This window comes from Nocardia sp. NPDC051756 (assembly GCF_040681495.1).
Lineage (GTDB): Bacteria > Actinomycetota > Actinomycetes > Mycobacteriales > Mycobacteriaceae > Nocardia.
The window spans coordinates 1-53,398 of record NZ_JBFAYV010000018.1 but is presented as its reverse complement, the minus strand read 5'-3'; the positions used below and the strand labels follow the sequence as shown (position 1 = coordinate 53,398).

Annotated in this window: 49 protein-coding genes and 1 riboswitch; of the genes, 28 read left to right on the top strand and 21 right to left on the bottom strand. The window is 69.0% G+C overall.

From position 1 onward, the window contains the following. Window positions 1-935: 935 nt before the first annotated feature. From AB0M22_RS43510 to AB0M22_RS43450, 13 genes are read right to left on the bottom strand one after another with little or no spacing between them, the layout of a single operon-like run. Window positions 936-2,087, bottom strand: a complete 1,152-nt coding sequence (locus tag AB0M22_RS43510) for an LLM class flavin-dependent oxidoreductase (RefSeq protein ID WP_364739339.1) — start codon at window positions 2,085-2,087, stop codon at window positions 936-938. Next, a complete protein-coding gene (locus AB0M22_RS43505) occupies window positions 2,084-2,890 on the bottom strand; it encodes a DUF1684 domain-containing protein (protein ID WP_364739337.1) in 807 nt (268 codons plus the stop codon). The genes AB0M22_RS43510 and AB0M22_RS43505 overlap by 4 nt, the downstream gene beginning before the upstream one ends. Beyond that, window positions 2,887-4,257, bottom strand: a complete 1,371-nt coding sequence (locus AB0M22_RS43500; protein WP_364739335.1) for an NtaA/DmoA family FMN-dependent monooxygenase — start codon at window positions 4,255-4,257, stop codon at window positions 2,887-2,889. The genes AB0M22_RS43505 and AB0M22_RS43500 overlap by 4 nt, the downstream gene beginning before the upstream one ends. Then, complete coding sequence (locus AB0M22_RS43495) at window positions 4,254-5,381, bottom strand: LLM class flavin-dependent oxidoreductase (RefSeq protein ID WP_364739334.1); 1,128 nt, start codon at window positions 5,379-5,381, stop codon at window positions 4,254-4,256. Before AB0M22_RS43495 ends, AB0M22_RS43500 begins: the two co-directional genes overlap by 4 nt. After that, window positions 5,381-5,620, bottom strand: a complete 240-nt coding sequence (locus AB0M22_RS43490) for a hypothetical protein (protein WP_364739332.1) — start codon at window positions 5,618-5,620, stop codon at window positions 5,381-5,383. The genes AB0M22_RS43495 and AB0M22_RS43490 overlap by 1 nt, the downstream gene beginning before the upstream one ends. Then, window positions 5,620-7,296, bottom strand: coding sequence for an ABC transporter ATP-binding protein (locus AB0M22_RS43485; protein ID WP_364739330.1), 1,677 nt, complete (start codon window positions 7,294-7,296; stop codon window positions 5,620-5,622). The genes AB0M22_RS43490 and AB0M22_RS43485 overlap by 1 nt, the downstream gene beginning before the upstream one ends. Further along, on the bottom strand, window positions 7,293-8,162 hold the full coding sequence (locus AB0M22_RS43480; protein WP_364739328.1) for an ABC transporter permease: 870 nt from the start codon (window positions 8,160-8,162) through the stop codon (window positions 7,293-7,295). Before AB0M22_RS43480 ends, AB0M22_RS43485 begins: the two co-directional genes overlap by 4 nt. Continuing rightward, entirely contained in the window at window positions 8,155-9,165 is a 1,011-nt protein-coding gene (locus AB0M22_RS43475; RefSeq protein ID WP_364739326.1) for an ABC transporter permease, read from the bottom strand. The genes AB0M22_RS43480 and AB0M22_RS43475 overlap by 8 nt, the downstream gene beginning before the upstream one ends. A gap of 2 nt (window positions 9,166-9,167) precedes the next feature. Continuing rightward, window positions 9,168-10,787 (bottom strand): ABC transporter substrate-binding protein, encoded by a 1,620-nt coding sequence (locus tag AB0M22_RS43470; protein WP_364739324.1) that lies wholly within the window; start codon window positions 10,785-10,787, stop codon window positions 9,168-9,170. Continuing rightward, window positions 10,784-11,896: an LLM class flavin-dependent oxidoreductase gene (locus tag AB0M22_RS43465; protein ID WP_364739323.1), complete on the bottom strand. Its 1,113-nt coding sequence runs from the start codon at window positions 11,894-11,896 to the stop codon at window positions 10,784-10,786. Before AB0M22_RS43465 ends, AB0M22_RS43470 begins: the two co-directional genes overlap by 4 nt. Window positions 11,897-11,899: 3 nt before the next feature. After that, window positions 11,900-12,859 carry an ABC transporter substrate-binding protein gene (locus AB0M22_RS43460; RefSeq protein WP_364739321.1) on the bottom strand — a complete coding sequence of 320 codons (960 nt, stop codon included), beginning with the start codon at window positions 12,857-12,859 and terminating at the stop codon, window positions 11,900-11,902. A gap of 14 nt (window positions 12,860-12,873) precedes the next feature. Next, complete coding sequence (locus AB0M22_RS43455) at window positions 12,874-13,641, bottom strand: amino acid ABC transporter ATP-binding protein (RefSeq protein WP_364739319.1); 768 nt, start codon at window positions 13,639-13,641, stop codon at window positions 12,874-12,876. Continuing rightward, window positions 13,638-14,654 carry an amino acid ABC transporter permease gene (locus AB0M22_RS43450; protein ID WP_364739317.1) on the bottom strand — a complete coding sequence of 339 codons (1,017 nt, stop codon included), beginning with the start codon at window positions 14,652-14,654 and terminating at the stop codon, window positions 13,638-13,640. Before AB0M22_RS43450 ends, AB0M22_RS43455 begins: the two co-directional genes overlap by 4 nt. 190 nt (window positions 14,655-14,844) lie before the next feature. Further along, window positions 14,845-14,939, bottom strand: a riboswitch (SAM riboswitch). Between the two features lie 390 nt (window positions 14,940-15,329). Between AB0M22_RS43450 and AB0M22_RS43445 the strand changes: the two genes are divergently transcribed. Continuing rightward, entirely contained in the window at window positions 15,330-16,052 is a 723-nt protein-coding gene (locus AB0M22_RS43445; protein WP_364739316.1) for a hypothetical protein, read from the top strand. A 7-nt stretch (window positions 16,053-16,059) separates the two neighbouring features. On the opposite strand, the gene AB0M22_RS43440 is transcribed toward AB0M22_RS43445, so the two are convergent. The 5 genes from AB0M22_RS43440 to AB0M22_RS43420 form a co-directional block, all read right to left on the bottom strand. After that, entirely contained in the window at window positions 16,060-17,229 is a 1,170-nt protein-coding gene (locus AB0M22_RS43440) for a glycosyltransferase (RefSeq protein ID WP_364739314.1), read from the bottom strand. Then, window positions 17,199-17,945 carry a DUF3153 domain-containing protein gene (locus tag AB0M22_RS43435; protein ID WP_364739389.1) on the bottom strand — a complete coding sequence of 249 codons (747 nt, stop codon included), beginning with the start codon at window positions 17,943-17,945 and terminating at the stop codon, window positions 17,199-17,201. Before AB0M22_RS43435 ends, AB0M22_RS43440 begins: the two co-directional genes overlap by 31 nt. 96 nt (window positions 17,946-18,041) lie before the next feature. Then, entirely contained in the window at window positions 18,042-18,860 is an 819-nt protein-coding gene (locus AB0M22_RS43430) for a carotenoid biosynthesis protein (protein WP_364739387.1), read from the bottom strand. Window positions 18,861-18,963: 103 nt separating this feature from the next. Then, complete coding sequence (locus AB0M22_RS43425; RefSeq protein WP_364739312.1) at window positions 18,964-20,529, bottom strand: NAD(P)/FAD-dependent oxidoreductase; 1,566 nt, start codon at window positions 20,527-20,529, stop codon at window positions 18,964-18,966. Window positions 20,530-20,563: 34 nt separating this feature from the next. Continuing rightward, on the bottom strand, window positions 20,564-21,175 hold the full coding sequence (locus AB0M22_RS43420; protein WP_364739310.1) for a GNAT family N-acetyltransferase: 612 nt from the start codon (window positions 21,173-21,175) through the stop codon (window positions 20,564-20,566). 142 nt (window positions 21,176-21,317) lie between these two features. On the opposite strand from AB0M22_RS43420, the gene AB0M22_RS43415 reads away from it, so the two are divergent. The 22 genes from AB0M22_RS43415 to ileS all read left to right on the top strand — a co-directional run bounded on the left by AB0M22_RS43415 (window position 21,318) and on the right by ileS (window position 47,449). Then, entirely contained in the window at window positions 21,318-21,758 is a 441-nt protein-coding gene (locus AB0M22_RS43415; protein ID WP_364739308.1) for an SAV_6107 family HEPN domain-containing protein, read from the top strand. A 148-nt stretch (window positions 21,759-21,906) separates the two neighbouring features. After that, window positions 21,907-22,335 carry a DUF3040 domain-containing protein gene (locus AB0M22_RS43410; protein ID WP_150406553.1) on the top strand — a complete coding sequence of 143 codons (429 nt, stop codon included), beginning with the start codon at window positions 21,907-21,909 and terminating at the stop codon, window positions 22,333-22,335. Window positions 22,336-22,751: 416 nt separating this feature from the next. Further along, window positions 22,752-23,183, top strand: a complete 432-nt coding sequence (gene mraZ, locus AB0M22_RS43405) for a division/cell wall cluster transcriptional repressor MraZ (RefSeq protein ID WP_040733463.1) — start codon at window positions 22,752-22,754, stop codon at window positions 23,181-23,183. 196 nt (window positions 23,184-23,379) lie between these two features. Further along, window positions 23,380-24,354 (top strand): 16S rRNA (cytosine(1402)-N(4))-methyltransferase RsmH, encoded by a 975-nt coding sequence (gene rsmH / locus AB0M22_RS43400; protein ID WP_364739305.1) that lies wholly within the window; start codon window positions 23,380-23,382, stop codon window positions 24,352-24,354. 85 nt (window positions 24,355-24,439) lie between these two features. After that, window positions 24,440-25,234, top strand: coding sequence for a hypothetical protein (locus AB0M22_RS43395; RefSeq protein ID WP_364739303.1), 795 nt, complete (start codon window positions 24,440-24,442; stop codon window positions 25,232-25,234). 125 nt (window positions 25,235-25,359) lie between these two features. After that, window positions 25,360-27,123 carry a penicillin-binding protein 2 gene (locus AB0M22_RS43390; RefSeq protein WP_364739385.1) on the top strand — a complete coding sequence of 588 codons (1,764 nt, stop codon included), beginning with the start codon at window positions 25,360-25,362 and terminating at the stop codon, window positions 27,121-27,123. A 127-nt stretch (window positions 27,124-27,250) separates the two neighbouring features. Then, entirely contained in the window at window positions 27,251-28,837 is a 1,587-nt protein-coding gene (locus AB0M22_RS43385) for a UDP-N-acetylmuramoyl-L-alanyl-D-glutamate--2,6-diaminopimelate ligase (RefSeq protein WP_364739301.1), read from the top strand. Continuing rightward, on the top strand, window positions 28,834-30,348 hold the full coding sequence (gene murF / locus AB0M22_RS43380) for a UDP-N-acetylmuramoyl-tripeptide--D-alanyl-D-alanine ligase (RefSeq protein WP_364739299.1): 1,515 nt from the start codon (window positions 28,834-28,836) through the stop codon (window positions 30,346-30,348). The genes AB0M22_RS43385 and murF overlap by 4 nt, the downstream gene beginning before the upstream one ends. Then, entirely contained in the window at window positions 30,345-31,421 is a 1,077-nt protein-coding gene (gene mraY, locus AB0M22_RS43375; RefSeq protein WP_150406558.1) for a phospho-N-acetylmuramoyl-pentapeptide-transferase, read from the top strand. Before murF ends, mraY begins: the two co-directional genes overlap by 4 nt. A gap of 49 nt (window positions 31,422-31,470) precedes the next feature. Continuing rightward, window positions 31,471-32,907 (top strand): UDP-N-acetylmuramoyl-L-alanine--D-glutamate ligase, encoded by a 1,437-nt coding sequence (murD, locus tag AB0M22_RS43370; RefSeq protein WP_364739297.1) that lies wholly within the window; start codon window positions 31,471-31,473, stop codon window positions 32,905-32,907. Further along, a complete protein-coding gene (ftsW, locus tag AB0M22_RS43365; protein ID WP_364739296.1) occupies window positions 32,904-34,349 on the top strand; it encodes a putative lipid II flippase FtsW in 1,446 nt (481 codons plus the stop codon). Before murD ends, ftsW begins: the two co-directional genes overlap by 4 nt. Further along, window positions 34,346-35,476 carry an undecaprenyldiphospho-muramoylpentapeptide beta-N-acetylglucosaminyltransferase gene (gene murG / locus AB0M22_RS43360; RefSeq protein WP_364739295.1) on the top strand — a complete coding sequence of 377 codons (1,131 nt, stop codon included), beginning with the start codon at window positions 34,346-34,348 and terminating at the stop codon, window positions 35,474-35,476. The genes ftsW and murG overlap by 4 nt, the downstream gene beginning before the upstream one ends. Before the next feature lie 126 nt (window positions 35,477-35,602). Beyond that, complete coding sequence (murC, locus tag AB0M22_RS43355) at window positions 35,603-37,042, top strand: UDP-N-acetylmuramate--L-alanine ligase (protein ID WP_223885615.1); 1,440 nt, start codon at window positions 35,603-35,605, stop codon at window positions 37,040-37,042. 4 nt (window positions 37,043-37,046) lie between these two features. After that, entirely contained in the window at window positions 37,047-37,796 is a 750-nt protein-coding gene (locus tag AB0M22_RS43350; RefSeq protein ID WP_364739293.1) for an FtsQ-type POTRA domain-containing protein, read from the top strand. Window positions 37,797-38,203: 407 nt separating this feature from the next. Beyond that, entirely contained in the window at window positions 38,204-39,436 is a 1,233-nt protein-coding gene (ftsZ, locus tag AB0M22_RS43345) for a cell division protein FtsZ (RefSeq protein WP_364739291.1), read from the top strand. Between the two features lie 429 nt (window positions 39,437-39,865). After that, window positions 39,866-40,591, top strand: a complete 726-nt coding sequence (gene pgeF / locus AB0M22_RS43340; protein WP_364739289.1) for a peptidoglycan editing factor PgeF — start codon at window positions 39,866-39,868, stop codon at window positions 40,589-40,591. Continuing rightward, window positions 40,591-41,373: a YggS family pyridoxal phosphate-dependent enzyme gene (locus AB0M22_RS43335; protein ID WP_364739287.1), complete on the top strand. Its 783-nt coding sequence runs from the start codon at window positions 40,591-40,593 to the stop codon at window positions 41,371-41,373. Before pgeF ends, AB0M22_RS43335 begins: the two co-directional genes overlap by 1 nt. 264 nt (window positions 41,374-41,637) lie before the next feature. Next, window positions 41,638-42,441 (top strand): cell division protein SepF, encoded by an 804-nt coding sequence (locus AB0M22_RS43330; RefSeq protein ID WP_364739285.1) that lies wholly within the window; start codon window positions 41,638-41,640, stop codon window positions 42,439-42,441. An 89-nt stretch (window positions 42,442-42,530) separates the two neighbouring features. After that, a complete protein-coding gene (locus tag AB0M22_RS43325) occupies window positions 42,531-42,833 on the top strand; it encodes a YggT family protein (RefSeq protein WP_150406567.1) in 303 nt (100 codons plus the stop codon). Between the two features lie 68 nt (window positions 42,834-42,901). Beyond that, entirely contained in the window at window positions 42,902-43,759 is an 858-nt protein-coding gene (locus tag AB0M22_RS43320; RefSeq protein ID WP_364739283.1) for a DivIVA domain-containing protein, read from the top strand. Between the two features lie 83 nt (window positions 43,760-43,842). After that, window positions 43,843-44,046 (top strand): hypothetical protein, encoded by a 204-nt coding sequence (locus AB0M22_RS43315; RefSeq protein ID WP_150406569.1) that lies wholly within the window; start codon window positions 43,843-43,845, stop codon window positions 44,044-44,046. Window positions 44,047-44,317: 271 nt separating this feature from the next. After that, window positions 44,318-47,449, top strand: coding sequence for an isoleucine--tRNA ligase (ileS, locus tag AB0M22_RS43310; protein WP_364739281.1), 3,132 nt, complete (start codon window positions 44,318-44,320; stop codon window positions 47,447-47,449). A gap of 45 nt (window positions 47,450-47,494) precedes the next feature. On the opposite strand, the gene AB0M22_RS43305 is transcribed toward ileS, so the two are convergent. Continuing rightward, window positions 47,495-47,653, bottom strand: a complete 159-nt coding sequence (locus AB0M22_RS43305; RefSeq protein ID WP_364739279.1) for a hypothetical protein — start codon at window positions 47,651-47,653, stop codon at window positions 47,495-47,497. Next, window positions 47,653-48,069, bottom strand: a complete 417-nt coding sequence (locus tag AB0M22_RS43300) for an ester cyclase (protein WP_364739277.1) — start codon at window positions 48,067-48,069, stop codon at window positions 47,653-47,655. The genes AB0M22_RS43305 and AB0M22_RS43300 overlap by 1 nt, the downstream gene beginning before the upstream one ends. Window positions 48,070-48,111: 42 nt before the next feature. On the opposite strand from AB0M22_RS43300, the gene AB0M22_RS43295 reads away from it, so the two are divergent. Together AB0M22_RS43295 and AB0M22_RS43290 are read left to right on the top strand one after the other, a co-directional pair. Beyond that, complete coding sequence (locus tag AB0M22_RS43295; protein ID WP_364739276.1) at window positions 48,112-48,759, top strand: TetR/AcrR family transcriptional regulator; 648 nt, start codon at window positions 48,112-48,114, stop codon at window positions 48,757-48,759. A gap of 308 nt (window positions 48,760-49,067) precedes the next feature. Further along, window positions 49,068-49,571, top strand: a complete 504-nt coding sequence (locus tag AB0M22_RS43290) for an NlpC/P60 family protein (RefSeq protein WP_364739274.1) — start codon at window positions 49,068-49,070, stop codon at window positions 49,569-49,571. Here AB0M22_RS43290 and AB0M22_RS43285 read toward each other — a convergent pair. After that, window positions 49,568-50,452 carry a UTP--glucose-1-phosphate uridylyltransferase gene (locus tag AB0M22_RS43285; protein ID WP_364739272.1) on the bottom strand — a complete coding sequence of 295 codons (885 nt, stop codon included), beginning with the start codon at window positions 50,450-50,452 and terminating at the stop codon, window positions 49,568-49,570. The genes AB0M22_RS43290 and AB0M22_RS43285 overlap by 4 nt on opposite strands. 256 nt (window positions 50,453-50,708) lie before the next feature. On the opposite strand from AB0M22_RS43285, the gene AB0M22_RS43280 reads away from it, so the two are divergent. The 3 genes from AB0M22_RS43280 (at window position 50,709) to AB0M22_RS43270 (ending at window position 53,362) form a co-directional block, all read left to right on the top strand. Further along, window positions 50,709-51,050 (top strand): TfoX/Sxy family protein, encoded by a 342-nt coding sequence (locus tag AB0M22_RS43280; protein WP_364739271.1) that lies wholly within the window; start codon window positions 50,709-50,711, stop codon window positions 51,048-51,050. Between the two features lie 188 nt (window positions 51,051-51,238). After that, window positions 51,239-52,666 (top strand): DNA polymerase IV, encoded by a 1,428-nt coding sequence (locus AB0M22_RS43275; protein WP_364739383.1) that lies wholly within the window; start codon window positions 51,239-51,241, stop codon window positions 52,664-52,666. 159 nt (window positions 52,667-52,825) lie between these two features. Continuing rightward, complete coding sequence (locus AB0M22_RS43270) at window positions 52,826-53,362, top strand: hypothetical protein (protein ID WP_364739381.1); 537 nt, start codon at window positions 52,826-52,828, stop codon at window positions 53,360-53,362. Window positions 53,363-53,398 lie beyond the last annotated feature (36 nt).

Genomic DNA, 53,398 nt, shown 5'->3' with positions numbered 1-53,398 from the left:
CGGCTGCCAGCTGCCACGAATCCGCTGCTGTGGGCGAAGTGGCGGTCATCGCCCCGGCGACAGCGGAATCCGCACCCTCTCTCGGGATTTGCACTGCCTTTAGGGCTCTAGTTTCGGTGCGGATCCCGAGAGGGAGTGCGGATGTTGGGGATGTCTGCTCGGGGGAGGTTTCGCGGGGAGGCTCACCGGTGAGGCGGCTGCCAGCTGCCACGAATCCGCTGCTGTGGGCGAAGTGGCGGTCATCGCCCCGGCGACAGCGGAATCCGCACCCTCTCTCGGGATTTGCACTGACTCTAGGGCCGTAATTTCGGTGCGGATCCCGAGAGAGGGTGCGGATCGTCGGGGAGACCGGCGGGTGAGGCGCTCGCAGGCAGGTTCGCCGAAGGCGGCGCTAGGAAACCACCACGAAAACCGCCGCTGACCGACCTGCTCTTGTCCGAAGCGCTTGTGACGGGACCACAGCCAGATGACCACGCTGGAACGACAGACTGCGCGCCTGACGGATAACTAAAGCCGGGTACGGCACACGACGTGCTCAGCACTACTTCAGTGAAAACTGGTGGAGGTCTTCAGTTTTACTGGCCAGGTCACTCTGGGATGTCCTTGGTTGTACCTACCGGGTAGGTGTACCTGCTCTAAGGGGAAAGATTCGCGGTGCGGGCCTGGTCCGTAGTTCTGAAGACTTGTCCCAGGTTTTCACTGGAGTAGTGCTGGGCGCGTCAGGTGGGGTCCCCGGCTTACCTCCCGCAGTCAGATGCGTATTCGTCGAGTTCCGGCGTGGTTACTTGGCTGTGGTCCGGTTCAGAGACGGCAAGGAAGATCGAGTCGAATGGTCGTTCCCGTCATCGAGGGGAGTCATATGGTTGCTGTTGAAGATCATTTAGCGACCATTTGACTCACCTCGATGTCTGTGGGGTGTGCCGCCCCTCCAGTAGTTATGCGGCGCGGGCGGCGCGCAAGCCCCAGGCGTCGGCGAGGAGGCGGTGGGACTCCAGGCGGTCGGCGTGGTGGTGGGTGATGCTGGTGACGAGGAGTTCGTCGGCGCCGGTGACGCGTTGGAGGGCCGCCAGGCGCTCGGTGACGGTGCTGGGGGAGCCGACGAACTGGGTGGACAGGCGGTCGGCCACTAGGCGGTGCTGCTCCGGGGTGAGCGGGGTAGCGGTGGCGGGGTCGAGGTAGTCGGCCGCGCCTGCGCCGCTGCGGATGCTGTGCACCCAGTGGCCGTAGGTGGAGGCGTGATGCTGGGCGGTGGCGTCATCGCCCGCGACGACCACATCCGCTGACACCACGACGTACGGTTCGGCCAGCAGCGCGGAGGGCCGGAAGGCGGCGCGGTAGGCCTCGACGGCGTCCAGGGCGGTGCCGGGCGACACGTGGTAGGCGGCGGCGAACGGCAAGCCGAGTTGGCCTGCCAGCACGGCGCTTTCGCCCCCGGAACTGCCGAACAACCACAGTTCGACCTGTGCGCCCTCGCCCGGAACCGCGTGCAGCGCAACGCCGTCCTTGCTCACGAAGTGGCCGCCGAGCAGCGCGCGGATCTCGTCGACCTGTTCGGCGAAGTCCTGCGGCTGCGCGCCCTCCTGCTGCAGCGCCGCGGCCGAGGCGAGGAACTTCGACCGGTCGGCGACGCGGCCGGGGTCGAACGGCGGCGGCACCACCACGCCGTCCCGGACAACGGTCCGCCCGGTCGCCGTATCGACCTTGGGGTGACTGCCTTTCGGGTGCGACGGCTCCGAGCCGTACTGACTGCGCCGGTGACCGGACCGGCCCAGACCGAGATCGAGGCGGTCGGGATACAGCGCGTCGATCGTGCCGAACGCCTCCACGATCGACGCCGACGTGTGATGCCCGACCTGAACGGCCGCCGACCCCACCCGAATTCGCGAGGTGGCCGCCGCGACGAGGCCGATCAGGGTGATCGACGACGAGCTGGCGACCGACACGAAGTGGTGCTCGGCGAGCCAATAACGGTGGTAGCCCCACTGTTCCGCGTGCTGCGCGAGATCGATGGTGTTGCGCAGCGCCTGCTGTGCGGTCAATCCGGCGCTGACCGGGGACAGGTCGAGGATGGAGAGTGGGACGGTCATGCATTCCTCCCTAGCCGTGGATGCTGCTCGCCCGCCTCGATCGCCACGCGCAGCCGGTTCTCCGCGGGCGCGAGCGGGCAGGTCGCGAAATCGGTGAAGGCGCACGGCAAATTGGCCGCGCGATTGAAGTCGAGGCGCACCGTGCCGTCCGCATCCGGCGCGCCGACCGCGAGCGCGCGGGCCGCCGGATAGGTGGTGATGCCGCTGGTCGCGTCGGTGAACAGCAGACGCAGGTCGCTCGGATCACCGAACGCGACGACCCGCTCGGTCGCCTCGCCGAGGGTGAATTCGATAGTGCCGGAAGCGGTGTGGTGATGTTCGAGGCCGTCGACCACGGCGCCGGTGGTCACCGTGCGCTGCTCGTCGAACGGCGTGAACCGCCCCTGCACCACCCAGCGCGGGTCGGGCGCGTAACTGGGAATGCCGTCGAAGCTGGACAGCGTCGGCGCGGCCGGATCGTGCACGCGCACCGCGTACAGCCCGGTGCGCCGGATCACCTCGAGCACCCGATGTTCGTGCAGCACACTGAGTCCCGGCGCGCCCTCGGCCGGCTTGACGATCTGCACGCCCGCGATTCGCGTACCGTCGAACTCCAGCCGATCGGCGGGCTGGGCGGTGATGAACACCTTGTCGTCGGTGACCCACCAGGTGCCGGGCACGTCCGGCAACCGCTCGGGTTGGTCGGTGAGCCAATGCAATCCGGTCAGGCTGAGGAAGCCCAGCGGATCACGCAGCTGGTCTTCTCTGCTGTCGTGCCAGTGCGCCCACTCGGTTTCGAAAACGGTGCTGATGCTGGTCGTCATGACGCTCGGGCTCCTTCGTGGGCGGTGGTGTGCTGGTGCGGATGGCGCAGACCGAGATGGTCGCGCAGGGTGCTGCCGGTGTATTCGGTGCGGAAACTGCCGCGCTCCTGTAGTTCCGGGACGACCCGGCCGACGAACTCGTCCAGTCCGCCCGGGGTGAGGTGCGGCACGAGGATGAATCCGTCGCTGGCGTCGGCCTGGACGTAGGTGTCGATCTGCTCGGCCACCGCGGCGGGCGTGCCGACGAACTGCTGGCGCGCGGTGACCTCGATGATCAGCTCACGGATGCTGAGCTTTTCGGCCTCGGCCTTGGCCCGCCAGGCCTCGGCGACCGCGCGCGGGTCCTTGGCGTGGCGGACCCGGCCGCGGGTGATGGTGACGTTGTCGGTCGGTTCGACGTCGGGCAGCGGGCCGTCCGGGTCGTAGCCGGAAAGGTCACGGCCCCAGACCTGTTCGAGGAAGGCGATGGCGGTCTGCGGGCCGACCTGCTGACGCCGGATGTGACGGGCACGGTCCTCTGCGTCCTGCGCGGTGTCGCCGAGCACGAAGGTGGCCGCGGGCAGGATCTTCAGCTCGTCCGGTGTCCGGCCGTATTTCGCCAACCGGCCCTTCACGTCCGCGTAGAACTGTTGTCCCGCTTCGAGCGTGCCGTGCCCGGTGAAGATCGCGTCGGCGGCGGCCGCACCGAACTCGCGCCCGTCGTCGGAATCGCCCGCCTGCAACAACACCGGGTGCCCCTGCGGGCTCGGCGGCAGCACGAACCGGCCGGCGATATCGAATTGCCCACCGCGATGCCGGGTTTCGGGGATCTCGCGAGCGAACACTCCGGCGGCCCGATCGACCACCAGGGTGTCGGCGGCCCAGCTGTCCCACAGCTTGCGCGTCACCTCGACCACCTCGGCGGCCCGCTGGTAGCGCTGCGCGTGTTCGAGATATCCACCGCGCCGGAAGTTCTCGCCGGTGAACGCGTCGGACGAGGTGACCACATTCCAGGCCGCCCGCCCGCCGGAGAGATGGTCCAGCGAGGCGAACTGCTTGGCCAGCTCGAACGGCTCGTTGTAGGTGCTGTTGATGGTGCCCGCGAGCCCGAGCTTGTCGGTCACCCCGGTCAGCGCGTTGAGCACGGTGAAGGTGTCCGGCCGGCCGACCACGTCGAGATCGTGGATGCGCCCGAGGTGTTCGCGCAGGCGCAGTCCCTCGGCCAGGAAGAAGAAGTCGAACAGGCCGCGTTCGGCGGTCTTCGCCAGGTGCACGAACGACTCGAAGTCGACCTGGCTCTTGGACGCCGGATCGGCCCAGACCGTGGTGTTGTTGACGCCGGGGAAGTGCGCGGCGAGATGGATCTGCTTGCGTGGTGTGCCGGTCACGACGGCGTACCCTCCTGGATCTTGGTACCTGCATAGCGGCTGACCGGACGCGGCAGCCCGAGACGGTCGCGCAAGGTGCTGGCGGACAATGGCTTCCGTTCCAGCGCGGCGAGGTGCCGGACGGTCGCCGGCACGGCGAGGGGACGCAGCACGACGCCGTCGGCCGCGCCGGAAGCATCGATGGAGCCCAGCAATTCGCGCAGGGTCGCCGGAGTTCCGATGTGGCGCAGGCCGGCCGGGGAGCCGGCGGTCCACTGATCCAGCTGCGCTACCGCACTGTCCGCGTCCGCCGCCGAATCGGCAAGGTGCACTTCGACATCCAGCAGAACGCGCACCACATCCGGATCGCGGTCAGCCGCCCGCACGGCCGTACGTAGTGCCGTCCGCAGCACCCGCGCCGAGTCGAGATCGCTTGCGGCGACCCGGATCAGATCGGCTCGGCGCACCGCGACGCCCGTGCTCTCGTCATCGTGCGCACGGACCGCGACGATCGACTGTCCCTGCGGCGAGCGCGGCGTGATCGACGGCCCCTTCACCGAGAAGTTGTCCCCGGCGAAGTCGATGTAGTGCAACCTGTCTCGATCGATGAACCGTCCGGTGGGCACGTCGCGGATCTCCGCGTCGTCCTCCCAGCTGTCCCACAGCCGGGTGACCACCTCGATCGCCTCGTCCGCCTCGTGCCACAGCGACGCCGCGTCCTGCTCGCCCTTGCGCCCGAAAGCCCGTGCCTGCTCCACACCTTCGGACACGGTGGCCTCCCAGCCGGCGCGCCCGAACGAGGCGAAGTCGAGACTCTGGATCGCCTTGGCCAGATGGAACGGCTCGGTGTGCGTCACCGCGCCCTGCGGCAACAGGCCGATGTGCCGGGTGGCCGCCGCGACCCGGGCGGCGATCGCCACGGCGTCGAGCCTGCCTCGCGCGACACCCGGTCCACCGGGTTGCAACCCGAACGAGTCCGGCAGGAAAACCGCGTCCACACCGGCCGTTTCGGCCGCGGTGACGGCGTCGGACCAATACCCGCCGGTGAACAGATCCTCGGCCCGCGAATCGTCGCGCCGCCACGACGCCGGGTGAATCCCCGTCCCGGCGAGCTCCACCGCCAGGAAGAAGTCGGATTCGGCCATCAGTAGGTTTCCTTCCAATCGAGGCACTGCCGCGCCGCCGGGTGCACCCCGGCGGCGTCCGGCGCGAAGAAGAACGCGTGCTGCCACAGGTCGGTGGCGGCGCTGCGTTCCGGCCGGTGCAGATGGGTGCGCCACCAGCGCTTCGCCCGCGCGGGCAGCGACCCAGGGCGCTCCGGCCTGCTGCGGCAGTGCGCGGTTCGGTCAGAACGGACGAGTATCCGGTAGGTCGAATCCGACATCAGGATGGTCCTTTCGCGACGGCGGGGGTGGGGATGGCCGAGAGCAGCTCGCGGGTGTACTCGTGCTGCGGGTTGTCGAAAATCGCCGCGGTCGGCCCGGATTCGACGATGCGACCGTGCCGCATGACGGCGACGTGATCGCTGATCCGGCGGACCACCGCGAGGTCGTGGGAGATGAACAGGTAGCTCAGCGCCAGCTCGGTTTGCAGCCGGTCCAGCAGTTCGAGGATCTGCGCCTGCACCGAGGCGTCCAGGGCGGAGACCGGCTCGTCGAGCACCAGCAGGTCCGGGTGCAGGGCGAGGGCCCTGGCGATGGCGACGCGCTGGCGTTGTCCGCCGGACAGTTCCGCGGGGCGACGCTGCGCGAAGTGCTCCGGCAACGCCACCTGCTTCAGCAGCTCGGCGACGCGCGCCTGCCTGGCCGTCCGGTCGCCGACGCCGTACGCGCGCAACGGTTCCTCGATGATCGTGCCGACCCGCCAGCGGGGATCCAGTGAGGAGTAGGGGTTTTGGTAGACCACCTGGAACCGCTTGCGCAGCAACCGCAGCCGGGTGCCGCGGACGCGGGTCAGCTCGTGTCCGTCGAAGGTGACCCGGCCGCTGTCGGGTTCGGTGAGCCGCAACGCGATCCGCGCGGTCGTCGACTTGCCCGAACCGGATTCGCCGACCAGCGACAGCGTTTCGCCGCGCCCGAGTTCGAACCCGACGCCGGCGACCGCCGTCACCGACCCGCCGGCCTGCGCGCGGAACCGCTTGCGCACCTCGCGCAGCGCCAGCAGCGGCGCACCCTCGCGCGGCTTGGGCGTCCGGTAGGCGCCCGCGGGCGCCAGGCTCGGCGACGCGGCCAGCAGCCGCTTGGTGTACGGATGCCGGGGCTGGGCGAGCACGGTCGCGGTCGGCCCGCTCTCCACGATCTCGCCGTTGTTCAGCACCACGATCCGGTCGGCGCGCTCGGCGGCCACCGCGAGATCATGGGTGATCAGCAGCACCGCGGTGCCCTTGGCCGCGATCTGGGCCGCCAGCTGATCCAGCACCCGCCGCGCCACCGTGGCGTCCAGCGCGCTGGTCGGCTCGTCCGCGATCACCAGCTCCGGCCGGCAGGCCAGCGCGGACGCGATCAGCACCCGCTGCCGCTGCCCGCCCGAAAGTTCATGGGGGTACTGCACTTCGCGCAGTTCCGGGCGATCGATCCCGGCGTCGGCGAGCAGCTCGATCGCGCGTTCGCGCGCCGAGCGCTTGTCCGCGAGCCGGTGCACCAGCAGCGCCTCGGCCACCTGATCGCCGATGCGCCGCACCGGATTCAGCGACAGCCCGGGGTCCTGCGGCACGAACCCGATCCGCGCGCCGCGCAGCCGCTGCAAGGCCCGCTCGGACCGAGTGTCGACGACGTGCCCGTCGAATGCCACGGTCCCGCCGGTGATCTCGGCATTGGCCCCGAGCAGACCGATCACCGCCTGCGCGAGGGTGGACTTGCCCGAACCGGATTCACCGACCAGCGCCACCACTTCACCACGCGACACACTGAGTGAGACGCCGGCCAACGCGGTGACGTCACCGGAGTCCGACCGGTAGCGCACGCGCAGATTGTCGATCCGCAGCAGCGGACCCGCCTCCGGCCCTGCGGTTTCGGCAGGGGCGTCGATCGGTGCCGCGCGCGGCGAGGAGGTAGTGGTCATGGCTGTTCGTTCCTTCCTACGGCGCGCCCGAGGTGCTGGGCGGCCAAGACGACCGCGATGATGACCAGCCCGGGGAGCGTGGTCATCCACCAGGCGGTGGCGAGGTAGTTGCGGCCCTCGGAGATCAGCGAACCCCATTCGGGGGTAGGGGGTTTCGCGCCGTAGCCGAGGAAGCTCAGCGCGGAGACGGAGAGCACCGCCATGCCGAACTCGACCGCGGCCAGCGCGAGCACCGGCTGGTAGGAGTTGGGCAGCACGTGCCGTAACAGCACCGTGTACCAGCGGACACCGGAAGCCTGTGCGGCCTCGACGTATACGGCGTGTCGCACCCGCAGCACCTCCGACCGCATCACCCTGGCGAAGTTGGCGACCAGCGAAACACCTACTGCGATCGCCACATTCCGGGTACCGAAGCCGAGCGCGGTGACCAGCGCCAGCGACAGCAGCAGCGCCGGAATCGAGAGCAGCACATCGACGAACCGCATGACGACGGTGTCGACGAACCCGCCGACCGCACCCGACAGCAGACCGAGAATCGAACCCGCGATCAACGCGATGCCGACCGCGGCGAGCGTGGCGGTGAGCGAGAGCCCCGCGCCGTGCACCATCCGCGTATACAGATCGCGTCCGAGGTTGTCGGTGCCGAACCAGTGCTGGGCACTGGGGCTTTGGAACTTCTGCGCGGGCACGCCGATCAGCGGATCACCACCGGCGAACACCGAGGGAAACAGCGCCCACCCGACGGCGACCGCCGCGACCACACCCGACAGCACCAGTACCGCGTTGTCGCGCACCCACTTCCAGCGCAGCGCAGGCAGCCGCGGCAGGGCGCCGCTGCGCCGTCCCTCTTCGATGACGTCAACCATGAATTGCCACCCCTTCGGCAGTGCTGCCGATCCGATCGTCGGTCTCCTCGTCCTTCGCCACCCGCCGCGACCGCGTCGCGATGCGCGGGTCGAGCAGCGGATACAGCAGGTCCACCGCGAGATTCACGGTGACGAAGACGACCGAGGTGAGCAGGACGATGCCCTGCACCACCGGAATGTCCTGGGCCAGCACGGCGGTCTGGGTGAGGCGGCCGACGCCCTGACGGGCGAACACCGTCTCCACCACGACCGACCCGGCCAGCATGTTGCCGACCAGCACCCCCGCGATGGTGAAGGTAGGCACGCTGGCCGAGCGCAGCACATGCTTGCGCTGCACCCACCAGCGCGAACCGCCCTTCGCCAGCGCCACATCGACATACGGCTGCCGCCAGGTCGAGGCCAGCCCGGACGCCAGCACCTGGGCGATTACCGCGCCGATGGGCAAGGCCAGGGTCAGCGCGGGCAAAACGGTGCCCGCGAACCCGTGACCACCGAAGGCAGGCGCCAATCGCAACTTGAACGAGAACAGTTGCAGCAGTAGCAATCCGGTCCAGAAGGTCGGCACCGACACCCCGAGTGAGGGGAGCGCGGTCAGGGCCGTCCGCAGCCACGGCCGCCGGGTATAGGTCGACGCGAAGGCCAGTGCCACCCCGCCGACGGTCGCGAAAATCAAAGCCAGCCCGGCCAATCCGAGCGTCCCGGGCAGTGCGCTGCCGATGGCGTCGGTCACCGGCTGCCCGGTGACGATCGAATGCCCGAGATCGCCGCGCACCGCATGCCCGAGCGCGGTCCAATACTGTTCCCACAGCGGGCGATCCAGCCCGTAGCGGGCCTGCAACTCGGCGATGGCGGCCTTGTCCACCGGGGTGCCCGCCCCGCCGCCGTCGGCCGCGATCGAGATCGGGTCGGCGGGCAGCAGGTAGAGCACCACGAACGAGATGGTGAACGCGGCCCACAGCACCCAGATCGCCTGCAGGACCCGCAGAGCCAGATAGCGCGCCATGACTACCGCCCGCTCAGCCAGGTGTCGAAGAACTGGAGTCGCGCCGACGCCTCGAACTTCAGATCCTGCGTGTTGCTGCCCGCGCCGATCGCCTGGGACAGCTCCACCGTCGGAATCAGCAGCCCGGCATCGAGCACCTGCTGCTGCGCGGTGTGGACGAGGCCGTTGCGGACGCCGGTGTCGACGGTGCTCAGCTGCCCGGTCAACGCGTCGTCGAGCGCCGGAATGGGGCCGCGCGCATTGAGATTGCGGCCCTCCAGACCGAACGAGGTGCGCAGGATGTCCCCGTCGGCGCGGGTGGTGTTGCCGTAGGAGCTGTCGAAGTCCTTCGTGTTCTGCCGGGCGGTCTGCTCGGCGATCGACACCAGATCCAGCTTCAGCTCGACCCCGATCTGGCGCAGCTGCTGCTGCACCAGCTCGATGATCGCCTGATTGCCGCCGAACACCTGACTGAACACCACCGAGAAGGACAGCCGCTCACCGTTCTTCGCCCGGATGCCGTCCCCGCCGGGCACCCAGCCGGCCTGGTCGAGAATGCCGCGGGCCTTGGCCGGGTCGTAGGCCAGTCGCGCGGAAAGATCCTCGTAGCCGGGTGTGCTGCTGGCCAGGGGACTGGTCGCGGGCTTGAACTGCGGCCCGAGCACGGTGTCCACCAACTGCTTCCGGTCGATCGCGGGCAGCAGCGCCTGGCGCACCGCCGGATCGCGCAGCGGCCCGCGGGTCACGTTGGTCTGGAAGCCGAACGGCACACCGGGATTCGCGGTGCTCAGCACCCGGCCGCCGGCCGCCTCGATCTGCGGTGCGTCCTGCGGCAGCGCATCGCTGATCGCGTCGAGCTGACTCGACGCGAGACTGCCGGTGCGCACGCCGGATTCGGGCACCACGGTGAACTCGATCTTGTCCAGGTAGGCCTCGCCGCGATGCGCGAACACGGCCGAGCCCCACTGGTACCCGGCACGTTTGGCCAGCGTCGCCGACGCGTCCTGGCGGTAGCTCGCGTAGGTGAACGGACCGCTGGCGATGTTGTCCCCGAGGCAGCGCTGCTCGGCCGGCTTGGCGGTGGTGGCCTCGGCCTGGATCCCGAGCTGGGTGGTTGAAGTCGCCTGCAGGAACTGTGCATTGGGCTTGCTGAACTCGACCCGCGCGGTCAATCGGTCCACGGCCGTGGTGCCGACATAGTTGGTGAGGTAGCTCGAGGCCAGTGCCGCTTTGGCCCCGCCGAGCTTGATCACCGAATCGAAGGTCTGGCGCACCGAGTCCGCGGTGAACGCGGTGCCGTCGCTGAAGGTGACGCCGTCGGTGAGGTGGAAGGTGAACACCTTCGCGTCCGGGGTGACCTCCCAGCTCTGCGCGAGCCACGGCTTCAGCTCACCGGTCTTCGGGTCCTGGTCGGTAAGCGAATCGACGATCTGTCTTGTCACATACAGGGTTTGGTTGGTGCCCGACTGCGCGGGATCCGAGCAGGTCGGCGCCTGCGACAGGCCGTAGCGCAGGGTGCCGCCCGGCTTGGGCGGTCCGGCGTCGCCGCCGGGTGCGGCCGAATCGGCGCCGCAGGCGGTCACGGCGGTGGCGGCCGCGAGGGCGCCGGCCAGCGCGACGATTCGGTGGCGGGTGCGAATCACGAGGTAACTCCAGAAGTTTCGGCGCGGACGGGTTCGTCGCGCGGGTCGAGCTCGGCGGTATCGGCGCCGGTGGCCAACGGGCGGCTGGGAATTCGGCGGCGCAGCTCCGGCGCCACCTCGGTCTGGAACAGCGCGAGGCTGTCCAGGTAGTCGAGCTCGGGGCGGCCGTCGCGCTCGGCGGACAGGTGGATCACCTCGTGGCCGAACTGCTCGTGCTGCCGGCCGACCTTGTCGATCACCTGCTCCGGGCTGCCGACCAGAGCCGAACTGCGCGTGACGAAGTCGTCCAGGGTCTCGAACACCACCGGCAGGCCGAGCTTGCGCGCCAACGCGAGTCGCGCCTCGAAGATCGGCCGGTACGTCTCCTGAGCCTGCTGCGAACTGCGGGCCACATGGAAGCCCGCCGTGCCCGCGCCGACCAGCGCGTCGGCGGGGTTGTGCCCGTAGAACTCCCAGCGCTCCCGGTAGTGGCGAACCAGTTCGGCATACGGCTCGATCGGGTTGGTCACATTCGCCGAGAACAGCGGATCACCGTGGCGCGCGGCGAGTTCCACCGAATCCCGGCTGGTCGCACTGCCGTGCCAGATCCGGATCTTCGGCTGCCACGGCCGCGGCAGTGCCTTGGCGTCCTTCAACTCCGGCCGGAACCGGCCCGACCAGGTGACGCTGTCGCTGTCCCAGAGCGCCCGGAACAGGTCGTAGCCTTCGCGATTGCGGTCCCACTGGTCGTCGGTGGTGACGTGGAACAGCTCGGCCTGTGCGGCCCCGTTGCCCTTGCCGATGATCAGCTCCAGCCGCCCGCCGGACAGGTTGTCCAGCGTCGAGTAGTCCTCGAAGGCGCGCACCGGATCGAGCAGGCTCAGCGTGGTGACCGCGGTGAACAGCGTGATGCGAGACGTGACGGCGGCAATGTGGCTGAGGATCACCGGCGGTGCGGCGGACAGGAACGGATCCTCGTGCCGCTCACCGACGGCGAAGCCGTCGTAGCCGAGATCCTCGGCGAGCCTTGCCTGTTCGACGACATTGAGCAGTCGTTCTCGGGTGCCGGGCAGCCGGCCGGTGCTCGGGTCCGGCACCCGGGTGACGAGGGTGAAGAGTAGGAATTTCATGTCTCACCGCTGCTTCGGTAGTCCGGGCGGGTTGACCCGCGACTCGGTGACCTGCTCGGTCTTCAGGCCCCACCGATCGATCACCTGCTGGTAGGTGCCGTGCTCGATGGCGTAGTTCAGCGCGTGCTGGACGGCGGTGATCAGCCCGTTGTTCTTCTTGGTGAGCACCGCGATCTCGCCTTGCAGCGCATCGCCCGCGCCGGAGAAGGTGGCCAGGATCTTGGTCTGGTTCGCGGTGGCCGAGTGATAGATCGCGGTCGGGTTCGGGCCGATGTAGGCGTCGAGCCGTTGTGAGGCCAGCGCCAGGTAGTAGTCGCTGGTCTGCTGGAAGTAGGCGATGTCGATGGGCGCCAAGCCGTCCGCGCGATTCTGCTCGTTCCACTTCACCAGCAACTGCTCCTGGTTGGTGCCGGTGCCGACGCCGATTCGCTTGCCCGCCAGGCTCTTGCGGTCCTTGTAGTCGAGGGTGCTCTGCTTGGGCACCTCGAGCGCGACGGTGTCGTTGCGGTAGGTGGCGAAGTCGTACTTCTCCTTGCGCTCCTCGGTCACCGTCACGTTGGAGATGAACGCGTCCACCTCACCGGAATCGATGCGCACGAAGTTCTGCGACCAATCCGCCACCTGCACAGCGAGTTTCAGGCCGAGCACGTCGGCGACCAGCGAGGCGAAATCGACCTCGGAGCCGACCACGGTCTTGTCGTCGTTGGCATAGAAGCGCAGCGGCGGCGCGGTGCCGGAAGCGCCGGTCACCACCAGGGTGCCGCGATCGCGAATGGCCTGCGGCACCTCGGCGGCGATGCTGTCCACCTTGGCGGCGCGCACCCGGCCGGTCTGGGCGGCGGAGAGGTCGAAGGTGATCGCACCGGCGGGCTGGGCCGCGGACTCCGCTTCGGGATCGGTGCAGCCGGTGGCCAGCAGTACGACCGCGGTCGCGGCGGCGGTGGCCAGGGCGGAGAGCTTCATCGGATACCTGTTCATCAACGGACTCGGGAAAGGAAGGCGCGGGTGCGCGGGTGTTCGGGATGGTCGAGGACGACCTCGGGCGGCCCCTGTTCGACGATCGCGCCGGCATCGAGAAACACCACGGTGTCGGCGATTTCGCGGGCGAAGCCGATCTCGTGGGTGACGATCACCAGTGCGGTGCCGCCGTGCGCGAGGTCGCGGATCACGTCCAGGACCTCGCCGACCAGTTCGGGGTCCAGCGCGGAGGTGGGCTCGTCGAACAGGATCACGCGGGGGCGCAGGGCAAGTGCCCGCGCGATCGCGACGCGCTGCTGCTGCCCGCCGGAGAGCCGGCGCGGGTAGGCGTCGGCCAGCTCACCGATGCCGACCCGGTCCAGCAGCACCCGCGCCTCGGCCTCGACCTCTTTGCGGTCGCGCCGTTGCGCGGAAAGCGGTGCGATGGTGACGTTGTCGAGCACGGTCAGATGCGGGAACAGGTTGAACTGCTGGAAGACGAACCCGATGCGGGAGCGCTGCTTGCGCACCTCGCGGTCGGGCAGCGCGTGCAAGGTGTTGCGGCGCAGCCGATATCCGATCAGCTCACCGTCGATGTGCACGGTTCCCGCGTCCAGCGACTCCAGGTGATTGACCACCCGCAGCAGCGTGGACTTGCCCGAACCGGACGGGCCGATCACCGTGACCACCTCGCCGGAGCGCACGCTCAGGTCGACGCCGCGCAAGACCTCCTGCGCGCCATAGGATTTGCGGACGCCGCGGACCTCGACGGCGAGTTCGGTGCTCATCGGGTCGCTCCTCGCGGTGCGGTGGAACCGGAATCGGCGATCTCGCGCAGCTTCTGCCAGGCCCGCTGGGTGGGCGACGGCGGTGGCGTGCGCTGCGTGCCCTTGGCGTAGTGGCGCTCGATGTAGTACTGCGCCACCGAGAGAATGGTGGTGAGCACGATGTACCAGGCGGTGGCGACCAGCAGCAGCGGCACCACCCGGCCGTTACGCCCGTAGATCACCTGGACCTGGTAGAACAGCTCGGCGATCGCCATCACCGACACGATCGAGGTGCCCTTGAACAGGCTGATCACCTCGTTGGTCGCGTTGGGCAGGATCGAGCGCATGGCCTGCGGGACCACGATGGAGCGGAACTGGCGCACCTTCGGAATGCCCAGCGCGGCAGCCGCTTCCAGCTGACCGGCGTCGACGGAGATGATGCCCGCGCGGATGATCTCGGCCGAGTACGCCGCCTGATGCAGCGCGAGCCCGATCACCGCCGCGGTGAACCCGCTGATCACGCCGTTCACCTCGAAGGTGAAAAACGCGGGGCCGAACGGGATTCCGACCGAGAGCGTGTTGTACAGGTAGGCGATGTTGAACCAGAACAGCAGCTGCACGATGAGCGGAATCGACCGGAACGCCCAGATGTAGCACCACGAGATCACCCGCAGCACCGGATTGTTCGACAGCCGCGCGATAGCCAGCGCGGTGCCGAGCAGGAAGCCGAGCGCGGTGCCCCAAGCGGTGAGCTCCAGCGTCACCTTCAGCGAGGCCAGCACCGACTTCGCGGTGATGTACTTCGCGAACGTCGGCCAGTCCCACCCGGGATTGGTGACCAGGCCGTGGACGAACTGGGCCAGCAGGATGAGCGCGACGGCGCTGATCACCCAGCGCCACGGGTGCCATTGCTTGGCCACCTTCGGCGCGGGATCCGCCGTTGTCGCGGCGGATTCGTCCGGTACCGGGTCGAGCACGGGTTCGGATCGGACGGCGGCCTTGTCGACGGCATCGGGTGCAACGGATGCACTCATGTCGTGGTCCTTCGGAAGAACGAACGAGACCGCGCCACATCGGGCCGCGGTCACACCACCCGGCCAGCGACGGGTGCAACAGCCTGGCTGCGGGTCAGCCCCGACAGCTCGCGGATGTCACCTTGCATTGATCGATATGTCGACGGCCCCAACGGGTGCCACGGGCAGCAGCGGTTCGCACTTCGGTTCTCCTCCATCGGTCCCGGCGGAAGCACCCGCACCCGGTGAACCGGGGGGTTGCTGCGACGTCGACGAGCCAGGTCTCTCGGTCGCTCTGGATGGTTGTCGCCGATCCGGACATCGGACGATGCCAGGGTCGAGCCGAATTATCATGCCCAGCAGGGGAACCCTTAGACAAGGGAAGCAATCACCGTGAGCGTAGATCTTGCCGCGGCCCGGTTTGCCGGGTAGGTCGGATAGCCGGATATGCGCTGGCGCAGTCTGATCGGTGCCGGTCGACTTTCGCAGTGCGGGCGCTCACGTACTCGGGCGGCTCCGCCGGGAAGCAGCATACGGGCAACCGGAGGCCGCGGAGTGCGGACCCCACAAAACCAGGCGTTGCGGTCGCGGCCCTGGGGACACGCCGATAGCTTGCCGCAGGCAATAAAGCCAGTTCAGCGCGTTTGCCGGAGTACCGTCAGCCTTCGATTGCGTCGACGATGAGAAGAGGTCTCCGTGGCCGTAGTGCGCCGTCTGACCGTATTGTCCGCTGTCGCGACCTGCTCGGTCGCGCTGGCGCTCGCGGCCCCGACCGCGGGCGCGGCCCCGACGCCCCCTGCCGCTCCGGTCCCGCCGGTGGTCACCGACCGTTCCGGGCAGAATGGCGCCGTCGCGCCCGGCGACCTGTTCGGCGTCTACAACGCCGCGATCGACGGCCTCCGCGCCTTCGGCATGCAGCCGTTCCTCTATCCGACCGCGGCCGCGTACTGCCTCAACGGCAACTCCCTTGGTCTCGCCCCGGCCGTGGCCGGCGCGGTGCCGGGGCCGTGGCCGAAGACCTCGGTCACCATCCCCGGACTCGACCTGTCCGCCGTGAAGGCGGGGCAGACCATGTTCACCTTCGTCCCGTACGGCTTGAACCAGGACGGACCGGACACTACCGGCATGCAGGTGGCCTGGTTGAACGTGACCAGCGGGCGCGGCGGACTCGCGTCGATGGGCCCGCTGTCCACCATCCTGCGCGCGATGATCCCGGCCGAGGTGCCGATCGCGCTGCGCCCCATCGCCGAACGCGCGATCCAGGACTTCTTCTTCGCCGCCCTCCCGATGGGTGGGGTGCGGGCCGTGCCGGTCGATACCGGGCAGGGCACCGTGCTCGCGGCGGTCTTCGGCACCGTCGAGAACGGTGGTAAGTCCTGCTTCTTCCTGCCGACGGTGGGGATCACCGAGGTTCCGTAGGCGGTCGTTATGCGTTGAGCGCGCGGTCTTTCCAGCGCAGGGTGCCCCGTCGTCGGGCGCGCTGGGAGCGTGCCCAGAGCGTCGAATAGGCGGCCACCGAGAACGGATGCGCCAGCGCCGCAAGGACATCGGCAGCGCCGAGCGTGCGGGTTTCGAGTGAGCGCGCCAGCAGTCTGCCGGAGACGGCCGCCGCATAGCCGAGCACCCCTGTGCGGCGCACAGCGCCTCGGCCCAGGAGAGCCGCCAGCGGTGGAACCCAATAGGCCAGGGCGGCAACCGTTCCCACGGCCGCGCCGCCCGCCATGGTGCCGCCGTACGCGGACCACAGCCAGCGGGTGTAACCGGCGTCTAGTTCGGCAGTGCTCTCGTACATTCGAGTGCTCGCCATGCGCCCCGCGGCGACCAACACGGTGGGTTGGCCTGCGCGGCGCAGTATTCGGGCGATGTCGAGGTCTTCGGTCACGCTGGCGGCCACCGCGGCGTGCCCGCCGATGGCGCGATAAGCGGCGGTGTCGAAAACCAGAAACTGGCCGCAGGCAACGGAAGTCGACGGCCGCAGGCTCCGGTTGGCCAGCGCGATCGGTAGCGTCGCCGCCCACGACCAAGCCAGCAACGGCTGCACCAAGGCCTCGGTCACCGACTCGGCCCGTTGCCTCGGCCACGGAGACACCAACGCGACCCGGCGCTTCCGCAGTTCGGTGACCGCCGCTGCAATCGCGCCAGGCGCCAGCCGGACATCCGCGTCCACGAAGACCAGAACGGGCGCGACCACCGAATCGGCCAATCGCGCACACGCGGCGGCTTTACCGGTCCAGCCCGACGGGGGTTCGGTGTCGTTGCGCAACACCGTGATTCGCGGATCATCGCCGGCGGCATCGATCGCGGCAGCGAAGGTGTCATCGCTCGACGCGTCATCGAGAATCACGACACTCATCCGCGCGACCCCACGCTGCGCCCGCAGATCCGCGATCAGCCCGGGTAGCCGCGCGGCCTCGTCCCGGGCCGGTACACATACCGCGACCGGCTCGATCACGCTGGTCGCGGTATTCGCCAACTGGCGCACCGTGATTCGGTTGCCGAGCGCGATCCCCGCGCCCAGCACCGCGATCCCGGTGCCGGCCCGAACCGCGCTCAGCCGAACGGAATTCAGCGGTTCTGCTTGACCGATTTCCACCACCGGCTCCAGGAGAGGCCGGTGGGCGCGCCCGGCGCGGGCGGGTTGCGGTCCATGTAGGCCATGGCCGCGATGATGGCGGCGACGGCGAGGGTGATGCCGCCGACGATGCCGGCCCAGCCGGCGAACGAGCGGGTGTTCGGGTCGGCGTAGCTGACCTCCGCGCGCAGCGTGGAGACGTCGCCGGCGGGCAGCTTCCAGGACACGATGTTGTCGCCCTCGCGGTTGCCGTTGGTCTTGGCCACGCGGGCGGGGAAGGCGATGGTGAACTGCACGTCGGAGCCGTGCGGCGGCACGGATTTCAGGTCGACCCGCCCGGTCAGGCTGACCAGGTCGCCGGCCCGCTGGAATTGCAGTTGGAACATGCCCTGGGTTTGCTCGGACAGCTGGCCGAGCTGGCCGACCTCGCCGAACGACATGTCCTCGAAGAACACCTGACTGCCGACGTACCCGTCCTGGGAATAGGACTCCACCCGGACCTTCGCGGCGAGCGAGTCCGGCGCCTTCAGCTGCGGGCCCTTGTCATTGGGTTCGGCGGGCACCACCGCGGCGACGATCCGCCCGGAGACGCGGTCGTTGGACGAAACACCCATCGACACCTGCACCCGCAGGCAACCCGCGAGGACGGGCGCCAGCAATGCCGCAAGCAGAACGGCCGCGGCGACGCGCACGCCAAGGCGGCGGGTCCGCGGCGACGGTAGTACCGGGGCATCGGGCATCGTGGTGACGGGACTCGGCTGCACGGGGACATCGTGCCAGGCCATCCGTCCAGATGCCCACGCGACGGGCGGAACGAGCCTCGCGATGTGTCGCGGCTAGCCCGCCTGCTCCGGTCGCGAGCGGGAAAAGCACAGGTGACGCAGCAGCGGGAGGCCCAGAACGGCCAGCCCGACGCCGCCGTAGCCCGCCGAAACCGGCAGACCGAGAAACACGGCGTGCGCGAGCGCGGAACCGAGCCAGGTCCACAGGAAAACCGCCACCGGTACGGATATCGCGGAAACGTTGTCCAGCCCTGCTGACGGATTCGGCGGGATATCCAGCCCCACTGACACGGGCGCCACCCGATCCAGGACGGTCAGCAACACACCCATCAGCAACGCCACCGTGAACCAGCCGAGATAATTCGTGACCGGAATCTCCGCCAGGCCGGGCAGTCCCGAGCCGGTGTCGCACCAGGTCCACTGCCCGTCGGCGACCATCTGCGGGTCGAGGAAAAGATCCCAGCCCACCGCGCCCACCGCCGTCAGCCCGATCCGCGACAGCGCGCGGCGCGACAGCAGCCCCGCGACCACCCAGACCGGATACAAACCACCGGTCCACGCCAGCGGAACCACCAGCGGCACCCCACTGAGCGCGGGCCCCAGCCGATCGACCGCGTACGCGTAACACCCGAACGGCACCCCCGTCGCGGTACCGACGACCTCCGCGACCAGCCCGAGCCCCGACACGATCACCAAAAACCCGGCCGCATAACGAATCCCGCGCGTCGCCGCCGCATGCGCCAACGCCGTACCCGCCGACAGCAACACGACCACCACAGTGACCCGGTCCCGCGCATCGCCGGACGTCAGCGGATAGGCGATCTGCACCAGCACCAGCACCACCGCAAAGCCAACCGGCGCAAACTGACGCACTGTCCCATGTGCGCCACTCACAGCCGCACGCCTTCTGATTTCCCGCACCCAGAATCGCATGCGAATTTCGGTGCGGGAAATCGAAAGTGGTGCGGCTGCACGGTCATCGCTTGCGCAGCAGCGGGAATCGACTGCGGCGGAGGTCGCGCAGGGCCAGGTTGGCGGCGCTGCGGCCGCTGGCGCCGGAGACGCCGCCGCCTGGATGTGTGGACGCGCCGGTCAGGTACAGCCCGGGCGCGCCGGGGACGCGTTGCCCGGACAGCTCGGGCAGCGGCCGCCACAGCATCATCTGGTCCAGCGACATCTCCACGTGCATCACATTGCCGCCGAGCAGGCCCATCTCCCGCTCCAGATCGACCGGTGTCTGCACGAACCTGCGCAGCACCGAATCGGCGAAACCCGGTGCGTAGGAGTCGACTTCGGCGATGATGCGATCCGCCTCCCGCTCGGCGTGCGCGGCCCACTCGCTGCCGTCGGCCAGCCGATACGGATGCCACTGCGCCCACAGCGAGAGCTGATGCTCGCCGGGCGGCGCGATACTCGGGTCCAGTGCGCTGAAACTCATCGCCAGCACGACCGGCCGCGGCGGCAGATCACCGGCCGACGCGGCCCCGTGCGCGAGCCGCAGCTGCCGCCGGTCGGACACGAGAAACTGGAGGCCACGGGCGGATTCGCCGACCGAGCTGCCGGGATAACTCGGCAGCGACCGGGTCGCCACCCGCACCACCATGCCGATTCCCGGCCCGACCCGGATGCGCCGCCGCCAGTCGTCGAGCACGGCGGCGTCGAATCCGCCCGCGCGCAACAGATCCAGCGTGGTCAGCACATGCGAACCCGCGATGACGGTGTCGGCGTGCAGGTTTCGCCCCGACGCGGTGCGCACCCGCCAGCCGTCCCCCGCGCGCCGCAGCGCGGTCACCGCGTCACCTGCCGTGACCACCCCGCCATCGGCGCGCAGCCGCTGCACCAGCGCCGCGGACAGCGCCCCGCTGCCGCCGACCGCGCGGCCCGGCGGCAGCGTGTGCATCAGCGCGGCGAACCCCACCATCGGCGCGGTGCCCGGTTCGGACATCGGGGGACCGGACTGCGCACCGAACCAGGCCAGCGACGCCTTGAGTCGTTCGTCACGAAAATGCTTGTCCAGCAACGCATCCCCGGACTGCAGGAACTCCCGCGACAGCGCGCTCCCGCCGTCCTTCGCGTCCAGCCCCCAGAACGAGCGCAGCAGCCGCCCCGGCGTCGGCCCGCCGCCGAACGCGCGCATCACCCTGGCGCTGCGCGGACCCCACACCTCGACGAACCGCCGATAGGCCACGGCATCCGATTCGCCACAGGCGGCCGCGATCGACGCACAGGTCGCCGCCAGATCCCGATGGAACACCAACGGTGCGCGCCCATCGATGCCCGGCGTGAAACCCCAAGGGTCGCAATCGATATACCGCAGCCCGAAGCGATCGAGTTCGAGTTCCTCGATGATCCCGGTGTGGCGCACCATGATGTGCGCGGACGACCCGCGATCGACCAGATGCCCGGGAAACCGTTCGACCGTCGACACCGCACCGCCGAGCACCTCGTCGCGCTCGAGCACCTCCACCGCGTGTCCGGCCCGCGCGAGATAGCAGGCGGCGACCAGCGCGTTGTGCCCCGAGCCGACGACAACGACCGTCACGTGACCCTCACGCCGGTACCCCGAAGCCGCAGCGTCACAGCGGCAGCCGCCGTCCGAGGATGGCGAACGGCCGATTGTCGCCCGCGAACACGAAATTCCGTACCACGTCGGTGAATTCCTGTCGCCGATACAGCCGCCAGGCCCGGTTGTCCTCGCCGGCCACCTCCGGGGTGGACAGCAGCACCGCCTGTTCCGGCCGATCGCGCAGCAGCCGTTGCAGCAGCGTGCCGCCGATGCCGAGCCCCTGCGCCGACGGGTGCACGTGCAGCTCGGTCAGCTCGAAATAGTCCGAAAGCAGTTCGCGCGTCGAATGTTCCGGCCAGCCGGAGCGCCGCATGCCGCTGTGCACCTGCTGGTGCCACCACTGGTGCGCGGCGCCGCGGTAGCCGTAGGCGATGGCCACGATCGGCGAGGAGCGTAGGTCGACGTGTCCCGAATCGTCGGGCACCACCGCGGCGACGGCCTGCCAGCCGGGGCGGGTGGTGTGCTCGGTCCACATCGGCGCGCGATGGTGTTCGGTGCCGCGCGGATAGTCCATCGCCGCGACATACACCGCCAGCGCATCGTGCAGCCGGGAGCGCAGTGCCGCGACGGAGAGGTCGACGACGACAGGTGCGGGGGTGTGATTTGGCTTGACGGCGGTCATGGCTCTCGTCGGGTCCACAGCGGGCGCGGAAGTTTGTCGGTGGGTGTCTCTATATTCAAACTCAATTCAAACGTTCGAATGCCTGTTCGATCACACCAAGGCGGTGTTGGCCACGGGCACGCGATGGCGGAGGGACTCCGAGATGTCTGGTCGGGTCGAATATCCGGGACAGCCCGGTCGGGCGGGCAAGCTGCTGCAACGGGCCGACGGCCTGCTCATGCAGGCGGCGGGGGAGCGGGACCCGCGCGAGCGCTTCCGCGCCGCGTATATCGCCGCCCTACGCGGGGCGGGCGCGGTGATCGCACTCACCGGCGCGGACAGCGCGCCGCGGGCTCGTTCGCGCAACGCGTGGGTGTTGTTGCAGTCCGCCGCGCCCGAGTTCGTCATGTGGTCGGATTACTTCAGCGCACGGTCGGAGACCAGGGCCGCACTGGAGGCCGGGCTCGATCGAGACATCGATGACGACGAGGCCGACGAGTTCTATTCGCGGGTAGGAGCATTCCTGCACGACGTCGAAGATCTCCTTAGCGCATCGGCCCGGTTGCGCCCCGCACCGGGGTGGACAAACGGCATGACCGGATAGTGACCGGCGGCACGCCCACATAGTTATGGGCGACTAGGTGGTACGGCCCTGATCGAACTCGTATCATTGGTGTCAGATAGCCGCCAAGGTCGGCTATCAGGTCGCCTACCCGGAGGCGACAGCCACGCCTAGTGCCGGGGGAGGTACCGTGCCACTCTCCGAGCACGAGCAGCGCATGCTCGAACAGATCGAGAGCGCGCTCTATGCTGAGGATCCGAAGTTCGCGTCGTCCGTCCGCGGCGGGCGCCTTCGCTCGACCTCGAGTCGTCGCAGACTCCAGGCCGCGGCCTTGTTCGTCCTTGGTCTGTTCCTACTCGTCGCCGGCATCGCCGCTCCTGTGAAGCCCGGCGGCTTCCCGATCATCAGTCTGGTCGGATTCATCGTCATGTTCGCGGCCGGCGTACTGCTGCTGGTCGGCACGTCCAAGGGCATGGCGAAGGGCGATCGGGCCGGCGGCGACGCCACGCCCGGCGGTCCGAGCGGTGGAACGGCCGGACCACGTGGGCGCCAACGCAAGTCCGGTGGTTTCTCCGAACGCATGGAGGACCGATTCCGGCGACGGTTCGAGCAGGATTAGCCCGCTCGTAGCCTGACATCTTCAGACAGACGGCGACGCCGCACCGATCCGGTGCGGCGTCGCCGTCTTGCGTGTGGATAACCACGGTCCGTCGGTGATCTCCGCGCGGGGGCGCGCGACACTTCCTCCACATCGCCCCACAAGATCCCCCACTTCCCCCCATCCGCGGCCGAGCGACGTCGCACCTGGGCGTTTGCTGGGTGTTTCCGGGCCTTTGTCCATGCGGACTGTGCGTGTCGGCAGAACACGCAAAAAGTTCTCCACCATGGTGATAGCTGGGATGACCTGCGGAATCGTCTGGGCCGGGAGCCAGATCACCGGCAGTTTCGATTGAAAGTGGGGGAAAGTGGGGTAATGTGGAGCGCGCACTACAGGAAAGGCCGACCATCGAGGTGATCGACTAGGGAGGTATCGAGTTGTTTCTCGGTACCTACACACCTCGGCTGGACGACAAGGGGCGACTCACGTTGCCTGCGAAATTTCGAGACGATCTGGCGGGAGGGTTGATGGTCACGAAGGGTCAGGACCACAGCCTTGCCGTGTATCCCAAAGAAGAGTTCACCGCGCTCGCCCGGCGAGCCGCGGCGGCATCTCGAAGTAACCCGCAGGCTCGCGCATTCGTCCGGGCTCTAGCGGCTGGTACGGATGAACAACGTCCGGACGCACAGGGCCGGATCGTGTTGTCTGCCGAACATCGGCGCTACGCAAACCTGCAACGGGATTGCGTGGTCACCGGCTCGGTCGACTTCCTCGAAATATGGGACAAGCAGGCGTGGGACTCCTACCTCGCCGAGCACGAGGAGGACTTCTCGCAAGCGAGAGACGAGTCGCTGGGCGGAATCTTCTAGCCCCGAGCGAACGAGTGCCGCGCGGCCTCTGCCCGGACGCGGACCCTGACGTACTTCCCCGACGCCAGGTGCCGAGGTTCGGTCAGAGACCACGGGGCATTCGTCTCCGGCAACGGTTTCTTATGCAAAAGCATTGTGGAACAAGGCGACCCGTGCGCGGTGCGCGACGAAGCGAGGCAGATCCCGGGAGGTCGAGGTGAACCGTGAGCAGGACGGCCCCCGCCATGTTCCTGTTCTGCTCGGGCGAGCCGACGCGCTGCTCGGGCCCGCGCTCACCGAACCCGGCGCCGTCTATCTCGACGCGACCCTCGGTCTAGGCGGACACGCCGAACATTTCCTGCGTACCTATCCCGGTCTCCGGCTCGTCGGTCTCGATCGCGACACCACCGCGCTGAAGCTGGCCACCGAGCGGCTCGCGCCGTTCGCGGATCGAATCACCCTGGTGCACACCCGATACGACGGGATCGCCGAGGCGCTCGCGCAAGCCGGATTGACGGCCAAGGGCTCGGTCTCCGGCATCCTGATGGACCTCGGCGTGTCCTCGATGCAGCTCGACGAGGCCGATCGCGGCTTCGCCTACTCCATCGACGCGCCGCTGGACATGCGGATGGATCCGACCACCGGACCCACCGCCGCCGACGTGCTCAATACCTACAGCCACGGCGACCTGGCCCGGGTGCTGAAAACCTATGGTGAGGAACGCTTCGCGGGCCGGATCGCCTCCGAGGTGCTGCGCCGTCGTCAGCAGAAGCCGTTCACCACCAGCGCCGAGCTGGTGGAACTGCTGTATGCGGCGATACCCGCGGCGACCAGGCGGACCGGCGGGCACCCGGCCAAGCGCACGTTCCAGGCGCTGCGGGTGGAGGTCAACCGCGAGCTCGATTCGCTGCGCGCTGCGCTGCCCGCGGCGCTCGATTCGCTGCGGATCGGCGGCCGGATCGTCGTCATGTCGTATCAGTCACTCGAGGACAAGGTGGTCAAGCAGGAGTTCGCGCCGCGCGCGGCCTCTCGCACCCCCGTCGACCTACCGGTCGAATTGCCCGGCATGGGACCGGAATTCCGGATGCTGACCCGTGGCGCGGAGAAGGCGACCGAGGAGGAGATAGAGGAAAACCCGCGGGCCGCACCGGTAAGGATGCGGGCCGCGGAGCGAATTCAGGAGGTCGGATGAGAGATGAGCTCGTCCGGCGGACCGGGTGCGGGGCCTGGACAAGGGAGGCCGGATGTCCCGCACAGACTCACGAGGGGACGGCAGTATGAGCATACGGACGCGCACCGTCGAGGCACCTGGGCGGATCGCTCGCCGGGTCCACGAATCCGAGCGGGTGAAATCGGGTGCCGCGCAACGGGCCTACGCCCGGCGCCGGACCCGTGCCGAAACCCGTTCGGACACACCTGATCTGCCGCCCCGGCAGGGGTCGGTGATGGCCGCGCGGATTCCGTTCGTCGCGGCGATCATCGCGCTGCTCGGCTGTGGCCTCGCGCTCACGCTGCTGCTGACCACCCGCGCCGCGGAGGACAGCTACCAGCTCGGCGACATCCGGGCGACCAACAAGCGGCTCGCCGACGAGCGAGCGGCGCTGCAACGCGAGGTGGAGTCCGCGGATTCCGCGCCCGACCTGGCCGCCCGCGCCCGCGAACTGGGCATGATCCCGGCCAAGGACCCGGCCCGCATCGTGGTCGCCCCGGACGGCACCGTGACGGTGATCGGCAAGCCGACGCCGGCCGACGGCCCCCCGGTCCCGCCGCTGAACATCTCGCCGACCGCCCCGCCGAACCCGCAGGCAGGCAACGCGCAGGCGCGCGGCGAACGCGTCATGCCGGTGACCACGACACCGGCGCCCCCGCCGGCCCTGCCGCCCGCACCGGGCGCCCAGGTGAACGCGGCCCAGGCCAGCCCGGTTCCGGTCAGCCCGGTCCCGCCGGTGCCCGCCGCCCCGGTCGAGGCCACGCCGCCGCAGGCCGAAACCCCGCACCCGCCTGCGGAACTCGCGCAGGGACAGCCGGAAACCCCACAGCCGCAAGCACTTCCTGACGGAGGCCAGAGGTGACGCAGACCAGGCCCGCGCCGCGCCGGCGACGCGAGCCTGGTCCGAGCAAGTCGGCCCGGCCACGCTCCGCGCCGCCGAAGAAGGACCGGCCCCTACGCAGGCGACTCGGCGCCGGGCGGATCATCATGCTGATCGCGCTCGGTGTCGTTGCGTTGCAGCTGTTGTGGATCCAGACCATCGGTGCGCCGAACCTGTCCGCCCAGGCGGCGACCCAGCGCACCCAGCACGAGCCCGACTACGCGGTGCGCGGTCCGATCACCGACCGCAACGGCAAGTCGCTCGCGTACACCATCGCCGCGAAGCAGCTGAACTTCCAGCCGGTCGTGGTCCGTAAGCAGCTGGCCGACGCGAAAGCCAAGAACGCCAAGGCGCCGGACCCGGACGAGCGGTTGAAGGCGATCGCCAAGACCGTGCACGACAAGCTCGGCAAGGCAGGCCCCGCGGAGGCGGACCTGCTCGCCAAGCTGCGCAGCGACGAGACGTTCGTGTACCTGGCGCGCGGCGTCGACCCGAGGATCGCCGCGGATATCCGCACGCAGTATCCCGAGGTCGGCGCGGATTCCCAGTACCCGAGGGAACATCCCGGTGGCTCGCTGGCCGCCAACATCCTCGGCACCACCGGCTGGGACGGGCACGGCCAGATCGGGCTGGAGTCGTCGCTGGACTCGGTGCTCGCGGGCACCGACGGTTCGCACACGTTCGACCGCGGCTCGGACGGCGCGGTCATTCCCGGCAGCTCGCGCGACAAGCAGGACGCGGTCAACGGCCACGGCGTCGAACTGACCGTGGATTCGGACTTGCAGTACTACGTGCAGCAGCAGGTGCAGCAGGCCAAGGAGATGTCCGGCGCGAACTCGGCGTCCGCCGTCGTGCTCGACGCCAAGACCGGACAGGTCCTGTCCATGGCCAACGACAACACCTTCAATCCGCAACTGGGCCCGCAGACCTGGGCGAGCGCCGAGATGAGCAACCCGTCGGTGTCGAACGTGTTCGAGCCGGGATCGGTGAACAAGATCATCACCGCGGCCGCCGCGATCGAGTACGGGTTGACCAATCCCGATGAGGTGCTTCAGGTTCCGGGCAAGATCCGGATGGCGGGCGTGACCGTCAACGACGCGTGGGTGCACGATGTGGCGCCCTACACCACCACCGGCATCTTCGGTAAGTCCTCGAACGTGGGGACCCTGATGCTCGCCCAGCGGGTCGGTGAGGATCGCTTCGCCGACATGGTGAACCGCTTCGGCCTCGGCCAGCGCACCGGCGTCGGCCTGCCCGGTGAGAGCGGCGGCGTGGTGCCTGCCCGGGATCAGTGGTCGGGCGGCACCTTCGCCAACCTGCCGATCGGCCAGGGTCTTTCGATGACCACGTTGCAGATGACGGCCATGTATCAGGCGATCGCCAACGACGGCGTGCGCATCCCGCCGCGGATCATCAAGGCCAAGATCGCGCCGGACGGCGCCCGCACCGACGAGGTGCAGCCCGACGGTGTGCGCGTGGTGAGCCCGCAGACCGCCGCGACGTTGCGCACCATGTTCCAGTCGGTGACCCAGCGTGATCCGATGAACGCCAACCAGAACGGCACCGGCGGGCCCGCCGCGATCGACGGCTACCAGATCGCGGGCAAGACCGGCACCGCGCAGAAGGTCGACCCCAACTGTCAGTGCTACTCGACCTCGTCGTTCTACATCACCTTCGCCGGCATCGCGCCCGCCGACAACCCGCGCTACGTCATCGGCCTGATGCTGGACAACCCCATCCGCAGCGCCGACGGCAGCGGCGGTCAGTCGGCCGCACCGCTGTTCCACAACATCGCCTCCTGGGCGTTGCAGCGCGACCGCATTCCGCCGTCGCCGGAACCGTCCAAACGATTCGTGCTCCAGGCCGACTGAATCCGTGCGGTGTGGGACATACCGCGCGTGCGGTGCGAGGTGTTCGGTAGGTGCGTTGCTGGCCCGTGACCGGCCGTCGGTAACCTGACTCGTCGTCCCAGTCCCGCCCGTATCAGAGAGGAGCAATGTGCCTGCGCAGCCCAGCCAGCACGCGCTCCGGCCTGCCGAACCGCCGGCCACCGCGCTGACCACCGTGCTGGCCTCGACCGGCGCCGAGGCGATCGGTCCCGCCCTCGCGCAGATCCAGGTCACCGGCATCGAGCAGCGGTCGCAGGCCGTGCGACCCGGTGATCTGTTCACCGCCTTACCCGGCGCGCAGGCGCACGGCGCGCGGTTCGCCCGCGACGCGGTCGAACGCGGCGCGGTCGCGGTGTTCACCGACGCGGCGGGTGCGGAGCTGGCCGGCGAGCTGAATGTGCCGGTGCTGGTGCGGGAGAATCCGCGCGCGGTGCTCGGGGAGTTGTCCGCCCTGATCTACGGCCATCCGTGTGAGCGGCTGCGCATCGTCGGCATCACCGGCACCTCGGGCAAGACCACGACCTCCTACCTGGTGGAGGCCGGTCTGGCCGCCGCGGGGCTGTCGACCGCGCTGATCGGCACGATCGAGACCCGGATCGGTGGCCGTCGCGTTCCGAGTGCCTTGACCACGCCGGAGGCGCCGCAGCTGCACGCGATGTTCGCGCTGATGGTCGAGCAGGGCGTGGACGCGGTGGTGATGGAGGTGTCCAGCCACGCGCTGGCGCTCGGCCGGGTGGACGGGGTCCGCTTCGCGGTGGGCGCGTTCACCAACCTGTCGCAGGACCACCTGGACTTCCACGCCGACTTCGAGGACTACTTCGCCGCCAAGCGCAGGCTGTTCGAGCCGACCTCGCCGATCGCCGCGCGGACCGCGGTGATCTGCGTCGACGACGAGTGGGGCGTGCGCCTCGCGGCCGGCCTCGACGCCCCGATCACGGTGTCCACCACCGGAACCGGCGATTGGGCCCTGGACGGCGAGATCACCGCGCACGGCGGCGAGCAGGAATTCACCGCGACCGGACCCGAGGGCAATATCGCTGTGCGACTGCGTCTTCCGGGGCGCTACAACGTGGCCAACGGGCTGCTCGCGGTCGCTGTGTGCGCCGCCGCCGGGGTCGAGGCGTCGGTCGCCGCGCCCGCGCTGGCCACCGTCGACGTGCCCGGCCGGATGCAGCGGGTGGAGCGCGGGCAGAACTTCCTCGCGATCGTCGACTACGCGCACAAGCCGGCCGCGCTGGAATCGGTGATCGCCACGCTGCGTGGACATCTCGCGGCGGACGCGCCGCAATCGCCCGGACGGCTCGCCGTGGTGGTCGGGGCCGGTGGCGACCGGGACGCGGGTAAACGCCCGCTGATGGGCGCGGTGGCGGCCCGCGGCGCCGACCTGGTGATCATCACCGACGACAATCCGCGCAGCGAGGACCCGGCCGACATCCGGGCCGCGCTGCGCGCCGGTGCGCTGGCCGAGGCCGAACGCGGCGAGGTGCGCGAACTCGGCGACCGCGCCGAAGCCATTGCGGCGGCGGTGAATTGGGCTCAGCCCGGCGACGTGGTACTGGTTGCGGGCAAGGGGCACGAGGCCGGGCAGGAGATCCGGGGTGTGAAGCACCCCTTCGACGACCGCGACGTGCTCGCGGCGGCACTGGACAAGCGAAGTCCGCACCATGCGGACGCGGAGGACTTGACGGTTTCATGATCGAGATGACACTGCGGGAGATCGCGGACGTCGTCGGCGGCACGCTGCACGACGTCCCCGACCCGGAGGTGCGGGTCACCGGTTCGGTCGAATTCGATTCGCGCCGAATCGGTTCCGGCGATCTGTTCCTGGCCCTGCCGGGCACCAGGGCGGACGGGCACGACTGGGCCGCGACGGCGGTCGCGGCCGGTGCGGTCGCGGTGCTTGCGGCCCGCCCGGTGGGCGTGCCTGCCATCGTCGTCGCGCCGAGCCCGGGTTCGGTGCCGTCGAGTTCGGTTGCGCTGGCCGGTGATTCGGACGGATCCGGGGCCGCGGTGCTGGCCGCGCTCGCCGACCTGGCCCGCGCCAGCGTGCAACGGCTCACGGAGGCAGGCACACTCACCGTGATCGGGGTGACCGGCTCGTCCGGCAAGACCTCGACCAAGGACCTGCTCGCGGCCGTGCTCGCCCCGCTCGGCGCCGTGGTCGCGCCGCCGGGCTCGTTCAACAGCGAACTCGGCCACCCGTGGACCGCGTTGCGCGCCAACGCCGATACCCGCTTCCTGGTGCTGGAGATGTCCGCCCGCGGCCCCGGCCATATCGCCGCGGCCGCCGAGGTGACCCCGCCGAGCATCGGCGTCGTGCTCAATGTCGGCACCGCGCACCTCGGCGAGTTCGGCAGCCGCGAGGCCATCGCCAAGACCAAAGGCGAACTGGTGCAGGCCCTTCCGCCGTCCGGGCTGGCCGTGCTCAACGCCGACGACCAGCAGGTCGCCGCGATGGCGGCGCGCACCACCGCCCGGGTGGTGACCGTCGGCAGCTCCGACGGCGCCGACCTGCGGGCCACCGACATCCGGCTCGACGACGCGGCGCGCGCGGGCTTCACGCTGCATACGCCGGTGGGCAGCATCGCGATTCAGCTGGCGGTGCACGGCGAACACCAGGTCGGCAACGCGCTGTCCGCGGCGGCGGTCGCCCTCGAATGCGGCGCCGACCTCGACGCCATCGCGCGGTCGCTGTCCGGCGCGCGCGCCGCGTCCGCCCGCCGGATGGACGTGCAGACCACCCCGGCCGGGGTGACCGTGGTCAACGACTCCTACAACGCCAACCCGGACTCGGTCCGCGCCGCGCTCAAAGCCCTGGTCACCATGTCGCGCGCGGGCGAAACACCGCGTCGCAGCTGGGCGGTGCTCGGCGAAATGGGTGAGCTCGGGGAAGAATCCGTGATCGAACACGACCGGATCGGTCGGCTCGCGGTGCGGCTGGACGTGCACCGGCTGATCGTGGTCGGCACCGGAAGGCCGTCCCGGGCGATGCATCAGGGAGCGGTGATGGAAGGCTCATGGGGCGAGGAGTCGATCCTCGTGCCCGACATCGGCGCGGCCATCGCGTTGCTCGACGACGAAGTCGAGGCGGGTGATGTGGTGCTGGTCAAGGCGTCGAAGTCGGTGGGCCTCTGGGAGGTCGCCGAACACTTGATCAAATCGGAGCCATCCAGCGGACGTACGGGAAGCACGGAGGCAGTTGAGTGAGACAGATTCTATTCGCGGCCGCGATAGCGCTGGCCGTATCGATTCTGCTGACCCCGCTGCTGATCAAGATGTTCGCCAAGCAGGGCTTCGGCCAGGAGATCCGGGTGGACGGCCCGGCCAGTCACCAGGCCAAGCGCGGCACCCCCACCATGGGCGGCGTCGCCATCATCATCGGCATGTGGGCCGGTTACCTGGGCTCGCACCTGATCGGCATCGGCTACCGCGCGGACGGCCCGTCGGCCTCCGGCCTGCTGGTGCTCGGCCTGGCTACCGCGCTCGGCGGCGTCGGCTTCGTCGACGACTTCATCAAGATCCGCAAGCAGCGCAATCTCGGCCTGACCGCCGCGGGCAAATACCTCGGACAGCTGACCGCCGCAGTCGTTTTCGGCGTGCTGGCGTTGCAGTTCCGCGGCGCGAGCGGGCTGACCCCGGCCAGCAGGCACCTGTCCTACGTGCGCGACATCAGCACGGTGACCATGGGTGTCGTCGTGTTCCTGGTCTTCGTCTGCCTGGTCGTGGTCGCCTGGTCCAACGCGGTGAACCTCACCGACGGCCTGGACGGGCTCGCGGCCGGCTCGATGAGCCTGGTGCTCGGCGGCTACGTGGTCATCACCTTCTGGCAGTACTACCACGCCTGCGAGATCAAGGCCGAGGTCGGCTGCTACAACGTGCGCGACCCGCTGGACCTGGCGCTGGTCTGCGCCGCGGGCGCCGCGGCATGCGTCGGCTTCCTGTGGTGGAATGCCGCGCCCGCCAAGATCTTCATGGGTGACACCGGCTCGCTGGCGCTCGGCGGCATGCTGGCCGGGTTGTCCATCACCACACGGACCGAGCTGCTGATGATCGTCATCGGCGCGCTGTTCGTCGCCGAAACCCTGTCGGTGGTGTTGCAGGTGGCGGTGTACCGCACCACGCGCAACCGGCTGTTCAAGATGGCGCCGTTCCATCATCACTTCGAACTCAGCAAGTGGGCCGAGACTACGGTGATCATCAGGTTCTGGCTATTGGCCGCGATGGCTTCCGCCGTCGGGCTCGGCTTGTTCTACAGCGAATATCTCTCTGCGGTCGGGTGAACTAGCGATGGTCGAACATTCTCCTCGGGCCCTGCGATCACCAGGGCCCATGCTCGAATTCCTGCGTGGCCGTGACGTTCTCGTCGCGGGCTGGGGCATATCGGGGCGCTCGCTGATCGAGCCGCTGCGCGATATCGGCGCGCGCCCGGTGGTCACCGACGGCGGCGCCGCGGCGCTGGCCGAGGCGGCCTCGCTCGGCCTGGACATCGCCACCTGCGTGGAACTGGAAACCACGGACTGGAGCCGGTTCGCGCTGGTGATCACCAGCCCGGGCTGGCGGCCGGACTCGCCGGTGCTCGCCGCGGCGGTGGCCGAGGGCACCCCGGTGTGGGGCGACGTCGAATTCGCCTGGTGGGTCGATCAAGCCAGGATCTACGGGCCCGTGCGCAAGTGGCTGGTGATCACCGGCACCAACGGCAAGACCACCACCACCCAGATGACGCACGCCATCCTGCGCGCCGCGGGCATCCCGAGCGTCGCGTGCGGCAACATCGGCCTGCCGATCCTGGACGCGTTGCGGCGCAACCCGGGACCGCAGGTGCTCGCGGTCGAGCTGTCCTCGTTCCAGCTGCACTGGGCGCCGTCGGTGCGCCCGGAGGCGGGCGTGGTGCTCAATGTGGCCGAGGATCACCTGGATTGGCACGGCGGCCTGGACGCGTACGCCGCCGCGAAGGCGCGGGCGCTGGTCGGCCGGGTCGGCGTGGTCGGGCTCGACGATCCGGTGGCGGCCTCGCTGGCCCGCCGCTCGAAAGCCCGTCGCACCGTCGGCTTCCGGATCGGCGTGCCCGCCGACGGTGAGCTCGGCGTGGTGGACGGCAAGCTGCTCGATCGCGCGTTCACCAAGGCCGCGATCCTGGCCGAGGTCGGCGACATCAGCCCGCCCGGGCCGGCCGGCGTCGCCGACGCGCTCGCCGCGGCCGCGCTGACCAGGGCCATCGACGTGGCGCCGCAGTTCATCCGGGAGGGGCTGATCGAGCACAAGGTCGGCCCGCACCGGTCGGCGTTCGTGCGCGAGGTCGGCGGCGTCGACTTCATCGACGACTCCAAGGCGACCAACCCGCATGCCGCGCGCACCGCGATCCTGGCGCACCCGCAGGTGGTCTGGGTGGCCGGCGGTCAGCTCAAGGGCGCGCACATCGAGGACCTGGTCGAAGAGGTCGCCGACCGGCTGGTCGCGGTGGTGCTGATCGGCGCCGACGCACCGGTGTTCGCGGTCGCGTTGGCGCGACACGCGCCTGAGGTCCCGGTCATCGAGCTGATCGCGGGAGACGATGCAGGGATGGGTGACGCGTCGAGAGATAAGGCCGACGCCGTGATGGCGCGCGCCGTACAGGCCGCGGCCGGGTTCGCCAGCCGCGGCGACACCGTACTGCTCGCCCCCGCGGCGGCCTCGTTGGACATGTTCGCCGATTACACGCATCGGGGCCGCAGTTTCGCGGCCGCGGTGCACGCACTGGAAGACGGTGACGTCGGGCGGACGCTATGACGGAAACGACGCGGCGTAAGGAACAGCAACCCCAAGCCGGCGCCAGGTTCGTGGCCTGGCTGGCGCGGCCGCTCGCGTCGTTTCATCTGGTCGTCACCATCGCCACCCTGCTCACCGTGCTCGGCCTGGTGATGGTGCTGTCCGCGTCCAGCGTCGAGGCGTATGCCGATGGGGGATCGGCGTATTCGCTGTTCATCCAGCAGGCGATGTTCGCCGCGATCGGCACCGTGCTGTTCTATCTGGCGCTGCGGATTCCGTTGCGCCGGCTGCGGCAGTGGTCGTTCCCGCTGTTCGTGCTGTCCGTGCTCGGCCTGGTGCTGGTGCTGATCCCCGGCATCGGCTCCAAGGTGCAGGGCGCGCGGCGCTGGATCGACCTCGGCCTGTTCAACGTGCAGCCCTCGGAGATCGTGAAGGTCACCCTGGTGGTCTGGGGCGCGCACCTGCTGGCGTCGCGCCGCTCCGAACACGCCGGGCTGAAAGACATTCTGATGCCGCTGGTTCCGGCGGGCCTGCTGGTGTGTCTGCTGGTCGTGGTGGAGCCGAACCTGTCCACCACCATCGCGCTCGGCATCGTGCTCGCCGCGCTGCTCTGGTTCGGCGGGCTGCCGCTGCGGCTGTTCGTCACGGTCTCGGTGTCCGGCATGATCGCGGCGGCGGTGCTCGCCCTGTCGGCCGGTTATCGATCCGACCGCATGCGCGCGTTCTTCAACCCGGGCGACGACCCGCAGGGCATCGGTTATCAAGCCCGCCAAGCGCTCTACTCGCTCGCCGACGGCGGGATCTGGGGCCGCGGCCTCGGGCAGAGCCGGGCCAAGTGGAGCTACCTGCCCAACTCGCACAACGACTTCATCTTCGCCATCATCGGCGAGGAGCTCGGCTTCCTCGGCTGCGCCCTGGTGCTCGGGCTGTTCGCGCTGTTCGTCTACACCGGAATCCGGATCGCCAGCCGTTCGGTCGATCCGTTCCTGCGGTTGCTGACCGCGACCGCGACGACCTGGATCACCGGGCAGGCGCTGATCAACATCGGTTATGTGGTCGGCCTGCTGCCGGTCACCGGACTCCAGCTGCCGCTGGTGTCGGCGGGCGGTTCGTCGCTGGCCATCACGCTGTTCATGTTCGGCATCATCGCCAACGCGGCCAGGCACGAACCGGAGGCCGTCTCCGCGCTGCATGCCGGGCAAGACGGTAGGTTCAGTAAGTTGCTGCGGCTGCCCAAGCCGGAGGTGTACTCGCCGGCGCGGGCCAGTGCCGCACGGGCCAAATCCGCGCAGCGAAAGGCGCCGCGGCCGGGCAGGCAGGCCTTGCCCGCGCGGCGTCCGCAACCGGAGCCGGGACGGCGCCGCTCGCCGGAGAGCCGCGGCACCAGCTCGCTGCGCGCCACCAGAGCGTGGGAGCCCAGCTACCCGGTCAACCACACAAGAGAACGAGGAAAATCTAGGTGATCTCGGTAATCGTCGCAGGCGGCGGCACGGCGGGCCATATCGAACCCGCCCTCGCGGTGGCGGACGCGCTGCGGCGGCTCGACGATTCGATCCGGGTGACGGCGCTGGGTACCGAACGCGGATTGGAGACCCGGCTGGTTCCCGAGCGCGGCTATCCGCTCGAACTCATCCCGCCGGTTCCGTTGCCGCGCAAGCCCACCGCGGACCTGCTGCGACTGCCCGGCCGGGTCCGGGCCTCGGTGGCGCGGACCAGAGCGGTGATCGACGCGGTCGAGGCGGACGTGATCGTCGGCTTCGGCGGATACGTCGCGCTGCCCGCCTACCTCGCCGCGGGCCAGGGGCTGCTGCGGGGCCGGCGCAAGGTGCCGGTGGTGGTGCACGAGGCGAACGCCAAGGCCGGGATCGCGAACAAGGTCGGTGCCCGCCGGGCCGCGCGCGTGCTTGCCGCGGTACCGGATTCGGGCCTGGCCGGGGCGCAGGTCGTCGGTATTCCGGTGCGCGCCTCGATCACCACGCTGGACCGGGCCGCGCTGCGCGCCGAGGCGCGCGCGCACTTCGGGCTGCCCGCCGAGGGACCGGTGCTGCTGGTGTTCGGCGGCTCGCAGGGGGCGCGGAGCCTGAACGAGGCGGTCTCCGGCGCCGCGACCCAACTCGCCGCGGCAGGCATCTCGGTGCTGCACGCGCACGGACCTAAGAACACCCTCGAAGTAAGCGCGGGAGCGGAGCCTGCGGAGCGACCCGTAACCGGGAGTGGCGCGAGCGCACCGTATGTCGCGGTGCCGTATCTTTCCCGGATGGATCTCGCCTACGCCGCCGCCGACGCGGTGGTCTGCCGCTCGGGGGCGATGACCGTCGCCGAGGTGTCGGCGGTCGGCCTGGCCGCCTTCTATGTGCCGCTGGCGCACGGCAACGGCGAACAAGAACTCAATGCCAGGCCCGTCGTCCGACAGGGCGGCGGCAGGATTGTCCCGGATTCGGAGCTGACGCCGAAATACGTGATCGATGAGGTGATTCCGCTGCTCATGGACTCCGCACGGCTGATCGAGATGGGCCGCGCCGCGGCCGGCGCCGGGCACCGCGACGCCGCCGACGCGGTGGCTCGGATCGTGCTGGAGGTGGCACAGTGAGGGAGCGTCAGCGAGCGAACCAAAGACACAGCCTGCCTCAGGCAGGACGGAACCGAGCGTCAGCGAGGTGCAGTCGTGGCTGACGAGGATCTCTCCGCTCTGCCGGAGTCGCTGGCGCGGGTGCACATGGTCGGCATCGGCGGGGCCGGGATGTCCGGCATCGCCCGGATCCTGCTGTCCCGCGGCGGCGCGGTGTCGGGCTCGGACGCCAAGGAGAGCCGCGGGGTGCTCGCGCTGCGGGCCCGCGGCGCGCAGGTGCGCATCGGCCACGACGCCAGCGCGCTCGACCTGCTGCCCGGCGGCCCGACCGTGGTGGTCACCACCTACGCGGCCATCCCGAAGACCAATCCCGAACTGGTGGAAGCGAAACGGCGCGACATCCCGGTGCTGCTGCGCCCGGCCGTGCTCGCCTCGCTGATGCAGGGGCACCGCACGCTGCTGGTGTCGGGCACGCACGGCAAGACCTCCACCACCTCGATGCTGATCGTGTCGTTGCAGCACTGCGGCTTCGACCCGTCCTTCGCGGTCGGCGGCGAGCTGAACGAGGCCGGCACCAACGCGCACCACGGCACCGGGGACATCTTCGTCGCCGAGGCCGACGAGAGCGACGGGTCGCTGCTGCAATACGACCCGGACGTCGCGGTGGTCACCAACATCGAGTCCGATCACCTGGACTACTTCGGCACCGACGAGGCCTACGTCCAGGTCTTCGACGACTTCGCCGACCGGCTCGCCGACGGCGGCCTGCTGGTGGTCTGCCTGGACGACCCCGGTTCCCGCGCGCTCGCCGAGCGGGTCGGGGAGAAGCTGGCCGCCAAGAACATTCGCGTGCTGGGTTACGGCTCCGGTGAACTCGCCGACGCGCCGGTACCGGTCGGCGTGCGGCTGCACAGCTGGGAGCCGCGCGACGTCGGCGGCATCGCCCAGTTCCAGCTCGACGACGAGGCCACGCCGCGCACCCTGCGGCTGTCCGTGCCCGGCCGGCACATGGCGTTGAACGCGCTGGCCGCGCTGCTCGCCGCCCGGGCGACCGGGGCCGACGTGGACGAGATCATCCAGGGCCTGGAGGGTTTCGGCGGCGTGCACCGCCGGTTCCAGTTCGCCGGCCGGGAGAACGGCGTGCGCGTCTTCGACGACTACGCCCACCATCCGACCGAGGTGCGCGCCGTGCTCGGCGCCGCCGCCGAGCTGGTCCAGCAGGAGGCCCGCGACGGCGCGCGCTCGCGCCAGGGCCGGGTGATCGTGGTCTTCCAACCGCACCTCTACAGCCGCACCGCGACGTTTGCGCAGGATTTCGGCGCCGCACTGAGCCTGGCCGACGAGGTGGTTGTGCTCGACGTGTACGGCGCGCGGGAGAAGCCGCTGCCCGGCGTGAACGGCGCGCTGGTCGCGCAGTCGGTCACCAAACCCGTGCACTACCAGCCGGATATGTCGCGGGTCGGCCGTCAGGTCGCCAAGCTCGCGCTGCCCGGCGATGTGGTGATCACCATGGGCGCCGGCGACGTGACGATGCTCGGCAGCCAGATCCTCGACGGTTTACGGGCGCGTCCACAGTACGGGCGGTGAGGCCGTGACCGAGCGATCGAGGCGCGGTGTCGGGTCGGTGCGCGAGAAGGGCGTCGGCGCGGCGCGTTCGGCCGGTGCACGGCTGAGCCCGAACGGGTGGCGGCGGGTCCGGCTGTGGGGATTGCTGGGCGTGTGCGTGCTCGTCGTCGTCGGCGGCGTGGCGTTGTTCACGCCGGTGCTGTCGGTGCGCACCGTCGACATCGACGGCGTGGTCGCGGTGCCCGAACAGCAGGTGCGCGACCTCCTCGAAATCCCTTCCGGCCGGTCGATGTTGCGCATCGACACCACCGCGATCGCCCGGCGGGTCGCGAGTATTCCGAAGGTGCGCACGGCCCGGGTGCAGCGGGTCTTCCCGTCGACCGTGCGGGTGACCGTGGTCGAACGAGTTCCGGTGCTGTTCTTCGACAGTCCGCAGGGTGCGCACCTGCTGGACGCGGAGAGCGTGGAATTCGCGATCGAGGACGCGCCGATCGGCGTGCCCAAGTTGATCACCGATCGCCCGGCCAGTGACGCGCCGGTGACCAGGGCCGCAGTCGGCGTGCTCGCCGCGCTGCCGCCCGCGCTGGCCGTTCAGGTGGACGAGGTTGCGGCACGGTCAATTTCGGATATTTCGCTGAATCTCAAGGACGGGCGCACGGTACTGTGGGGCGGCATGAACGACGCCGCACGCAAGTCGGCGGTCGTGCTCCCGCTGCTGACCCGCCCAGGAACGGTGTTCGATGTGTCGAGTCCCAACCTGGTCACGGTAAAGTGAGCGATACCCATTGCGCCCGCGTCGAATTGCAGTGTTCGACGGGTGGCGTTCGCCGACCTGGAAAGGTCGCGCGAGCTGCCGCTTCCGGGCCTGACGCTCATGGCACCGGCCCTCGCGCCGGGAACCGAGCGCCGAGGGGCAACCGTTCACCATACGTCGTGTGGCGCTGCGAGACGAGAGGGATCACACAAGATTCTGTCTCTTGTTTCGGCGCGCCTGCGCGCGTATTGCGGCGGCGACGAATAGCGTTCCGCAGCAGTCGGATACTTGACATAACGCTAACCCTATGGTTGAGGTTTAGGGTTTGCCCGAGCGGCGGTTCGCTGAGTGAAGCCGCTCAGGCGAATACGGCGGAGTGTCTCGAATCCGAAAACGACAGGCTTTAGATCGAAGGAAGGCGAGAGCCCATGACGCCCCCGCACAACTACCTTGCCGTGATCAAGGTCGTCGGTATCGGCGGCGGCGGTGTGAATGCCGTCAACCGGATGATCGAACAGGGCCTCAAAGGTGTCGAGTTCATCGCGGTCAACACCGACGCGCAGGCCCTGCTGATGAGCGATGCCGACGTCAAGCTCGACGTCGGCCGTGAACTCACCCGTGGTCTCGGCGCCGGCGCCGACCCCGAGGTCGGCCGGCGTGCCGCCGAGGACCACAAGGACGAGATCGAAGAGGTGCTCAAGGGCGCCGACATGGTCTTCGTCACCGCGGGCGAGGGCGGTGGCACCGGTACCGGTGGCGCCCCGGTCGTCGCCCAGATCGCGCGCAAGCTCGGCGCGCTGACCATCGGCGTCGTCACCCGTCCGTTCTCCTTCGAGGGCAAGCGGCGCGGCGGCCAGGCCGAGACCGGCATCGGTCAGCTGCGCGAGTCCTGCGACACCCTCATCGTGATCCCGAACGACCGGCTGTTGCAGCTCGGCGACGCGGCGGTCAGCCTGATGGACGCGTTCCGCTCGGCGGACGAGGTGCTGCTCAACGGTGTCCAGGGCATCACCGACCTGATCACCACCCCGGGTCTGATCAACGTCGACTTCGCCGACGTCAAGAGCGTGATGTCCGGCGCGGGCAGCGCGCTGATGGGCATCGGCTCGGCGCGCGGCGAGGGCCGTTCGGTGAAAGCGGCCGAGTCGGCGATCAATTCGCCGCTGCTGGAGGCGTCCATGGACGGCGCGCACGGCGTGCTGCTGTCCATCGCGGGCGGCTCCGACCTCGGCCTATTCGAGATCAACGAGGCCGCCTCGCTGGTCCAGGAGGCCGCGCACATCGAGGCCAACATCATCTTCGGCACGGTGATCGACGACTCGCTCGGCGACGAAGTGCGAGTCACCGTGATCGCCGCGGGTTTTGACGGGGGAGGTCCCGCCCGGCGGACCTTCGAGAACCCGAGCCGGAGCACCATCGGATCGGCCCGAGCTGGCGAGATCGGCCAGAGTCGCCCCGCCGAGGTGGCGGCCCGCAGCACCGACATCGCGGCCGCGACCGCGAGCTCGACCTCCTCGACCCGCGGCGCCGTCCCGAGCTACCGGGACAGCGAGAAGGCCCGGATGGCCGACCCGACCGTCGCGAACAACGCACGGACCCACATCGAACCGCCCGACGACGATGACGACGACGTCGATGTGCCGTCGTTCATGCGACGGTGACGCCCAGACCGCACCCACCACAAGCTGACCCACGAAGGCCCTGATCCCACCGGGATCGGGGCCTTCGCGGCACCTCGACACGTGCGCTCCTCCCCAAATCCGCACTCTCTCTCGGGATGCGCACTCGAAATTGCCCCCTAAAGCCAGTGCGGATCCCGAGAGAGAGTGCAGGTTTGGGGATTGCGGGGGGCGCGGCTGCTCATCGGCGTGGCGATGCTTGCGGGTGTGGTGGGTTGCTGTGGGTGCGGGAGAGGAGGGGCGCACCCTTTCGCGCCTGCTGCACACCGTCGATGCGTCCGGGTGTGGGGCTGACGCAAAGGAGTGCACTTGCGAGGAAACACCCTCGCCGTTGGCGGGAGCTGGTGTGGAGGCAAAGTTGTGGAACGTCTGTGGGATTGGTGGGGTGGGGTGGTTGGTTAGGCTCGGGGGATGACTTCTGTCCCTACGCTGACCGTTCGACGAGTGACGACGACCAGAGCGGGCGGGTTCTCGGCGCCGCCGTACGAGTCGTTCAATCTGGGCGATCATGTTGGCGACGATCCGGCGGCGGTGCGGCGTAATCGGGATCGGCTGGCCGAGGGGATTGGGCTTACGCCGGATCGGTTGGTGTGGATGGAGCAGATCCACGGACGCAACGTCGAGATCATCGACGGCCCGCGGGACGAGCCGGTGCCGGCCACCGATGCCCTCGTGACCAAGGTTCCCGGCCTGGCGTTGGTAGTGCTGACCGCCGACTGCGTGCCGGTCCTGTTGTCCGACGACGAGGCGGGTGTTATCGCCGCCGTGCACGCGGGGCGGATCGGCGCTCGGATCGGGATCGTGCCCAAGGTGCTCGAGGCGATGGTGTCGATCGGCGCGCGCATCGACCGCATCGGTGCGTTCCTCGGTCCGGCCGCCTCGGGACGGCAATACGAGGTGCCTGCCGCGATGCGCGCCGACGTCGACAAGCACCTGCCGGGCAGCGCGTCGACCACCGTGCGCAAGACGCCCTCGCTCGACCTGCGCGCCGGCATCGCCAGGCAGCTCATCGAAGCCGGAATCAACGGCGTCGCCATCGATCCGCGCTGCACCATCGAAGACCGCACCCTGTTCAGCCACCGCCGCGGCGCGCCGACCGGACGGCTCGGCAGCGTGATCTGGTCGGAGGTGCGCTGATGGGTGGCTCGGAAGCCGTTGCGGCGCAGGTCGACGCGCGCACCGCGGAGTTGGCCACCAACCTGGCCGCGCTGCTCCAGCGGGTCGACGCGGCCTGTCTCGCGGCGCGGCGCGCCCCGGACTCGGTGCGGCTGCTCCCGGTGACGAAATTCTTCCCGGCCGGCGACGTGGCGATCCTGTATCGCCTCGGCCGGCGCGAGTTCGGCGAATCGCGCGAGCAGGAGGCCACGGCAAAGGTGGCAGAACTGCCAACTTTGGTCGCGCCGGAGGCCGAAGGTGACGAAGGACTCCCGGATGTGCAGTGGCACATGATCGGTCGCCTGCAACGCAACAAGGCACGGGTCGTCGCGCGCTGGGCACACGCCGTGCACTCGGTCGACAGCGAACGCCTGGCAACGGCCCTTGACTCGGGTGCGCAGACCGCGCTGGACGCGGGGGAGCGCACCGACCCGGTGCGCGTCCTGTTGCAGGTGAGCCTGGATGACGACCCCTCCCGCGGCGGTGTCGCGCCGGACGAATTAGCCCGTCTCGCAGAACAAGTTGCCGGGTCCAAGGCATTACGACTGTCCGGTCTGATGGCCATTCCGCCATTGGGGGCTGAGTCTGATGCGGCATTTGCGCGACTTGCGACTTTGCACACCATGCTGCTCGCCGAGCATCCCGGTGCGACAGAACTTTCCGCAGGAATGTCGGGCGATCTGGAATCTGCCATCGAACACGGCTCCACCTGTGTGCGTGTCGGTACCGCCTTGATGGGCGCTCGACCGATAACCTCGGCGTAGCAAAGAAACCTCATCAGTCACATTCGACACATATGCTTGAGGCAGACGAGGGCTGAGCAAGACTTCAACACCCGGCCGCCACCGGGGCCGAAGGAAGGTCGACCAATATGAGCGAGCGCAGCGAGCGAGTTCTCGACGCAGCCACCATCGTGGTCATGACTGCGCCGAGCGTCAGCGAGGCCAGGTCATGAGCGAGCGTAGCGAGCCAATGGACGCAGCCACCATCGTGGTCATGACTTCGCTGAGCGTCAGCGAGGCGAAGTCATGAGCACGCTGCATAAGTTCAAGGCGTACTTCGGCATGGTCCCGCTCGAGGATTACGAAGACGACTATGTCGATGATCGCGCCCCCCGGGGTAGCGATGATCGCGTCGCGCGTCGCCCTCGGCCCCGTGACTACCCGGACGGCTACGGCGCCGACCGGTACCCCGAAGACCGTTACGGCGCTGGTCATTACGCCGCCGACGGCTTCGACCGCGAGGACGCCGACTACCCGGAACCTGCCTACAAGTCGCCGTACAAGGCCGGCTACCCGGTCTCGCGTCGCGAGGAGTACGCGGACGAGCCCTACGGCGAGGACCGCTACGAATCGCAGCGCCGGCCCACCCGGATCGAGACCGCGCCGTCCTCCGGCCGGTTCCGGGGCAGCGGCAGCCTGCCACCGCTGCGGGGTGCCACCCGCGGTGCGCTCGCCGTCGACCCCGACGCCGAGGAGCGTCGGCTCGAGGAGCGCGTGCGCCCCGAACCGGCACCCGCGCGCAGGCCGGGGATCTTCGAGGACGGAGGCCCCTTGTCCAAGATCACGACACTGCGCCCGCGCGACTACAGCGAGGCCAGGATCATCGGCGAGCGGTTCCGCGAGGGCAACCCGGTGATCATGGACCTGGTCGATCTCAGCAACGCCGATGCCAAGCGCCTGGTCGACTTCGCCGCCGGCCTCGCGTTCGCGCTGCGTGGCTCGTTCGACAAGGTTGCTACGAAGGTGTTCCTCCTCTCACCGGCCGACGTCGACGTATCAGCCGAAGAACGCCGTCGCATCGCCGAAACCGGCTTCTACAACCAGAAATAAGGTCGTGATCTGGGGGGTGTAGCAGACCGGTCGCAGGTGAAGCGGCGCGGTCATTTTGCGCAAAGCGGATTTTGCGGCAGAGTGAACTCGTGGCCTTGTTCGCGGTGCTGTACTTCGTACTGTTCATCTTCTGGCTGTTGCTGATCAGCCGGGTGATCGTCGAGTTCATCCGAAGCTTCGCTCGTGACTGGCGTCCCACCGGTGTCGTGGTCATCATCCTCGAGATGATCTTCACGATCACCGACCCTCCGGTGAAACTCCTGAGGCGGTTGATACCACCGGTGTCACTGGGGGGAATTCGCCTGGATCTGTCGATTATGGTCTTGCTTTTCATCGTCTTCATCTTGATGTCGATCGTGGGCAGGCTCGGGCAGCCGGTAGCCCCGGTGTGACAGAATGGGCCGTGAAGTAGCTTGCTAGATCTGCTAGATCTCCAAAAGACGCGTGAAGGGATCCTTCCATGCCGCTGACTCCAGCCGATGTGCACAACGTCGCGTTCAGCAAACCGCCGATCGGGAAGCGCGGCTACAACGAGGATGAAGTCGACGCCTTCCTGGATCTCGTCGAGCAGGAACTCTCGCGTCTGATCGAGGAAAACGCCGATCTGCGTCAGCGGGTTGCCGAACTCGACGCGGAACTGGCCGATGCCAAGAAGAATCGCGGCCCGGTCGGCCCGAACAACGTGAAACCGCCTGTCCAGCAGGCCCCTCCGCCGCCGCCGGAGCCGATCAAGCCGCCGGTGCAGCAGGCCCCGCCTGCCCCGATGCCCGCCCCGCCCGCCCCGAAAGAGGCGCCGAGCGCGGACGCGAACCTGCAGGCCGCCAAGGTGCTCAGCCTCGCCCAGGAGATGGCGGACCGGCTGACCAGCGACGCGAAGGTCGAGGCGGAAAACCTGCTCTCGAACGCCCGGGCAAACTCCGAGCGTCTGGTCGGCGATGCCCGCACGCGCTCCGAAGCGATGATCGCCGATGCTCGCCAGAAGGCCGACGCGATGCTGTCGGACGCGCAGTCCCGCTCGGACAACCAGCTGCGGCAGGCCAAGGAAAAGGCCGACGCCCTGCAGGCCGATGCCGAGCGCAAGCACACCGAGATCATGGCCACCATCACCCAGCAGCGCAGCGTGCTGGAGAGCCGGATCGAGCAGCTCAAGACCTTCGAGCGGGAGTACCGGGTGCGGCTGAAGTCCTACCTGGAGTCGCAGCTCGAGGAGCTGGAGAACCGCGGCTCGGCGGTCCCGGTCGACGGTGGCGAGGCGTTCGCCGATGCCAACACGGCCAACAACCTGCAGCCGGCCACGTTCGCCAAGGGTGGCAAGTAAGCCGCTCACGCCGAGCACACACCCGCAGTTCGTACAATTGAAGGAACTGTCGTCGAGCCGCCTGGCATGCGTTGGGGGTTTCCATGCTCGTGTTGACGCTCGTTCTTGCCGCTGTCGGCTTCGCGCTACTGGTCGCCGCGCTCACCACCGGATCGGTGATCTGGGCGTGGGGTTGCATCCTGGTGTGCGTGCTCGGTGCGGTGCTCCTGCTGGTCAGTGCCTTGTCTATGGGTAAGCCGGACGAAGATTCGACTCCGCCTCCGCCGGGCCGCCACGCGAAACGCTAGGTGGGCCGTAAACAGGTTTGACCGCACTGGCTAGAATCAAACATGAACATGGTGTTGATCCGGCCATCACCGGGGAGCCTTCGGAAGAACAGCATCCGCTGCCTGCTCGGCGGCGGTGCCCAGTAGAACCGAACGGGTGAGCCCGTCACAGCTCACAACGAAGAGGTTCGGTCGTTCTGGCCGGACAAGCGGGGTGGTACCGCGGTTTCGGCGCACCGGCGCCGGCATCGTCCCCGTGCCAACGGAATCGGCACGAGGAGACGCATCCGCGATGGCGGACCAAACTTCCAGCAACAGCGGCTATCCGAGGGTCGACCTCGGTGCCGGAGCGACGTTCCCCGAGATGGAACGCCGCGTGCTAGACGCATGGGCGGCCGCCGACACCTTCCGCGCGAGCATCGAAAACCGTTCCGGGGCAGCAGAGTTCGTCTTCTACGACGGACCGCCGTTTGCGAACGGGCTGCCGCATTACGGGCATTTGCTCACCGGATACGTCAAAGATCTCGTCCCGCGTTTCCAGACGATGCGCGGCAAGCGCGTCGACCGGCGTTTCGGCTGGGATTGTCATGGATTGCCCGCCGAACTCGAGGCGGAAAAGCAGCTCGGTATCACGGACAAATCACAGATCGAAGCAATGGGCCTCGCCGAATTCAACGCGGCCACTAAATCTTCCGTGCTTCGGTACACCGGCGAATGGCGCGATTACGTGACGCGTCAGGCTCGCTGGGTCGACTTCGACAACGACTACAAGACACTCGATCTCGACTTCATGGAGTCGGTGATGTGGGCGTTCAAGTCGCTGCACGAGAAGGGGCTGATCTACCAAGGTTTCCGGGTACTGCCGTACAGCTGGTACGAGCAGACTCCGCTGTCCAATCAGGAAACCCGGCTCGACGACGCGTACAAGATGCGCCAGGATCCGGCGGTCACCGTCGACATGCTGCTGCGCGTGCCGGCCGAGCATCCGCTGCACGCGCTCGACGGCGCGAACGCGTTGATCTGGACCACCACCCCGTGGACCCTGCCGTCCAACCTGGCGATCGCCGTGCACCCCGACGTGCGCTACGTGCACCTGCGCGGCACCGACGGCAAGCGTTATCTGCTGGCCGCCGAACGCGTGTCGCACTACACCCGCGAATTCGGCGAGGAGCCGGAGGTACTCGGCGAGTACGACGGCGCCGCGCTCACCGACCTGGCCTATGACCCGCCGTTCGACTTCTTCGCCGGCCACCCGCGCGCGCACCGCGTGCTGAACGCCGACTACGTGACCACCGACTCCGGCACCGGAATCGTGCACCTCGCACCGGCGTTCGGTGAGGAGGACATGGATGTCGCCACGGCCAACGGCATCGAGATCGTGCAACCGCTCGATCAGGGCGGCAAGTTCACCTCGATGGTGCCGCCGTACGAGGGCCTGATGGTATTCGACGCCAACCCGGTGATCATCAAGGACCTCAAGGCCGCCGGAAAGCTGTTGCGGCACGAGACGATCGAGCACTCCTACCCGCACAGCTGGCGCTCCGGGCAGCCGCTGATCTACATGGCGGTGCCGTCCTGGTTCGTCGCGGTGACCACCTTCCGCGACCGGATGGTCGAGCTGAACCAGCAGATCTCCTGGGTGCCCGAGCACATGAAGGACGGCCAGTTCGGCAAGTGGCTGGCGGGCGCGCGGGACTGGAACATCAGCCGTAACCGCTACTGGGGCAGCCCGATCCCGGTGTGGGTGTCCGACGATCCGGCCTATCCGCGCACCGACGTCTACGGCTCGCTGGACGAGCTGGAGCGCGACTTCGGCGTGCGCCCGACCGATCTGCACCGGCCGATGATCGACGAGCTGACCCGGCCGAATCCCGATGACCCGACGGGCAACTCGACCATGCGCCGGGTGCCCGAGGTGCTCGACTGCTGGTTCGAGTCGGGCTCCATGCCGTTCGCCCAGGTGCACTACCCGTTCGAGAACACCGAGTGGTTCGACAGCCACTTCCCGGGCGACTTCATCGTCGAGTACAACGGGCAGACTCGCGGCTGGTTCTACAACCTGCACGTGCTCTCGACCGCGCTGTTCGACAGTCCGGCGTTCAAAACCGTTGTCGCGCACGGCATCGTGCTCGGCGACGACGGCCTGAAGATGAGCAAGTCCAAGGGCAACTACCCGAACGTCAACGAGGTGTTCGACCGGGACGGCTCGGACGCGATGCGCTGGTTCCTGATGAGCTCGCCGATCCTGCGCGGCGGCAACCTCATCGTCACCGAGCGCGGCATCCGCGAGGGCGTCAGCCATGCGCTGCGGCCGCTGTGGAACGCGTGGACCTTCCTCCAGCTCTACGCCTCGAAACCCGGTACCTGGCGCACGGATTCGCCGAACGTGCTCGATCGCTACATCCTGGCCAAGCTCGCGGCGACGCGGGACACGATGACCGAGGCGTTCGAGACCTACGACATCGCCGGCGCCTGCGACGAGCTGCGCGGGTTCGCCGACGCGCTCACCAATTGGTATGTGCGCCGGTCGCGTTCGCGCTTCTGGAGCGAGGAGCCGGATGCGGTGGACACGCTGCACACGGTGCTCGAGGTGGTCACCCGGCTGGCCGCGCCGCTGCTCCCGCTGATCACCGAGGTGATCTGGCGCGGGTTGACCGGCGGCCAGTCGGTGCACCTGACCGACTGGCCGAAAGACGGTGAGCTGCCTGCCGATCCGGAGCTGGTCGCCGCGATGGACGAGGCCAGGGTGGTCTGCTCGACGGTGCTGAGCCTGCGCAAGGCGCAGAACCTGCGGGTGCGGCTGCCGCTGGCCGAGGTCACCATCGCCGCGGCCGATGCCGAGCGGCTCGCGCCGTACGCCGACATCATCGCCGACGAGGTCAACGTCAAGAAGGTCGACCTGACCACCGACGTCGCCGTGCACGGCCGCTTCGAACTGGTGGTGAACGCCAGGGCCGCCGGTCCGCGCCTCGGCAAGCAGGTGCAGACGGTGATCAAGGCGGTCAAGGCCGGCGAATGGTCCGAGGGCGCCGACGGTGTCGTCACCGCCGCCGGAATCGCCCTGCTCCCGGAGGAATACACGCAGCGCCTGGTCGCCGCCGAACCCGAGTCCACCGCCGCGCTGCCCGGCAATGCCGGTCTGGTGGTGCTGAACTCGGTGGTGACCGAGGAACTGGAGGCCGAGGGCTGGGCCCGCGACCTCATCCGCGATCTCCAGGAGACCCGGAAGTCGTTGGGACTGGACGTGTCCGACCGGATCACCGTGGTGCTCGAGGTGCCCGCCGATCGGGCCGGGTGGGCCGAGACCCATCGCGACCTGATCGCGGGCGAGGTCCTGGCCACCACGCTCACCTTCGGCGCCGCGGGCGCCGACGCCGCCGACCTGGTCGGGGGAGTGCGCGCACAGGTCACCAAGGCGGGATAGTTCGATTACCGCGAGGGCGGGGCCGATTGGTCCCGCCCTCGCCGGTTATCCCTTGCCCCGCACCGAACCTGGCTGCGGTCGCCCTGCCGCCGCCGAATTCCACAGCGGCGGTAGCCAATACGCGTCGGCACTGTTCTGTCGCCGATCACGTCGCTCGTAGCGCTCCGCCGCGACCCCGCGCTTGGCCGCCTTGTACGCGCCCATCAGGCCGGCGCCATCAGCTGCTGCATGATCGCGGCGGTATCCAGCCAGACGTTCTCCCGGCTGATCTTGTTGTCCCGGACCTCGCAGACGTGCAAGATTCGGAACTCGATCGGCCGGTTGCCGCCGGGGATGCCCATGAACATCCCGGTTGCCCGGCCGTACCAGTGGGATTCGTCGACGAAGAAGTCCTCGCCGTAGTACCGATGGATGCTCTCCATCTTGTCCTCGCTGATCGCGTCGAACAGGTCGCGGTAGCGCTGGGCGATCGCGGCCGGGTCGCGCAGCGTGCCCTGCGGATCGCCGACCGCGTCGTGCTCGACCTCCTCGGCCAGGGTCGCCATGATCGCGTCCACATCGTTGGCGGCTTCGGCCGCACAGTGCCGCTCGAACAGCTCGTCCATCTCTTCTCTGGTCATCACACGCCCTCCGGAATAGTGAGATTCTGCTATCGTGGTGAGATGACTTTCTCACGGCGAGACGAGATTCTCAATAGTGGTCGAGCGGCGAATCAGAAGATGCGGACCAGGGAGGCGCTGATCAACGCCGCGCTCGAGCTCGCCCGCAACGGTCACTCGCCGTCGATCGCCGAGGTCGCCGAGGCTGCGAAGGTCTCTACCGCCACCGCCTACCGGTACTTCCCGAATCCGCAGTCGCTGTGGTCGGACATGGCCACCCGGCAGGCCGGGTTCACCGGCGGCTTCCCCGAGCTCCTGGACGACCTGCCCGAAGACGTGGAGGGTCGCATCGACCGGGTCGTGCGCGAGGTCTGCGCCTTCCAATTCGCCGACGAGGTGGTGTGGCGCGGCGTGCTGCGCGCGACCCTGGATCGCTGGTTCAGTCAGGTGGATGTCGCTGAGGCAGAACGGGTTCCGGTGCGCGGGGTGACCCGGCTGGAGATGGCGCGGGTCGCGTTGGCTCCGCTGCGGGACACGCTCCCGGCCGAGCGGTTCGAGCGGTTGGTGAATGCCGTCGTGCTGGTGTTCGGCGTCGAGGCGCTGGTCTCCACCCGCGACACCAGCGGGCTCGATCCCGAGGCGGCCACCGAGACGATGAGCTGGGCCGCCCGCGCGCTGGTTCGGGCCGCGATCGCCGAATCGGGGGCGTGACGGCGCTGCACACAGGCTGGTGCGTGTCGGTCACGCATGTGAGGCAGATCACATGCTAGAAATTTGCTGAAGTATTGTTGCAGGTCCGAGGCTCGCGGCAGAATCGGACCTGGTGCTGTTGTTGCGGATAGGTACTTCTGGGGCAGCAGTGAGTTCGTGGATTGTCCTACCTGAACCACGCTGTGTCCGGCGTCGCCGCGCCGGCCACGGCCCTCGCGGCTCCTTATGGATGACGCCGCTCGACCCAGGCGTCCGCCGGGACCGCCGGATGGCGACCCGCTTGCCGGGCCGCCGGAAGGGACGAGCACGTGAACAGAAAATCCTTGCGTCGCATCGCTTTCGGATTCCTCCTAGCGACGGCCGCGACGCTGATCCTGGCCGGACCCGGATGGTCCGATACCGGCAGCGCGACCGGCAGCGCCGAATCCCTGTCCGCCTCCGGTTCCGCCGCGATTCCGCTGCCCAGCTCGCACGGGGTAGGTGCGCTGGCCGCCGCGGTGTCGCAGACCGGAAAGCCCTACGAGTGGGGCGGCACCGGCCCGTTCGCCTGGGACTGCTCCGGCTTGGTCCAGTGGGCGTTCCGGCAGGTCGGCGTCAATATCCCGCGCACCACCTGGGAACAGGCCAGAGCCGGCGCACCCGTCCCGTTCTTCGCCCTCTCACCCGGTGACGTGGTGGTGCTGAACACCGACGGCTCGCACGTCGGCATCTACGCCGGCTTCGGCCAGATCTTCAACGCCTACGACTGGGGCGTGCCGGTCGGCCTCAGCCCGCTGCGGCAGTTCGACATCTTCGCCATCCGCCGCTTCTAGCGGGTCTCCTCGACCAGGCTGCGCAGCAGCGGGGCGTACTTCGGATTGGCCAGCGCCGAGGCGAACTGGGCGACCAGGTAGTCGGCCGGGTTGCCGGTGTCGTACCAGCTGCCGCGGATCACCTGGCCGAAGACCGGGTTCTCGGCGGCGTGCACGTTGATCGCGTCGGTCAGGTACACCTCGCCGGAGCGGTGCTCGTACCAGGCCTTGGTCTGGGTGCGCAGCTCGTCGATGATGCCGGGCGTGACCACGTAGCCGCCGATCGCGGCGAAGTCCGACGGCGCGTCCTCGGGCTTGGGCTTCTCCCGCAGGCCGGTGATGCGCAGCAGGCCGTTGCCCTGATCGTCGGCGACCACCGGCACGCCGTAGCGCTGCGACTCGGACGGGTCCATCGGCATCAGCGCGAGCACCGGCGCGCCGGTCGCCTCGTAGGCGTCGATCAGCTGCTGCGCGCGCGGGACCTCGGCGACGAACACGTCGTCCGGCCACAGCACCAGCATCGGCTCGTCGCCCAGATTGCGGGCCGCGTTCAGGACCGGGGTGCCGTTGCCGTAGGGGCCGTGCTGGTCGAGGTAGGTGATGTGGCCGAGCCGGGACAGGTCGCCGACCTCTTCGACCGCGTCGGCGTAGGCCGTCTTCCCGTCCGCGCGTAGCTGCGCCACCAGGGCCGGGTTGGGCCGGAAGTGGTCCTGGATCAACGATTTTCCGCTGCTGACCACGATGGTGATGTCGGTGATGCCCGACGCGACCAGCTCGCGGACGGTGTGTTCGATGACCGGCTTGTCGCCGACCGGCAGCATCTCCTTGGGGATGGCCTTGGTCAGCGGGAGGAGCCGGGAACCGATACCGGCGGCCGGGATCACGGCCTTGCGGATCTTCATAGGTCCGATCATCACATATGAAGCTGGGCGGTAAGGCCGGTCCCCGTGCTTCGTCAACTGTTTACCGAAACCGTGTAGTGCGCCGGCGCGGGAGATATCTGCCCAGGTCGTGGGCTGGTTGACCGTTCAAGGTCGGGTCGCGGCGGGGCAGGCAAGGGCTGTTGATCTCTACAGGAAATCAACAGCTAGTACGCAGTCACCACCCAGCGTCGGGACCTGCCGGGATCTGTCGGTGCCCGGCGGTAGATTTCGGGTCGTGAGTACAGACAAGGCCACGGTCGCCGAGCTCCTCGAGCAGCTCGAGCCGCTGGACGTGCGGGCCAGGGCGATGTTCGGCGAGTACGGCCTGTACTGCGACGACAAGCTGGTCGCCTTGATCGCCGACGACCATCTGTTCGTCAAACCCACCGCCGTGGCCGCCGACTACGCCGACGAATCCTGGCTGACGCCACCGTATCCCGGCGCCAAGGATTACTACCGGGTGCCCGCGCCGCGGCTGGCGGATACCGCCTGGCTGGGCGAGTTCGTGCAGCGCACCGCCGACCTGCTGCCGGCCCGGGTACCCAAGTCCAGGAAACCCTCGGCGAAACCACGGTGAGCGGGCAGCATCCGCCCGCGCGCGCGGAGATGCGCGGCGCGGTGACCGCCGACGGGCCGGCTGCCGAGCGCGCCGACCCGCCGGGTGCCGACGCGCCGGAAACCGTATCTGGGGACGTGCCGAGCCCGGTGCCCGCCGACGTGCCGAGCGCTGTGGCTACCGACGCGCCGAGTGCGGCGAATGCCGACATGCCGAATGCGCCGGCCACCGAGGTGCCGGACGCGATACCCGGCGGCGCGCAGAGTCTCGTCCGCGCCGACGCGCAGAGCACGGCCCGGCGCTGGGTGCTGCACATTGATATGGACGCGTTCTTCGCCTCCGTCGAACAACTCACCCGCCCGACCCTGCGCGGGCGACCGGTTCTCGTCGGCGGCACCGGTGGACGTGGCGTCGTCGCGGGCGCGAGTTATGAGGCGCGGGTCTACGGCGCGCGCTCGGCCATGCCGATGCACCAGGCGCGCAGGCTGGTCGGCGTCACCGCGGTGGTGGTGCCGCCGCGCGGTGTCGTCTACGGCGTGCTGAGCGGGCAGGTGTTCGACACCCTCCGCAGCCGGATTCCGGTGCTGGAGACGCTGTCGTTCGACGAGGCCTTCGGCGAGCCGACCGAACTGGTCGGCGCGACCGTGGCCCAGGTCCAAGAGTTCTGCGCGGACCTGCGCGCGGCCGTGCGCGAACGCACCGGACTGACCGCCTCGGTCGGCGCGGGCACCGGCAAGCAACTCGCCAAGATCGCCTCCGGTCTCGCCAAACCCGATGGGATACGGGTGGTTTCGGCGGTCGAGCAGCCGCAGATGCTGGCCGCGCTGCCGGTCCGGAAGCTGTGGGGGATCGGCCCGGTGGCCGAGCACAAGCTGCGCTCGCTCGGCATCGAGACGGTCGGCGCGTTCGCCGCGTTGCCCGAATCCGAGGCCATGTCCATCCTGGGCACCAGCGTCGGCGCCGCGCTGCACCGGCTGGCCCGCGGCATCGACGACCGCCCGGTCGCCGAACGCAACGAGGCCAAACAGATCAGCGCCGAAACCACCTACGAGACCGACATCGTGACCCTGGCCCAGCTGCGCCCCGCCATCGAGAAGATGGCCGCGGCCGCGCATCGCCGCCTGGTCAAGGACGGCCGCGCGGCCCGCACCGTCGTGCTCAAGCTGCGCAAATCCGATATGAGCATCGTGACCCGCTCGTTCACCCTGCCCTACGCCACCGAGGACCTGGTCACGCTGACCACCGCCGCCCAGCGCTCGGCGATCGACCCGACCGAGCTCGGCCCGATCCGGCTGGTCGGTGTCGGCTACGGCGGATTGTCCACGGTGCGACAGGAATCCCTGTTTCCCGAACTGGATCAGGCGCCGATCGCCGAGGAGTGGGAGAGCGCGGCCGAGGCCGAACCGGATGCGACGCCGGTGATCGCGCCGCTCGCGACCGCGCTGTCCAGCCCGCTCTGGCATCCCGGCATGGACGTCGAACACGCCGAGTTCGGCCACGGCTGGGTGCAGGGCGGCGGCTACGGCGTGGTGACCGTGCGCTTCGAGACCCGCTCGACCGGCCCCGGACCCGCGCGCACCTTCCCCGCCGACGATCCGGACCTGACCAGAGCCGATCCGCTGAACAGTCTGCGGTGAGCGCGCGGGCGAACGGCTCGACATCGCCGAGCCCACCGGCTACGTTCGCTGCCGACGACATCAGTCAGTCCCGTGTGGGTCCACGCGGTGGTCCTCTGTGCCGGTAGCCTGGGAGCTCGTGCAGCGCCGCCGGTCGGGTGGAGGCTGCCATTGGTGGACATGACACGGACCTACTCGAACGCAAAGGACGAGCAGTTGAAGCTTCGTAAGACTGGACGCATCGCGATCGCCGGCCTGGCCGTGGTTGCCGCGCTGGGGATGACCGCGTGTGGCAGCGACGACAAGGACAAGCCCGCGGCCAAGACGACGACCAGCGCCAAGGCGTCGGCGTCGGCGAGCGCCGCGAACCTGCCGCCGGTCCCGACCGTCGCGGAGCTGAACACCGCTCTGGGCCGCGCGCTCGACCCGTCGGTTCCGGCGGCGGAGAAGCTCGACGGCGTGCAGGGTGCCGAGGCCGACCCGACGCTGCCGGACCGCCTCTCCCAGGCGGCCAAGGGCGCGGACGTGAAGATCGAGGTCACCGACGTCTCCAGCTTCGGTGACAGCGTCAACGCCAAGGCCAAGTTCACCGTGAACGGCCAGGAGAACATCGTCGACGTGCCGTTCGTCGCGGACAACGGCAAGTGGAAGATCCAGAAGTCCTGGGCCTGCGCCATGCTGACCAACCTCGGCCAGACCTCCGCGGCCTGCGGCTAGCTCGTGTCCGTCGCGGCCGGCTCATCGCGAGCCGGC

Coding starts and splice junctions, on each gene's coding strand:
- AB0M22_RS43510 (WP_364739339.1), bottom strand. CDS start 2,087: ATGACCGTCCCACTCTCCATCCTCGACCTGTCCCCGGTCAGCGCCGGA.
- AB0M22_RS43505 (WP_364739337.1), bottom strand. CDS start 2,890: ATGACGACCAGCATCAGCACCGTTTTCGAAACCGAGTGGGCGCACTGG.
- AB0M22_RS43495 (WP_364739334.1), bottom strand. CDS start 5,381: ATGGCCGAATCCGACTTCTTCCTGGCGGTGGAGCTCGCCGGGACGGGG.
- AB0M22_RS43490 (WP_364739332.1), bottom strand. CDS start 5,620: ATGTCGGATTCGACCTACCGGATACTCGTCCGTTCTGACCGAACCGCG.
- AB0M22_RS43485 (WP_364739330.1), bottom strand. CDS start 7,296: ATGACCACTACCTCCTCGCCGCGCGCGGCACCGATCGACGCCCCTGCC.
- AB0M22_RS43480 (WP_364739328.1), bottom strand. CDS start 8,162: ATGGTTGACGTCATCGAAGAGGGACGGCGCAGCGGCGCCCTGCCGCGG.
- AB0M22_RS43475 (WP_364739326.1), bottom strand. CDS start 9,165: ATGGCGCGCTATCTGGCTCTGCGGGTCCTGCAGGCGATCTGGGTGCTG.
- AB0M22_RS43465 (WP_364739323.1), bottom strand. CDS start 11,896: ATGAAATTCCTACTCTTCACCCTCGTCACCCGGGTGCCGGACCCGAGC.
- AB0M22_RS43460 (WP_364739321.1), bottom strand. CDS start 12,859: ATGAAGCTCTCCGCCCTGGCCACCGCCGCCGCGACCGCGGTCGTACTG.
- AB0M22_RS43455 (WP_364739319.1), bottom strand. CDS start 13,641: ATGAGCACCGAACTCGCCGTCGAGGTCCGCGGCGTCCGCAAATCCTAT.
- AB0M22_RS43450 (WP_364739317.1), bottom strand. CDS start 14,654: ATGAGTGCATCCGTTGCACCCGATGCCGTCGACAAGGCCGCCGTCCGA.
- AB0M22_RS43435 (WP_364739389.1), bottom strand. CDS start 17,945: ATGCCCGATGCCCCGGTACTACCGTCGCCGCGGACCCGCCGCCTTGGC.
- AB0M22_RS43420 (WP_364739310.1), bottom strand. CDS start 21,175: ATGACCGCCGTCAAGCCAAATCACACCCCCGCACCTGTCGTCGTCGAC.
- AB0M22_RS43415 (WP_364739308.1), top strand. CDS start 21,318: ATGTCTGGTCGGGTCGAATATCCGGGACAGCCCGGTCGGGCGGGCAAG.
- AB0M22_RS43395 (WP_364739303.1), top strand. CDS start 24,440: ATGAGCATACGGACGCGCACCGTCGAGGCACCTGGGCGGATCGCTCGC.
- AB0M22_RS43390 (WP_364739385.1), top strand. CDS start 25,360: ATGCTGATCGCGCTCGGTGTCGTTGCGTTGCAGCTGTTGTGGATCCAG.
- murF (WP_364739299.1), top strand. CDS start 28,834: ATGATCGAGATGACACTGCGGGAGATCGCGGACGTCGTCGGCGGCACG.
- murD (WP_364739297.1), top strand. CDS start 31,471: ATGCTCGAATTCCTGCGTGGCCGTGACGTTCTCGTCGCGGGCTGGGGC.
- ftsW (WP_364739296.1), top strand. CDS start 32,904: ATGACGGAAACGACGCGGCGTAAGGAACAGCAACCCCAAGCCGGCGCC.
- murC (WP_223885615.1), top strand. CDS start 35,603: ATGGTCGGCATCGGCGGGGCCGGGATGTCCGGCATCGCCCGGATCCTG.
- ftsZ (WP_364739291.1), top strand. CDS start 38,204: ATGACGCCCCCGCACAACTACCTTGCCGTGATCAAGGTCGTCGGTATC.
- pgeF (WP_364739289.1), top strand. CDS start 39,866: ATGACTTCTGTCCCTACGCTGACCGTTCGACGAGTGACGACGACCAGA.
- AB0M22_RS43335 (WP_364739287.1), top strand. CDS start 40,591: ATGGGTGGCTCGGAAGCCGTTGCGGCGCAGGTCGACGCGCGCACCGCG.
- AB0M22_RS43330 (WP_364739285.1), top strand. CDS start 41,638: ATGAGCACGCTGCATAAGTTCAAGGCGTACTTCGGCATGGTCCCGCTC.
- AB0M22_RS43320 (WP_364739283.1), top strand. CDS start 42,902: ATGCCGCTGACTCCAGCCGATGTGCACAACGTCGCGTTCAGCAAACCG.
- AB0M22_RS43315 (WP_150406569.1), top strand. CDS start 43,843: ATGCTCGTGTTGACGCTCGTTCTTGCCGCTGTCGGCTTCGCGCTACTG.
- ileS (WP_364739281.1), top strand. CDS start 44,318: ATGGCGGACCAAACTTCCAGCAACAGCGGCTATCCGAGGGTCGACCTC.
- AB0M22_RS43305 (WP_364739279.1), bottom strand. CDS start 47,653: ATGGGCGCGTACAAGGCGGCCAAGCGCGGGGTCGCGGCGGAGCGCTAC.
- AB0M22_RS43300 (WP_364739277.1), bottom strand. CDS start 48,069: ATGACCAGAGAAGAGATGGACGAGCTGTTCGAGCGGCACTGTGCGGCC.
- AB0M22_RS43295 (WP_364739276.1), top strand. CDS start 48,112: ATGACTTTCTCACGGCGAGACGAGATTCTCAATAGTGGTCGAGCGGCG.
- AB0M22_RS43285 (WP_364739272.1), bottom strand. CDS start 50,452: ATGAAGATCCGCAAGGCCGTGATCCCGGCCGCCGGTATCGGTTCCCGG.
- AB0M22_RS43275 (WP_364739383.1), top strand. CDS start 51,239: ATGCCGAATGCGCCGGCCACCGAGGTGCCGGACGCGATACCCGGCGGC.
- AB0M22_RS43270 (WP_364739381.1), top strand. CDS start 52,826: ATGACACGGACCTACTCGAACGCAAAGGACGAGCAGTTGAAGCTTCGT.